The sequence below is a fragment of the Lelliottia wanjuensis genome (assembly GCF_030238365.1).
Lineage (GTDB): Bacteria > Pseudomonadota > Gammaproteobacteria > Enterobacterales > Enterobacteriaceae > Enterobacter > Enterobacter wanjuensis.
Map to the genome: position 1 here is coordinate 56337 of NZ_JASSOT010000001.1, position 56554 is coordinate 112890.

Annotated in this window: 56 protein-coding genes and 1 other annotated feature (2 of these 57 only partly in view); of the genes, 33 read left to right on the forward strand and 23 right to left on the reverse strand. The window is 56.4% G+C overall.

Translation table 11 applies throughout. From position 1 onward, the window contains the following. The 5 genes from trpB to trpL all read right to left on the reverse strand — a co-directional run. Positions 1-664: the 5' portion of a tryptophan synthase subunit beta gene (gene trpB / locus QQF33_RS00305; protein WP_102103873.1), read on the reverse strand. It extends 530 nt beyond the left edge of the window; 664 of the gene's 1194 nt are visible here — the first part of the coding sequence; it begins with the start codon at positions 662-664; the stop codon falls past the left edge of the window. 10 nt (positions 665-674) lie between these two features. Then, a complete protein-coding gene (gene trpCF / locus QQF33_RS00310; protein ID WP_285148935.1) occupies positions 675-2033 on the reverse strand; it encodes a bifunctional indole-3-glycerol-phosphate synthase TrpC/phosphoribosylanthranilate isomerase TrpF in 1359 nt (452 codons plus the stop codon). Positions 2034-2036: 3 nt separating this feature from the next. After that, complete coding sequence (gene trpD, locus QQF33_RS00315) at positions 2037-3632, reverse strand: bifunctional anthranilate synthase glutamate amidotransferase component TrpG/anthranilate phosphoribosyltransferase TrpD (protein ID WP_285157168.1); 1596 nt, start codon at positions 3630-3632, stop codon at positions 2037-2039. After that, complete coding sequence (locus tag QQF33_RS00320; RefSeq protein ID WP_285157169.1) at positions 3632-5194, reverse strand: anthranilate synthase component 1; 1563 nt, start codon at positions 5192-5194, stop codon at positions 3632-3634. Before QQF33_RS00320 ends, trpD begins: the two co-directional genes overlap by 1 nt. Positions 5195-5217: 23 nt before the next feature. After that, positions 5218-5312, reverse strand: a sequence feature (Trp leader region). After that, positions 5289-5333, reverse strand: coding sequence for a trp operon leader peptide (gene trpL, locus QQF33_RS25735; RefSeq protein WP_107704263.1), 45 nt, complete (start codon positions 5331-5333; stop codon positions 5289-5291). (Overlaps the previous feature by 24 nt.) Positions 5334-5471: 138 nt before the next feature. Here trpL and rnm point away from each other — a divergent pair, with 138 nt between their 5' ends. The 3 genes from rnm to rluB all read left to right on the forward strand — a co-directional run bounded on the left by rnm (position 5472) and on the right by rluB (position 7948). After that, entirely contained in the window at positions 5472-6356 is an 885-nt protein-coding gene (gene rnm / locus QQF33_RS00325) for an RNase RNM (protein WP_282495327.1), read from the forward strand. Next, positions 6353-6973 (forward strand): L-threonylcarbamoyladenylate synthase, encoded by a 621-nt coding sequence (locus tag QQF33_RS00330; RefSeq protein WP_095282224.1) that lies wholly within the window; start codon positions 6353-6355, stop codon positions 6971-6973. Before rnm ends, QQF33_RS00330 begins: the two co-directional genes overlap by 4 nt. Positions 6974-7072: 99 nt before the next feature. Continuing rightward, a complete protein-coding gene (gene rluB / locus QQF33_RS00335; protein ID WP_282495326.1) occupies positions 7073-7948 on the forward strand; it encodes a 23S rRNA pseudouridine(2605) synthase RluB in 876 nt (291 codons plus the stop codon). 35 nt (positions 7949-7983) lie between these two features. On the opposite strand, the gene cobO is transcribed toward rluB, so the two are convergent. Together cobO and QQF33_RS00345 are read right to left on the reverse strand one after the other, a co-directional pair. Further along, on the reverse strand, positions 7984-8574 hold the full coding sequence (gene cobO / locus QQF33_RS00340; RefSeq protein ID WP_285148930.1) for a cob(I)yrinic acid a,c-diamide adenosyltransferase: 591 nt from the start codon (positions 8572-8574) through the stop codon (positions 7984-7986). Then, positions 8571-9332 carry a YciK family oxidoreductase gene (locus tag QQF33_RS00345; protein ID WP_285148928.1) on the reverse strand — a complete coding sequence of 254 codons (762 nt, stop codon included), beginning with the start codon at positions 9330-9332 and terminating at the stop codon, positions 8571-8573. Before QQF33_RS00345 ends, cobO begins: the two co-directional genes overlap by 4 nt. Before the next feature lie 254 nt (positions 9333-9586). On the opposite strand from QQF33_RS00345, the gene sohB reads away from it, so the two are divergent. After that, the gene (gene sohB, locus QQF33_RS00350; RefSeq protein WP_285157170.1) at positions 9587-10630 is read left to right on the forward strand and encodes a protease SohB; all 1044 of its coding nucleotides are present in this window, start codon (positions 9587-9589) and stop codon (positions 10628-10630) included. Between the two features lie 34 nt (positions 10631-10664). On the opposite strand, the gene QQF33_RS00355 is transcribed toward sohB, so the two are convergent. Further along, on the reverse strand, positions 10665-10916 hold the full coding sequence (locus QQF33_RS00355; RefSeq protein WP_282495322.1) for a YciN family protein: 252 nt from the start codon (positions 10914-10916) through the stop codon (positions 10665-10667). 399 nt (positions 10917-11315) lie between these two features. Here QQF33_RS00355 and topA point away from each other — a divergent pair, with 399 nt between their 5' ends. From topA to acnA, 6 genes are all read left to right on the forward strand, one after another. Continuing rightward, a complete protein-coding gene (gene topA, locus QQF33_RS00360) occupies positions 11316-13913 on the forward strand; it encodes a type I DNA topoisomerase (protein ID WP_282495321.1) in 2598 nt (865 codons plus the stop codon). 184 nt (positions 13914-14097) lie between these two features. Continuing rightward, on the forward strand, positions 14098-15072 hold the full coding sequence (cysB, locus tag QQF33_RS00365) for an HTH-type transcriptional regulator CysB (protein WP_095282217.1): 975 nt from the start codon (positions 14098-14100) through the stop codon (positions 15070-15072). A 336-nt stretch (positions 15073-15408) separates the two neighbouring features. After that, positions 15409-15549 carry a YmiA family putative membrane protein gene (locus tag QQF33_RS00370; protein ID WP_213015984.1) on the forward strand — a complete coding sequence of 47 codons (141 nt, stop codon included), beginning with the start codon at positions 15409-15411 and terminating at the stop codon, positions 15547-15549. Positions 15550-15563: 14 nt separating this feature from the next. Then, positions 15564-15722, forward strand: coding sequence for a hypothetical protein (locus QQF33_RS00375; RefSeq protein ID WP_282495371.1), 159 nt, complete (start codon positions 15564-15566; stop codon positions 15720-15722). A 126-nt stretch (positions 15723-15848) separates the two neighbouring features. Beyond that, a complete protein-coding gene (ymiC, locus tag QQF33_RS00380) occupies positions 15849-15947 on the forward strand; it encodes a small membrane protein YmiC (protein WP_348996385.1) in 99 nt (32 codons plus the stop codon). Positions 15948-16112: 165 nt separating this feature from the next. Then, the gene (gene acnA, locus QQF33_RS00385; RefSeq protein WP_285148926.1) at positions 16113-18788 is read left to right on the forward strand and encodes an aconitate hydratase AcnA; all 2676 of its coding nucleotides are present in this window, start codon (positions 16113-16115) and stop codon (positions 18786-18788) included. A 34-nt stretch (positions 18789-18822) separates the two neighbouring features. Here acnA and ribA read toward each other — a convergent pair whose 3' ends face one another. Next, on the reverse strand, positions 18823-19413 hold the full coding sequence (gene ribA, locus QQF33_RS00390) for a GTP cyclohydrolase II (protein ID WP_282495318.1): 591 nt from the start codon (positions 19411-19413) through the stop codon (positions 18823-18825). Between the two features lie 195 nt (positions 19414-19608). On the opposite strand from ribA, the gene pgpB reads away from it, so the two are divergent. The 5 genes from pgpB (at position 19609) to yciH (ending at position 23259) form a co-directional block, all read left to right on the forward strand. Next, positions 19609-20376 (forward strand): phosphatidylglycerophosphatase B, encoded by a 768-nt coding sequence (gene pgpB, locus QQF33_RS00395; RefSeq protein ID WP_285157171.1) that lies wholly within the window; start codon positions 19609-19611, stop codon positions 20374-20376. A 148-nt stretch (positions 20377-20524) separates the two neighbouring features. Further along, positions 20525-20833 carry a LapA family protein gene (locus QQF33_RS00400; protein WP_285146368.1) on the forward strand — a complete coding sequence of 103 codons (309 nt, stop codon included), beginning with the start codon at positions 20525-20527 and terminating at the stop codon, positions 20831-20833. Between the two features lie 6 nt (positions 20834-20839). After that, complete coding sequence (gene lapB, locus QQF33_RS00405) at positions 20840-22009, forward strand: lipopolysaccharide assembly protein LapB (protein ID WP_282495315.1); 1170 nt, start codon at positions 20840-20842, stop codon at positions 22007-22009. 186 nt (positions 22010-22195) lie between these two features. Beyond that, entirely contained in the window at positions 22196-22933 is a 738-nt protein-coding gene (gene pyrF, locus QQF33_RS00410) for an orotidine-5'-phosphate decarboxylase (RefSeq protein WP_285157172.1), read from the forward strand. Beyond that, positions 22933-23259, forward strand: coding sequence for a stress response translation initiation inhibitor YciH (gene yciH, locus QQF33_RS00415; RefSeq protein WP_285157173.1), 327 nt, complete (start codon positions 22933-22935; stop codon positions 23257-23259). Before pyrF ends, yciH begins: the two co-directional genes overlap by 1 nt. Before the next feature lie 102 nt (positions 23260-23361). Here yciH and osmB read toward each other — a convergent pair whose 3' ends face one another. The 3 genes from osmB to QQF33_RS00430 all read right to left on the reverse strand — a co-directional run bounded on the left by osmB (position 23362) and on the right by QQF33_RS00430 (position 24823). After that, positions 23362-23580, reverse strand: a complete 219-nt coding sequence (gene osmB / locus QQF33_RS00420) for an osmotically-inducible lipoprotein OsmB (protein ID WP_095284293.1) — start codon at positions 23578-23580, stop codon at positions 23362-23364. Between the two features lie 265 nt (positions 23581-23845). After that, positions 23846-24598, reverse strand: coding sequence for a DNA-binding transcriptional regulator YciT (gene yciT / locus QQF33_RS00425; RefSeq protein ID WP_282495312.1), 753 nt, complete (start codon positions 24596-24598; stop codon positions 23846-23848). Between the two features lie 42 nt (positions 24599-24640). Then, on the reverse strand, positions 24641-24823 hold the full coding sequence (locus tag QQF33_RS00430; RefSeq protein WP_282495311.1) for a YciZ family protein: 183 nt from the start codon (positions 24821-24823) through the stop codon (positions 24641-24643). Positions 24824-25016: 193 nt separating this feature from the next. Here QQF33_RS00430 and QQF33_RS00435 point away from each other — a divergent pair, with 193 nt between their 5' ends. Beyond that, positions 25017-25886: a crotonase/enoyl-CoA hydratase family protein gene (locus tag QQF33_RS00435; RefSeq protein ID WP_285146371.1), complete on the forward strand. Its 870-nt coding sequence runs from the start codon at positions 25017-25019 to the stop codon at positions 25884-25886. Here the strand turns inward: QQF33_RS00435 and pdeR are convergent. The 10 genes from pdeR to pspF form a co-directional block, all read right to left on the reverse strand. After that, positions 25883-27874: a cyclic di-GMP phosphodiesterase gene (gene pdeR / locus QQF33_RS00440; RefSeq protein WP_282495309.1), complete on the reverse strand. Its 1992-nt coding sequence runs from the start codon at positions 27872-27874 to the stop codon at positions 25883-25885. The two genes, QQF33_RS00435 and pdeR, sit on opposite strands and share 4 nt — an antisense overlap. Before the next feature lie 320 nt (positions 27875-28194). Further along, positions 28195-30129 (reverse strand): exoribonuclease II, encoded by a 1935-nt coding sequence (locus QQF33_RS00445; RefSeq protein WP_285157174.1) that lies wholly within the window; start codon positions 30127-30129, stop codon positions 28195-28197. Between the two features lie 87 nt (positions 30130-30216). Next, positions 30217-31218: a CMD domain-containing protein gene (locus tag QQF33_RS00450; RefSeq protein ID WP_285157175.1), complete on the reverse strand. Its 1002-nt coding sequence runs from the start codon at positions 31216-31218 to the stop codon at positions 30217-30219. Between the two features lie 155 nt (positions 31219-31373). Next, positions 31374-32162, reverse strand: a complete 789-nt coding sequence (gene fabI, locus QQF33_RS00455) for an enoyl-ACP reductase FabI (RefSeq protein WP_282495306.1) — start codon at positions 32160-32162, stop codon at positions 31374-31376. 124 nt (positions 32163-32286) lie between these two features. Further along, positions 32287-33093 carry a putrescine export ABC transporter ATP-binding protein SapF gene (sapF, locus tag QQF33_RS00460; protein WP_282495305.1) on the reverse strand — a complete coding sequence of 269 codons (807 nt, stop codon included), beginning with the start codon at positions 33091-33093 and terminating at the stop codon, positions 32287-32289. Then, positions 33094-34086 carry a putrescine export ABC transporter ATP-binding protein SapD gene (sapD, locus tag QQF33_RS00465; RefSeq protein WP_095282201.1) on the reverse strand — a complete coding sequence of 331 codons (993 nt, stop codon included), beginning with the start codon at positions 34084-34086 and terminating at the stop codon, positions 33094-33096. After that, the gene (sapC, locus tag QQF33_RS00470; RefSeq protein WP_282495304.1) at positions 34086-34976 is read right to left on the reverse strand and encodes a putrescine export ABC transporter permease SapC; all 891 of its coding nucleotides are present in this window, start codon (positions 34974-34976) and stop codon (positions 34086-34088) included. Before sapC ends, sapD begins: the two co-directional genes overlap by 1 nt. Beyond that, positions 34963-35928 (reverse strand): putrescine export ABC transporter permease SapB, encoded by a 966-nt coding sequence (gene sapB / locus QQF33_RS00475; protein ID WP_285146375.1) that lies wholly within the window; start codon positions 35926-35928, stop codon positions 34963-34965. Before sapB ends, sapC begins: the two co-directional genes overlap by 14 nt. Next, positions 35925-37565 carry an ABC transporter substrate-binding protein SapA gene (gene sapA / locus QQF33_RS00480; RefSeq protein WP_282495302.1) on the reverse strand — a complete coding sequence of 547 codons (1641 nt, stop codon included), beginning with the start codon at positions 37563-37565 and terminating at the stop codon, positions 35925-35927. Before sapA ends, sapB begins: the two co-directional genes overlap by 4 nt. 87 nt (positions 37566-37652) lie before the next feature. Then, on the reverse strand, positions 37653-38630 hold the full coding sequence (gene pspF, locus QQF33_RS00485) for a phage shock protein operon transcriptional activator (protein WP_285157176.1): 978 nt from the start codon (positions 38628-38630) through the stop codon (positions 37653-37655). Between the two features lie 166 nt (positions 38631-38796). Here pspF and pspA point away from each other — a divergent pair, with 166 nt between their 5' ends. The 15 genes from pspA to QQF33_RS00560 all read left to right on the forward strand — a co-directional run bounded on the left by pspA (position 38797) and on the right by QQF33_RS00560 (position 53223). After that, on the forward strand, positions 38797-39465 hold the full coding sequence (gene pspA / locus QQF33_RS00490; protein WP_285146377.1) for a phage shock protein PspA: 669 nt from the start codon (positions 38797-38799) through the stop codon (positions 39463-39465). A gap of 54 nt (positions 39466-39519) precedes the next feature. Next, positions 39520-39744, forward strand: a complete 225-nt coding sequence (gene pspB / locus QQF33_RS00495; protein WP_095282195.1) for an envelope stress response membrane protein PspB — start codon at positions 39520-39522, stop codon at positions 39742-39744. Then, positions 39744-40103 (forward strand): envelope stress response membrane protein PspC, encoded by a 360-nt coding sequence (pspC, locus tag QQF33_RS00500; RefSeq protein ID WP_282495299.1) that lies wholly within the window; start codon positions 39744-39746, stop codon positions 40101-40103. The genes pspB and pspC overlap by 1 nt, the downstream gene beginning before the upstream one ends. 15 nt (positions 40104-40118) lie before the next feature. Then, a complete protein-coding gene (gene pspD / locus QQF33_RS00505) occupies positions 40119-40340 on the forward strand; it encodes a phage shock protein PspD (protein WP_100779994.1) in 222 nt (73 codons plus the stop codon). Between the two features lie 198 nt (positions 40341-40538). Beyond that, entirely contained in the window at positions 40539-42236 is a 1698-nt protein-coding gene (locus QQF33_RS00510) for a sugar phosphorylase (RefSeq protein ID WP_285157177.1), read from the forward strand. Positions 42237-42249: 13 nt separating this feature from the next. Then, on the forward strand, positions 42250-43542 hold the full coding sequence (locus QQF33_RS00515) for an ABC transporter substrate-binding protein (protein ID WP_285157178.1): 1293 nt from the start codon (positions 42250-42252) through the stop codon (positions 43540-43542). Between the two features lie 21 nt (positions 43543-43563). Continuing rightward, positions 43564-44445 carry a carbohydrate ABC transporter permease gene (locus QQF33_RS00520; RefSeq protein ID WP_285146380.1) on the forward strand — a complete coding sequence of 294 codons (882 nt, stop codon included), beginning with the start codon at positions 43564-43566 and terminating at the stop codon, positions 44443-44445. Beyond that, on the forward strand, positions 44432-45274 hold the full coding sequence (locus tag QQF33_RS00525; protein WP_285157179.1) for a carbohydrate ABC transporter permease: 843 nt from the start codon (positions 44432-44434) through the stop codon (positions 45272-45274). The genes QQF33_RS00520 and QQF33_RS00525 overlap by 14 nt, the downstream gene beginning before the upstream one ends. A 29-nt stretch (positions 45275-45303) precedes the next feature. Next, on the forward strand, positions 45304-46356 hold the full coding sequence (locus QQF33_RS00530) for a zinc-dependent alcohol dehydrogenase (protein ID WP_285157180.1): 1053 nt from the start codon (positions 45304-45306) through the stop codon (positions 46354-46356). A 17-nt stretch (positions 46357-46373) separates the two neighbouring features. Beyond that, the gene (locus QQF33_RS00535) at positions 46374-47162 is read left to right on the forward strand and encodes a sugar phosphate isomerase/epimerase family protein (protein ID WP_285157181.1); all 789 of its coding nucleotides are present in this window, start codon (positions 46374-46376) and stop codon (positions 47160-47162) included. 11 nt (positions 47163-47173) lie between these two features. Further along, complete coding sequence (locus tag QQF33_RS00540; RefSeq protein ID WP_285157182.1) at positions 47174-48232, forward strand: Gfo/Idh/MocA family protein; 1059 nt, start codon at positions 47174-47176, stop codon at positions 48230-48232. Then, positions 48226-50481, forward strand: a complete 2256-nt coding sequence (locus QQF33_RS00545) for a glycoside hydrolase family 65 protein (protein WP_285157183.1) — start codon at positions 48226-48228, stop codon at positions 50479-50481. Before QQF33_RS00540 ends, QQF33_RS00545 begins: the two co-directional genes overlap by 7 nt. Further along, entirely contained in the window at positions 50474-51151 is a 678-nt protein-coding gene (pgmB, locus tag QQF33_RS00550) for a beta-phosphoglucomutase (RefSeq protein WP_390888454.1), read from the forward strand. The genes QQF33_RS00545 and pgmB overlap by 8 nt, the downstream gene beginning before the upstream one ends. 9 nt (positions 51152-51160) lie before the next feature. After that, positions 51161-52243 (forward strand): ABC transporter ATP-binding protein, encoded by a 1083-nt coding sequence (locus QQF33_RS00555; RefSeq protein ID WP_285157185.1) that lies wholly within the window; start codon positions 51161-51163, stop codon positions 52241-52243. Positions 52244-52308: 65 nt separating this feature from the next. Next, complete coding sequence (locus QQF33_RS00560; RefSeq protein WP_285157186.1) at positions 52309-53223, forward strand: OmpG family monomeric porin; 915 nt, start codon at positions 52309-52311, stop codon at positions 53221-53223. A gap of 34 nt (positions 53224-53257) precedes the next feature. Here the strand turns inward: QQF33_RS00560 and QQF33_RS00565 are convergent, their stop codons facing one another. Further along, positions 53258-54268, reverse strand: a complete 1011-nt coding sequence (locus QQF33_RS00565) for a LacI family DNA-binding transcriptional regulator (protein ID WP_285157187.1) — start codon at positions 54266-54268, stop codon at positions 53258-53260. Positions 54269-54421: 153 nt separating this feature from the next. On the opposite strand from QQF33_RS00565, the gene QQF33_RS00570 reads away from it, so the two are divergent. Next, complete coding sequence (locus QQF33_RS00570) at positions 54422-55819, forward strand: YcjX family GTP-binding protein (RefSeq protein WP_285157188.1); 1398 nt, start codon at positions 54422-54424, stop codon at positions 55817-55819. Further along, a protein-coding gene (locus tag QQF33_RS00575; protein ID WP_285157189.1) for a YcjF family protein crosses the window boundary here: on the forward strand, positions 55816-56554 show its 5' portion. It continues 311 nt past the right edge of the window; the window shows 739 of its 1050 coding nt (coding positions 1-739); the start codon lies at positions 55816-55818; the stop codon falls past the right edge of the window. Before QQF33_RS00570 ends, QQF33_RS00575 begins: the two co-directional genes overlap by 4 nt.

Genomic DNA, 56554 nt, shown 5'->3' on the forward strand with positions numbered 1-56554 from the left:
GTCCCTCTTTTTCGAGGATCTGCGCTTTGGTCTCTTCGCCGATCATGCGCTGGAATTCACGCACAATGGTCGGGAACGGGTGAGGACCGGCAGCGGTGCCGAGCATGTAGTGCGCGGTGTCGTAGCTGCCAGACCAGTCGCGCAGCGCTTCGTTACAGGCATCTTTCAGCGTGGCGGACCCGCTGTGTACCGGGATCACTTCCGCGCCCATCAGACGCATACGGAACACGTTCGGCGACTGGCGCTCGACGTCTTTCGCACCCATGTAGATACGGCACTTCAGGCCGAGCAGGGCGCTGGCAAGCGCTGAGGCCACGCCGTGCTGTCCGGCACCGGTCTCGGCGATGATTTCAGTTTTGCCCATGCGCTTGGCAAGCAGCGCCTGGCCCAGCACCTGGTTAGTTTTGTGCGCGCCGCCGTGGAGCAGATCTTCACGCTTGAGGTACAGCGTGGTGTTGGTGCCTTCGGTCAGATTACGGCATTTGGTCAGCGCCGTCGGGCGGCCTGCGTAGTTTTTCAGCAGGTCAGTAAATTCTGCCTGGAACGCCGGATCTTTCTGCGCGCTGACAAAGGCTTCTTCGAGCTGGCGCAGGGCCGGCATCAGGATTTGTGGCACATACATGCCGCCGAACTCACCAAAATAGGGATTTAATAAAGTTGTCATTTTCTCTTCCTTAATAGGCACGCAGCGTCTTGAATACCGAGGCCAGCTTACTGGCATCTTTGATGCCCGGCTGAGACTCCACGCCTGAATTGAAATCGAGGCCCGCGCAGCCCGCTTTCGCGGCTTCTACGCAGTTGTCAGGGCTTAATCCGCCCGCCAGCAGGACGTTGTCCAGCTTCTCGCCGTTGAGCAGGGACCAGTCGAAGCGTTCGCCGGTTCCGCCCTGGCCGTTATCCAGCACATATTTATCGACGTGCTGCAGATCGCGGGCGGGCAGTGAGTCGCTCACGCTCTGCGCTTTCCAGATTTGCACCTGCGGAGCCAGCGCCTGGCGGAGTTCGTTAATGTAAGTTTGATCTTCCTGCCCGTGCAGTTGCACGGCCGACAGGGATAAGCTTTCAGCAAGGGCTGTCACATCAGCTACCGGCGCGTCGCGGAACACGCCGACGTAGCTCAGTGGTGCGCCAGCAATGACTTCGCGCGCCTGATCTTCGGTCACAAAGCGCGGCGAGGCGTCGACGAAAATCAGCCCGCCGTAAACGGCTCCCGCTTCGAGCGCGGCGGCGGCATCCTGAGGACGCGTCAGCCCGCACACTTTGTTCTCGCCCAGCAGCACGCGGCGCACGGCGGCGTTCAGATCGTCGTGAGACATCAGGGCCGAGCCAATCAAAAAGCCGTTGGCGAAATGACTCAGCTCGCGAACCTGAGCGTAGGTATTAATGCCGGACTCGCTGATGACCGTGACACCCGCACCCAGACGCGGCGCCAGCTGGCGCGTGCGGTTCAGGTCGATGGAGAGATCGCGCAGGTCGCGGTTGTTGATGCCAACGACTTTGGCTTTCAGGGCGATGGCGCGTTCCAGCTCCTCTTCGTTGCTCACTTCCGTCAGCACGCCCATGTTCAGGCTGTGGGCGACGGCGGAGAGCTGGCGATACTGCTCGTCATCCAGCACGGAGAGCATCAGCAGGCAGGCATCGGCCTGATAAAAGCGCGCCAGCCAGATTTGGTACGCGTCAATAATGAAGTCTTTACACAGGATCGGCTGCGGCGCTATCTGGCTGACAATCGGCAGAAAATCAAAACTGCCCTGGAAATATTTCTCATCCGTCAGCACCGAAATGGCCGACGCATGGTGTTTGTAAACCCCGGCAATGCGCGCGGGATCGAAATCGTCGCGGATCACGCCTTTCGACGGCGAGGCCTTTTTGCACTCCAGGATAAACGCGGTGCGCGCACCCTGCAGGGCATCATAAAAACGGCGCTGACTTGGAACCACTTCATTCTGGAAGCTGGCCAGCGGCTGCTGCTCTTTGCGCGCTTCTACCCAGATGGCCTTATCGGCGACGATTTTCGCTAAAACGGTCTGCATCTTTTATCCTCTTGCCGCAAGTGCGGTAACGCGGTCGTAAGCTGCGCCGGAGCGCAATACGTCCAGAACTTTTTGTGCGTTCGCCTGTAAGTCTTCTTCGCCGTGCAAACGCATCAACATCGCGACGTTGGCGGCGACGGCGGCCTCGTGGGCGGCTTCACCTTTACCTTGTAGCAAGCGTGTCAGAATGTCACGGTTTTCTTCCGGCGTGCCGCCTGCCAGCTGCTCCTGGCGATACGGCGTCAGGCCAAAGTCGGCTGCTTCCAGCTGATAGCTCTGAATTTCGCCGTCACGCAGCTCAGCTACCAGGGTTGGCGCATGGAGCGACACTTCGTCCATCCCGCCGCTGTGAACCACTGCCGCACGCTGATACCCGAGCACGCGCAGGGTTTCGGCAATCGGCAGCACCAGTTCCGGGCTGTAAACCCCGATCAGGGCCAGGGGCGGATGCGCCGGGTTGATCAGCGGGCCCAGCACGTTAAACAGGGTGCGGGTTTTCAGCTGCTGGCGGACCGGCATCGCATGGCGGAAACCGGTGTGGTATTTCGGCGCGAACAGGAAACAGACGCCCAGATCGTCCAGCGCTTCACGGGAGCGTTCGGCGTTCATTTCGAGGTTAATCCCGAACGCGGCCAGCAGGTCAGAAGAGCCGGAACGGCTGGAGACGCTGCGGTTACCGTGCTTCGCCACTTTCATCCCACAGGCCGCAGCGACAAAGGCGCTGGCGGTGGAGATGTTAATGCTGTTGCTGCCGTCGCCGCCGGTGCCGACGATATCGGCAAACTGATAGTCAGGGCGCGGGAACGGGGCGGCATTTTCCAGCAGAGCGGTGGCGGCACCGGCAATTTCCTGCGGCTGTTCGCCGCGCACTTTCATGCTCACCAGCGCGGCGGCCAGCTGCTCTGGCTTCAGTTCACCGCGCACCACCGCGGAGAAGAGCTGGTGGCTCTCCTGCTGGGTCATGGTCTGGGCCTGATACAGTTTTTCCAGAATCGGCTGCAGAGTGTTGGTCTGCTCCAGCTTCTGCAGCGCCCAGTTGAGGGTCTGCTCCAGCAGGCGCGCGCCGTTAGAGGTCAGAATCGATTCCGGGTGGAACTGCAGGCCGCAGACCCGATCCGCGTCGTGGCGCACGGCCATCACCATCCCTTCAAAAGAGGCGTTGATGGTCAGCCCCGCCGGAATGTTGCTTCCGACCAGAGAGTGATAGCGCGCGACCGGGAGTGGGTTCGGCAGCCCGGCGAACATCGCCTGGCCGTCGTGTTCAATGCTGGACGCCTTACCGTGCAGGATTTCGCCCGCCTGACCCACGTATCCGCCGTAGGCTTCCACGATCGCCTGATGCCCCAGGCAGATGCCGATGATCGGCAGTTTGCCGCGCATACGGGTCAGCAGCTCAGGCATGCAGCCCGCTTCGCTCGGCGCGCCAGGGCCTGGAGAGAGCATCAGCACCGGGTTTTGCATGGTTTCCAGACGCTCGATCAGGGTCTGGGCCGGAACATGATTGCGGTAAATCACCACGTTGTGTCCGTTCGCACGCAGCTGGTCTGCCAGGTTGTAGGTAAAGGAGTCGATATTATCGAGCAGCAGAATGTCAGCCATCAGAAAATCTCCTGTGCGTGGTGTGCGGTGGCAATGGCGCGCAAGACCGCGCGAGCTTTACTGCGGGTTTCGTCAGCTTCGGACTGCGGAACAGAATCCAGAACAATGCCTGCGCCGGCCTGGACGGTGGCGATGCCATCTTCCACGTAGGCGGAGCGGATGACGATGCAGGTGTCCAGATCGCCGTGCGCGGTGAAGTACCCGACCGCGCCGCCGTAGCTGCCGCGACGACGGCCTTCGGCTCCGGCAATCAGCTGCATGGCACGCACTTTCGGTGCGCCGCTCAGGGTGCCCATGTTCATACAGGCGCGATAGGCGTGCAGGGCGTCGAGATCGTGACGCAGCTCACCGACCACGCGGGAGACCAGGTGCATCACGAAGGAGTAACGGTCGACTTTGGTCAGGTCCGCCACGTAGCGCGTGCCCGGAGTACAGATGCGCGCCAGATCGTTACGCGCCAGGTCGACCAGCATCAGGTGCTCGGAGAGCTCTTTGTGGTCGGTGCGCATCTCCAGCTCAATGCGGCTGTCGAGATCGCGATCTAATGACCCGTCGGCGCGGCGACCGCGCGGACGCGTTCCGGCAATCGGGTAAATTTCAATCTGGCGGCTCGGCGCGTCATATTTCAGCGAGCTTTCCGGCGAGGCGCCGAACAGGGTGAAATCGTTGTCCTGCATGAAGAACATGTACGGGCTTGGGTTGCTCTTCTTCAGCACGTCATACGCGGCCAGCGGAGACGGGCACGGGAGCGAGAAGCGGCGGGATGGCACCACCTGGAAAATTTCACCGGCGCGAATCGCTTTCTGCATCTGACGCACCACTGCGCCGTACTGGTCGTCGGTCTGGTTCGTTTCGCACTGCATATGCTCGATGTGCTGGACCGGCAGGGCGGTTGGCTCTTCGGTCATCTGCAGCTGGAGCTGCTCGATACGCTGCGCCAGACGCTGTTTTTCAGACGCTGACGGGGTGAACAGGCTGGCCTGAATGCGGGTATATTTTTTCTGATGGTCAATCACCATCAGCGTTTCTGCCAGATAGAAGCAGTAGTCCGGGCAGCGGTTGCCCTGTTCGGTTTCAGGCAGATCTTCAAACCCGGCGACCAGGTCATAGGCAAACAGCCCGCCGAAGAACATCGCTTCGCGCTCGTCTTCAGGCACGTCCACCAGGTTTTGCAGCAGGCGGAAGGCGTCGAATACGGACAGAGAGCACAGGCGCGCATCCTCATCCAGCAGTTGGCTCACCGGCGGGAAGTGCAGAATACGGGTTTCCGGATGACGTTCATTTTCAATACCGGCAGGCAGCGCGGCATCCAGCAGCGGCAGCAGGGCGGCACCGTTATCTGACAGGGCTTTAATGGTGACAGTGTCACCTAACGCGGTAATGCGCAGCGCGCTGTCGACCAGCAGCAGGCTTTTGAGATCGTCTTTGCTGTCGATGTCAGCAGATTCCAGCAGCAGGGTGGCCGGACGTGCGCCGCAAACCTGATGGAACAGTGCGGTAGGGTTATGGCGATACACCGCTTCGCAGGTCAGCAACTCAAGGTGTGTTTTGGCTGTTTGCATATTGTTGTTCTCATATTCTGTTCATAAAAAAGCCCGCATCGTCGCGGGCCTGGTATCTGTTTGCGTTTCGCACACGAGTGACACTGCCCGATAATCAGGAAGTGCGCCACCAGCCGTGCAAAGAGAAATGTGCTTTCATTTTCAGATACCTTCTTGAGTGAACTTGCGTACTAGTTAACTAGTTCGATGGCGTAATGTCAACCCCTGATTTCAGAATTTGCTCGCAAGCCGTTATCATAGACTTTCTGAATACGATAAACCTGTGATGGAAACCGCTTTGAGCGAAACAAAATACGCCGTGATTTATGATTTACACAGCCACACTCAGGCTTCCGATGGCCTGCTGACGCCCGAAGCGCTGGTTCACCGCGCGGTAGAGATGCGCGTGGGCACGCTGGCAATAACCGATCACGACACCACGGATGCCATTCCGGCGGCTCGGGCCGAGATTGCCCGCAGCGAACTGCCGTTAAACCTGGTCTCCGGCGTAGAGATTTCCACCGTCTGGGAAAATCACGAAATCCACATTGTCGGCCTGAATATTGATATTGAACATCCGGCCCTGTGCGCGTTTCTCGAAGAGCAGAAAGAGCGCCGCAATCAGCGCGCGGAGCTGATTGGCGAGCGGCTGGAGAAATCGCAGATCCCCGGCGCGCTGGAAGGGGCGCGACGCCTCGCCAACGGCGGGGCCGTGACGCGCGGGCACTTCGCCCGTTTTCTGGTCGAGGCCGGTAAGGCGAATAACTTTGCCGATGTATTCAAAAAATACCTCGCGCGCGGTAAAACCGGTTACGTTCCGCCACAGTGGTGTACAATAAAACAAGCTATTGATGTCATTCATCATTCTGGCGGCAAGGCGGTGCTGGCCCATCCAGGGCGGTATAACCTTTCGGCTAAGTGGCTGAAAAGACTGCTGGCGCACTTCGCTGAAAATGGTGGAGAAGCGATGGAAGTCTCCCAGTGCCAGCAGGCACCCAATGAGCGCAGTCAACTGGCGACCTATGCGCGTCAGTACGGTCTGCTTGCGTCGCAAGGCTCTGATTTTCATCAGCCTTGCGCATGGATTGAGCTGGGGCGCAAGCTCTGGTTACCCGCAGGCGTGGAGCCGGTCTGGGCACTTTGGGAGCAGCCGCAGCAACATATTGAAGAGAGGGAAGCATGAGTCAATTTTTCTATATTCACCCGGATAACCCGCAGGCGCGGTTGATTAATCAGGCGGTGGAGATTGTTCGCAAGGGCGGCGTGATCGTCTATCCAACGGATTCCGGCTACGCGCTGGGCTGTAAAATCGAAGACAAAGGGGCGATGGAGCGCATCTGCCGCATCCGTCATCTGCCGGACGGGCACAACTTCACCCTGATGTGCCGCGATCTCTCGGAAATCTCGACCTACGCCTACGTGGATAACGTCGCCTTCCGCTTAATCAAAAACAACACGCCGGGCAACTATACTTTCATTCTGAAAGGGACCAAGGAAGTGCCGCGCCGCCTGTTGCAGGAAAAGCGTAAAACCATCGGGATGCGCGTGCCGTCGAACCCGATTGCGCAGATGCTGCTGGAGACCCTCGGCGAGCCGATGCTCTCGACCTCCCTGATGCTGCCGGGCAGTGATTTCACCGAGTCCGACCCGGAAGAGATCAAAGACCGTCTGGAGAAACAGGTGGACCTGATTATTCACGGCGGCTACCTCGGTCAGCAGCCGACCACGGTTGTCGATCTCACGGAAGATGCACCAGAAGTGATTCGTGAGGGCGTGGGTGACGTAAAGCCTTTCTTGTAAAGGTATAAGCGGCTATACTACGCGGCCATCAAAACAGCGGTAGACCGCTTTTTTGACCCTAATTCGACGCCTGTGAAGGCGACACCTGAAGGATGCTCAATGAGCGAAAAATTACAGAAAGTGCTGGCCCGTGCTGGCCACGGTTCACGCCGTGAAATCGAAACGATTATTGAAGCGGGTCGCGTCAGCGTTGACGGCAAAATTGCCAAGCTGGGTGACCGCGTTGAAGTCGTTCCGGGGATGAAGATCCGTCTCGACGGTCACGTGATCTCCGTGAAAGAGTCTGCCGAACAGATTTGTCGCGTGCTGGCTTACTACAAGCCGGAAGGCGAATTGTGTACGCGTAACGATCCAGAAGGCCGCCCGACGGTGTTCGACCGTCTGCCAAAACTGCGCGGCGCGCGCTGGATTGCAGTGGGTCGTCTGGACGTGAACACCTGCGGTCTGCTGCTGTTCACCACCGACGGTGAACTGGCGAACCGCCTGATGCACCCAAGCCGTGAAGTAGAGCGTGAATACGCGGTGCGCGTGTTCGGTCAGGTTGATGAAAACAAACTGCGTGACCTGTCGCGCGGCGTTCAGCTTGAAGACGGTCCTGCGGCGTTCAAAACCATTAAATTCACCGGCGGTGAAGGGATCAACCAGTGGTACAACGTCACCCTGACAGAAGGGCGTAACCGTGAGGTTCGTCGTCTGTGGGAAGCGGTTGGCGTGCAGGTGAGTCGTCTGATTCGCGTGCGCTACGGTGACATTCTGCTGCCGAAAGGGATTCCGCGCGGGGGCTACACCGAGCTGGATTTAACCCAGACCAACTACCTGCGTGAACTGGTGGAACTGCAGCCAGAAACCACGACCAAAGTGGCGGTTGAAAAAGACCGTCGTCGCGTGAAAGCGAACCAGATTCGCCGCGCGGTGAAACGCCACAGCCAGGTGAGCACCACTCGCCGCTCTGGCAGCCGAAACAACAACGGCTAAAAAAACAAACCCGGCTGCTGCCGGGTTTTTCATTTCTAGTAGTCGATACCGATTTGCGCTTTTATTCCGGCATCAAACGCATGTTTGACCGGGCGCAGTTCGCTCACCGTATCGGCCAGCTCCAGAATATCCCGATGGCAGCCGCGTCCGGTCACGATCACCGTCTGATGCGCAGGACGATGTTTCAGCGCCTGCATAACCTCTTCCAGCGGCAGATAGTCGTACGCCACCATGTAGGTTATCTCATCCAGCAGAACCATATTAAGCTCCGGGTCGGCCAGCATGCGTTTGGCGTGTTCCCAAACCGCAAGACAGGCGGCGGTGTCGCTTTCGCGGTTCTGCGTGTCCCAGGTAAAACCGGTCGCCATCACCTGAAACTCCACGCCGTGCGGCTCGAGCAGATTACGCTCGCCGTTCGGCCATTCGCCTTTGATAAACTGAATCACGCCCACTTTTTGCCCGTGACCGACGGCGCGCGTCGCGGTGCCAAAGGCGGCGGTGGTTTTACCTTTTCCGTTGCCGGTAAAGACGATAACGATGCCACGCTCTTCCTGCGCGGCGGCAACTCTTGCATCCACCTGTTCTTTCAGGCGCTGCTGACGCTGCTGATGACGTTCTTCACTCATTGCGAAATCCCTGGCTTACGGCCCGGCTGGGCGTCAAAGGTCATACCGGTTTTACGGCGGCTGTCGTCGCCCATCAGCCACAGATAGAGTGGCATAATTTCGGCGGGCGTTTTCAGCTTTTGCGGATCTTCCGTCGGGAAGGCGCTGGCGCGCATGCCGGTGCGCGTCCCGCCCGGATTGATGCAGTTCACGCGCAGATGGCGAGTCTGATACTCCTCGGCCAGCACCTGCATCATCCCTTCGGTGGCAAATTTCGACGCGGCATAAGCGCCCCAGTTGGCGCGACCCTGACGGCCGACGCTCGACGAGGTAAAGACCAGCGAGCCAGATTCTGACTTGAGTAATAAAGGAAGCAGCGCCTGAGTGAGGAAAAAGGTGCCGTTGACGTTAACCTGCATCACCTGCTGCCAGATCTCTGGATCCTGTTCATCCATCGGACGAACTTCGCCCAGCAGACCGGCATTGTGCAACACGCCGTCGAGGCGCGGGTAGTGCGCTGCGATTCGCTGTGCCAGTTCCGCGCAGGACTCCGGCGTACAGGTCAGCAAATCGAGGGTATACCAGCGCGGCGTTTCCCCGCTGGCGTCGGTAATCTCTTGCGCCACGCGGCGCAGCTTCTCTTCGTTACGACCAAGCAGCACGACCTGCGCGCCGTAGCGGGAATAGGTGAGCGCGGCTTCGCGGCCAATGCCGTCGCTGGCGCCGGTGACCAGGATAATACGGTCCTGTAGTAAATCTTTTTGCGGTTGATAATGCACGAATACTCCTGTGGCGCATGACGGGCCTGCGGCGCCTGCTGTTCTTTCACTTTTTGGCTTTATGCCCGAAACGGCGAGTGATTTCAATCAGTCTACAGGAGAGAAGGCTTCGAAATTAACAATTTGCAACTATTTCAGTAACAAGACCAAATTCCTGAAAGCGCCTCGCAACGGTATTGTAGGACGCGAGACGCCTGGCAAAGGCTGTTGTACACTGGTCGTGAAAGATTCGTGGTTAAATCAAGGTGGAACACGTGGAATTACTTTCTGAGTACGGTCTGTTTTTGGCCAAAATTGCGACGGTGGTGATCGCTATTGCGGTGATTGCGGTGCTGATCGTGAACCTGACGCAGCGTAAGCGTCAGCGTGGTGAACTGCGCATTACCCGCTTAAGCGAGCAGTATAAGGAGATGCAGGAAGATATGTCCGTGGCGCTGCTGGATGGGCATCAGCAGAAGCTGTGGCATAAGGCGCAAAAGAAAAAGCTCAAGCTCGAAGCCAAAGCGGCAAAAGCGAAGGCGAAACAGGATCATCAGGAAACAACCAAACCACGGGTCTATGTGCTGGATTTTAAAGGCAGTATGGATGCCCATGAAGTCACGTCTCTGCGCGAAGAGGTGACGGCGGTGCTGGCGGTGGCAAAACCTCAGGACCAGGTCGTGCTGCGACTGGAAAGCCCTGGCGGCGTGGTGCACGGTTACGGTCTCGCGTCCTCACAGCTGCAACGTCTGCGTGAGAAACAGATCCCACTGACGGTGGCGGTCGATAAAGTGGCGGCGAGCGGTGGCTATATGATGGCCTGTGTGGCTGACAAAATTGTTGCGGCGCCCTTTGCGATTCTCGGCTCGATTGGCGTGGTCGCGCAGATCCCTAACTTCAATCGTTTTCTGAAAAACAAAGAGATCGATATCGAGCTGCATACCGCCGGGCAATATAAGCGTACGCTGACGCTGCTGAGTGAGAATACAGAAGAAGGGCGACAGAAATTCCGCGAAGACCTCAACGAAACGCATCATCTGTTTAAGGATTTTGTGAAGCGGATGCGTCCGTCGCTGGACATTGAGCAGGTGGCAACCGGTGAACACTGGTACGGCATACAGGCGCAGGAAAAAGGGCTGGTGGACGAAGTCGGCACCAGTGACGATCTGCTCCTGAGCCTGATGGAGGGCCGTGAGCTGGTGGGTGTGCGCTATACTCAGCGTAAGAGACTGCTCGACCGCTTTACCAATAGCGCGGCGGAGAGCGCCGACCGCTTGCTGTTGCGATGGCTACAACGCGGACAAAAACCGCTGCTGTAAACAAAAACGCGAGGCATTTGCCTCGCGTTTCGCTTTAATCGACCAGGTGATATTTCTCTGAGAGCGCATGGGCCAGGTATTTAAACATGTTAAATACGGCCGTGCTCTTCGGGGTGGGTAACCCTTGCTCGTCGAGATAGTATTCGCCGCTGAACACCAGCACACCGTTGCGCTGTTCCACACCCGTGGCTTCGATACCGGCCAGGGTATCTTCGTGTTCACGAATCAGTTTATTGGCTTCGACAAGCAAAGTCTCACGATCGATAGGTTGGGTAGTTTGCTGCATATTCCACTCCTTAAACAGTGGCAATAGTCTACGCCGGACGCGCAGCCTGGGCAAATTTTCCCTGTTTTTCGCGGGGCTACGCGAAAGGGGCAAAGCTGGCGCGATTTGCTTTTGCATGCTAATAAAGTTGCGTAACAGATTTTATCAGGTAGAGTGTGCGCTTTCGTCATTCTGGCAACAGAATTGCTTGACATTCGACCGAAAGCTCGTCGCATCGTCATTTTGATGCGAGTGAAATGCCCGATAACTCAATCACCTGGACCGGTTTTGTTATTGTCCGGTCAGAACAAAGGGGTTGATATCCCCTGGCGGAGTCGCAATATCAACATCGCGTCGCCAGCGGAAGGGAAATCAACATGCGGCGTATTCCTGGAAGAATTAAATTAGGTAAAGGTGAATATGGGTAAAGCTCTCGTCATCGTTGAGTCCCCGGCAAAAGCCAAAACGATCAATAAGTATCTGGGTAATGACTATGTGGTTAAATCCAGCGTTGGTCACATCCGCGATTTGCCGACCAGTGGCTCAGCCAGTAAAAAGAGCGCAGACTCTACCTCCACCAAAGGGGCTAAGAAGCCTAAAAAGGATGAACGTAGCGCGCTCGTCAACCGTATGGGTGTCGATCCCTGGCACGAATGGGAAGCACAGTACGAAGTGCTGCCCGGCAAAGAGAAAGTCGTCAATGAGCTGAAACAGCTCGCCGAAAAAGCTGACCACATCTATCTCGCAACCGACCTTGACCGCGAAGGGGAAGCCATTGCATGGCACCTGCGGGAAATCATTGGTGGTGATGAATCACGATACAGCCGTGTCGTGTTCAACGAGATTACAAAGAATGCGATTCGTCAGGCGTTTGAAAAGCCGGGCGAACTGAATATCGATCGTGTTAATGCTCAGCAGGCGCGTCGCTTTATGGACCGCGTGGTGGGTTACATGGTTTCGCCACTGCTGTGGAAGAAAATCGCGCGTGGCCTTTCCGCCGGACGTGTTCAGTCCGTAGCGGTGCGTCTGGTCGTCGAGCGTGAGCGCGAAATCAAAGCGTTTGTGCCAGAAGAGTTCTGGGAAATCGACGCGAACGTCGCAACGCCAGGTGGTGATGCACTGCCGCTGCAGGTGACGCACGAAAAAGACAAGCCGTTCCGTCCGGTGAACCGCGATCAAACCATGGCGGCGGTTGCGCTGCTGGAAAAAGCACGCTATCAGGTGCTGGATCGCGAAGACAAACCGACGAGCAGCAAACCCGGTGCTCCTTTCATCACATCCACACTCCAGCAGGCGGCCAGTACGCGTCTGGGCTTTGGCGTGAAGAAAACCATGATGATGGCGCAGCGTCTGTATGAAGCGGGCTACATCACCTACATGCGTACCGACTCAACCAACCTGAGCCAGGACGCAGTGAGCATGGTGCGTGACTATATCGGCGATAACTTCGGTAAGAAATATCTGCCGGAAAGCCCGATTCAGTACGCAAGCAAAGAGAATTCTCAGGAAGCGCACGAAGCGATCCGTCCGTCGGATGTTTCTGTTGAGTCTGAAGCGCTGAAAGACATGGAAACGGATGCCCAGAAGCTGTACCAGCTGATCTGGCGTCAGTTCGTGGCCTGTCAGATGAATCCGGCGAAATACGATTCCACGACCCTGACCGTTGGCGCGGGCGATTTCCGCCTGAAAGCGCGCGGTCGTATCCTGCGCTTCGACGGCTGGACGAAAGTCATGCCAGCTCTGCGTAAGGGCGACGAAGATCGTACCCTGCCTGCCGTGAACAAGGGCGATGAGCTCTCGTTAACGGAACTGACTCCGGCACAACACTTCACCAAGCCGCCTGCGCGTTTCAGCGAAGCGTCGCTGGTTAAAGAGCTGGAAAAACGCGGTATCGGCCGTCCGTCCACCTATGCGTCGATCATTTCGACCATTCAGGATCGCGGCTACGTTCGTGCTGAAAACCGTCGTTTCTATGCCGAAAAAATGGGTGAGATCGTCACGGATCGTCTGGAAGACAACTTCCGCGAGCTGATGAACTACGATTTCACCGCGCAGATGGAAGACCGTCTGGACCAGGTGGCTAACCATCAGGCCGAATGGAAGAAGGTGCTCGACAGCTTCTTCGGCGATTTCACCCAACAACTGGAGAAAGCTGAAAAAGCGCCAGAAGAGGGCGGAATGCAGCCGAACCAGATGGTGCTGACCAGCATCGAATGTCCGACCTGTAGCCGTCAGATGGGTATCCGTACCGCAACCACTGGCGTGTTCCTCGGCTGTTCCGGCTATGCTTTAACGCCGAAAGAGCGCTGCAAAACCACCATCAACCTGGTGCCTGAGAACGAAGTTCTCAACGTGCTGGAAGGTGACGATGCAGAAACCAACGCCCTGCGCGCTAAGCGTCGCTGCCAGAAATGCGGCACGGCGATGGACAGCTACCTGATCGATCCGAAGCGTAAATTGCATGTCTGCGGTAACAACCCGACCTGTGATGGCTATGAGATCGAAGAGGGCGAGTTCCGCATCAAAGGCTATGACGGCCCTATTGTGGAATGTGAGAAATGCGGTTCTGAAATGCACCTGAAAATGGGACGTTTCGGTAAGTACATGGCCTGCACCAACGACGAATGTAAAAACACGCGTAAGATCCTGCGTAACGGCGAAGTGGCTCCTCCGAAGGAGGATCCGGTTCCGTTGCCAGAACTGCCGTGTGAGAAGTCAGACGCGTACTTTGTGCTGCGTGACGGCGCTGCGGGTGTGTTCCTCGCCGCCAACACCTTCCCGAAATCGCGCGAGACCCGTGCCCCGCTGGTGGAAGAGCTGTACCGCTTCCGCGACCGTCTGCCAGAGAAACTGCGTTATCTGGCCGATGCGCCACAGCAGGATCCGGAAGGCAATAAGACCGTTGTCCGCTTTAGCCGTAAAACGAAGCAGCAGTATGTCGCTGCCGAGAAAGAGGGTAAAGCGACCGGCTGGTCTGCATTCTTCGTGGATGGTAAATGGGTTGAAGGCAAGAAATAATCTTTTCTTACCATGACTTACCTGAAAGGGCCGGACTTCCGGCCCTTTTTTATTGGCTGTTATTATTTTTTGTTCCGTACTATACACTCGGGATATAAATGATATAGTGGTTATAGTTAACCCCTTTCTTATTATTAAATCGTCTTAAGCGATTGTCCCTGTGCGCTAAATCGGATGGTCAGGCATGAAACTACAACAGCTTCGTTATATCGTTGAGGTGGTCAACCACAACCTTAACGTCTCTTCGACCGCAGAAGGTCTTTATACGTCTCAGCCCGGCATCAGCAAGCAGGTGCGGATGCTGGAAGATGAACTGGGTATTCAGATATTTGCCCGTAGCGGCAAGCATCTGACTCAGGTCACTCCCGCCGGTCAGGAGATCATCCGTATCGCCCGGGAAGTGCTTTCCAAAGTCGATGCGATTAAATCGGTGGCTGGGGAACACACCTGGCCGGATAAAGGCTCGCTTTATATTGCGACTACCCACACCCAGGCTCGATACGCGCTGCCAGGGGTGATCAAAGGTTTTATCGAGCGCTACCCGCGTGTGTCACTGCATATGCATCAGGGATCGCCGACGCAAATCGCTGAAGCGGTCTCAAAAGGCAATGCGGATTTCGCCATCGCGACCGAAGCGCTGCACCTGTATGACGACCTGGTGATGCTGCCTTGCTACCACTGGAACCGCTCGATTGTGGTGACGCCGGAGCATCCGCTGGCAGGGAAGGGATCGGTCACCATTGAAGAGCTGGCCCAATACCCGCTGGTGACCTACACCTTTGGCTTTACCGGCCGTTCTGAGCTGGACACGGCGTTTAACCGCGCTGGCCTGACACCGCGTATCGTCTTCACGGCCACCGATGCCGACGTCATCAAAACTTACGTGCGTCTGGGCTTGGGCGTGGGCGTCATCGCCAGCATGGCCGTTGACCCGGTTTCTGACCCGGATCTGGTGCGTCTGGATGCGCACGATGTCTTTAGCCACAGCACCACCAAAATCGGTTTCCGCCGCAGCACCTTCCTGCGCAGCTATATGTATGATTTCATTCAACGCTTCGCGCCGCATTTAACCCGCGATGTGGTGGATACTGCGGTCGCCTTGCGCTCCAATGAAGATATTGAGGCGATGTTCCAGGACATTAAACTTCCGGAAAAATAATCACACCCGGTATCTTTTCGCCCGGAAAGATACCGAAATTAAGTCTTAAAGCTAAATTAGAATTATCATCATCCCCATTCTCTGCCGCATATAACCCGATAAACAGAATGCGTTTACGGGCAAACTGTCGCAAATTTGCGACAAAAGTAGAAACGAAATTCCCGCTACGCAAATTCCTCGTCTCAATTATTTATTTCTGGTCAAAAGATTAATTATTTCCCTGGAAACGTTCGTAAATTCACTAGCTTTTCAGCTAAAGTTTCTTTAGGATTTATCTCAACTCATGATTACTTGTACCGATTGTTTGGTATCAAAATGATAAGCGAAGTCGATTGTATGAGGTTAGCAATGCCGTCAGGAAGTGAAGATCCGCAAAGGGACCCGGCGCTTAAGCGTAAAGCCTGGCTGGCGGTATTTCTTGGCTCCGCCCTGTTCTGGGTGGTGGTGGCGTTACTGGTCTGGAAATATTGGGGATAGATATGGCAGTTCACATGCGTATTGAACCGGTTAAAAAAAGGTGTCAGCCAGGTGACAATGGCCATAAAGCACGTAAAGAACCTGTAACAAGCGTGCCTGCATCCTGGAAGCTCTCCGCGCAACAACAAGCCTTTATTGATACGTTCGCAGAAGACGAACCCAAAAAACAATAATTGATAATAAGGTGAGCCTGCGAATATCCAGGTGATACCTGTGTACTCTTTTATAAATACACATCAGCAATAAAGAACGGGGGAATACCCCAGCTAATCATATAAATATAAGTCTGGTGTCAGATGATGAATACTCTACAAAACATGAAGTACTGGTCCTGGATGGGGGCCTTTAGCATATCCGTCCTGTTCTGGGCGCAGCTAATCTGGCTGGCCTTAAACTAAATACAAAACCTCGCTCCGGCGGGGTTTTTTGTTTATATCCCACCGTTCATCGATTATCCCGATTTATCAATTCGGGTTGTTATCAAAACGTTACGACATCTTTGTGTTATCTTTAATTACAGCCCCGATGATTGTCGGGGTATCCCTGTCATTAAGGAGGAGCTTATGTCGTTAACCCTACGCGAAGCCAGTAAGGACACGTTGCAAGCCGAGAATAAGACCTACCACTACTACAGCTTGCCGCTGGCCGCCAGGACACTTGGGGACATCGCGCGCTTACCCAAGTCACTGAAAGTTTTACTGGAAAATCTCTTACGCTGGCAGGATGACGAGTCTGTCACTGCCGATGATATCCATGCCCTGGCGGGGTGGCTGAAAAATGCCCACGCCGATCGTGAGATCGCCTATCGCCCGGCGAGGGTATTGATGCAGGACTTCACCGGCGTGCCTGCGGTGGTGGATCTGGCGGCGATGCGCGAAGCCGTCAAACGCCTCGGCGGCGATACCGCCAAAGTGAACCCGCTTTCTCCTGTCGATCTGGTCATTGACCACTCCGTGACCGTTGATCATTTCGGTGATGACGACGCGTTCGAAGAGAACGTGCGTCTGGAGATGGAGCGAAACCACGAACGCTACGTGTTTTTGAAATGGGGCCAGCAGGCCTTTAGCCGTTTCAGCGTGGTACCGCCGGGCACCGGGATTTGCCATCAGGTCAACCTGGAGTATCTGGGTAAAGCGGTGTGGAGCGAACTGCAGGGCCAGGAGTGGATCGCCTATCCCGACACACTCGTCGGAACTGACTCCCACACCACGATGATCAACGGACTCGGCGTGCTGGGGTGGGGCGTGGGCGGCATCGAAGCCGAAGCCGCGATGCTCGGTCAGCCCGTCTCAATGCTGATCCCGGATGTGGTGGGCTTCAAGTTGCTGGGCAAACTCCGCGAAGGCATCACCGCCACCGACCTCGTACTGACCGTGACCCAGATGCTGCGTAAACATGGCGTGGTCGGTAAATTTGTGGAATTCTACGGCGACGGTCTGGATTCCCTCCCGTTGGCCGACCGCGCGACCATTGCCAACATGGCGCCGGAATACGGCGCGACGTGCGGCTTCTTCCCGATCGACGGCGTGACCCTGGAGTACATGCGCCTGAGCGGGCGCAGCGATGAGCAGGTCGCGCTGGTGGAGGCCTATGCCAAAGCGCAGGGAATGTGGCGAAATACGGGCGATGAGCCGGTCTTCACCAGCACCCTGGAACTGGATATGAATGAAGTCGAAGCCAGCCTTGCCGGGCCGAAACGTCCGCAGGATCGCGTTGCGCTGCAGAATGTGCCGAAAGCCTTCGCCGCCAGCAACGAGCTGGAGCTCAACTCTGCGCAAAAAGACCGCCGCCCGGTTGATTATGTTATGAACGGGCATCAGTACCAGCTTCCCGATGGCGCCGTGGTGATTGCGGCAATCACCTCCTGTACCAACACCTCCAACCCGAGCGTGCTGATGGCTGCCGGGCTGCTGGCGAAAAAAGCGGTCACCCTGGGCCTCAAGCGCCAGCCGTGGGTCAAGGCCTCGTTAGCGCCGGGCTCGAAAGTGGTGTCGGACTATCTGGCGAAAGCCAAACTGACGCCATACCTCGACGAGCTGGGCTTTAACCTGGTCGGCTACGGGTGTACCACCTGTATCGGTAACTCCGGTCCGCTGCCGGACCCTATCGAGCAGGCGATCAAGCAGGGCGATCTGACCGTGGGGGCGGTGCTTTCAGGCAACCGTAACTTCGAAGGCCGCATTCATCCGCTGGTCAAAACCAACTGGCTGGCCTCGCCGCCGCTGGTGGTCGCCTATGCCCTGGCAGGCAACATGAACATTAACCTGGCTAGCGACCCGATCGGCCACGACCGCAAGGGCGACCCGGTGTATCTGAAAGACATCTGGCCGTCGGCGCGCGAAATTGCTCGCGCCGTTGAGCAGGTCTCGACCGAGATGTTCCGCAAAGAGTATGCCGAAGTGTTTGAAGGCACGCCGGAGTGGAAAACGATCAAAGTGGAACGCTCTGACACCTACGGCTGGCAGAGTGACTCGACCTATATCCGCCTGTCGCCGTTCTTTGATGACATGGAAGCTCAGCCGAAACCGCTGGTCGATATCCAGGGGGCGCGTATTCTGGCGATGTTGGGGGATTCCGTCACCACCGACCACATCTCTCCGGCGGGGAGTATCAAGCCCGACAGCCCGGCGGGGCGTTATCTGCAGGGGCGTGGCGTGGAGCGTCGTGACTTCAACTCCTACGGCTCTCGTCGCGGGAATCACGAAGTGATGATGCGCGGGACCTTCGCCAATATTCGTATCCGCAACGAAATGGTGCCGGGTGTGGAAGGTGGGATGACGCGTCATCTTCCGGGAACGGAAGTGATTTCGATCTACGATGCGGCGATGAAATATCAGCAGGAAGGCACGCCGCTGGCGGTGATCGCCGGAAAAGAGTATGGCTCCGGTTCAAGCCGCGACTGGGCGGCGAAGGGACCGCGTCTGCTGGGCGTCCGGGTGGTCATCTCCGAGTCGTTTGAACGTATTCACCGCTCGAATCTGATCGGCATGGGGATTTTACCGCTGGAGTTCCCGCAGGGCGTGACGCGCAAAACGCTGGGGTTAACCGGGGAGGAGCGGATTGATGTTCGCGATCTGCAAAACCTGAAACCGGGGGCGACCGTTCCGGTCCAGCTCACGCGTGCGGATGGCAAAACGGAAGTGCTGGATTGCCGCTGCCGCATCGATACGGCGACCGAACTGACGTATTACCAGAACGACGGCATTTTGCATTATGTGATTCGTAATATGCTGAACTAGCGGTACCGGCCCGGCGAAAGCCGGGCCATTTGACTTACTCGCTCAGAAGGTGGCCCATCTTCGCGGCTTTGGTATCGAGGTAATGGGCGTTCTTCGGGTTACGGCCCACAATCAGCGACACGCGTTCCACGATATTGATCCCGGCCTCGGTCAGGATTTCCACTTTGCGCGGGTTGTTCGTCAGCAGACGCACTTCGTCCACGCCCAGCAGTTTGAACATATCCGCACACAGGGTGAAGTCACGTTCGTCAGCGGCGAAACCGAGCTGATGGTTGGCTTCGACCGTATCGTAGCCCTGATCCTGCAGCGCATAGGCGCGGATTTTATTCAGCAGACCGATATTACGACCTTCCTGGCGGTGATAAAGCAGCACGCCACGACCCTCTTCGGCGATATGCGACAGCGCCGCTTCGAGCTGGAAACCGCAATCACAGCGCAGGCTGAATAAGGCGTCGCCCGTCAGACACTCTGAATGGACGCGAGCCAGTACCGGCGTCTTGCCGGAAATGTCGCCAAACACCAGTGCGACGTGGTCCTGCCCGGTTGCCAGTTCTTCAAAACCCACCATCAGGAAATCGCCCCATGGGGTTGGCAGATTGGCTTCTGCCACACGTTTAAGCTGCATGTGATTCTCCAGAGTATGCTGACACGTTTCGTGCCAGTCGCCCTTCGGCTTTAGTATCCCGCTATTTTGCCACAAGCCGACAGCGTTCACCTAGCTGAGGGCATGCTATACGGATGTTAAACGCACAATCCGACATTTTCACCCATTGCGTTAAATTCGGTTATGATTGTTGAGCTTAGCGAAAAAGGAGACAACATGCTTTCGATTGCCCGCCGCACGGCTGCCGGTGCCGCTATTTTACTCATTATGCCCTTAGCGGTATGGATTTCAGGCTGGGCCTGGCAACCGGGACAAAACAGCGGGTGGCTGAAGACGCTGTATTGGGTGACGGAAACGGTCACCCAGCCATGGGGGATTATTACTCACGGGCTCCTTTGCGCATGGTTTTTGTGGTGCCTGCGTTTTCGCCTGCGTCCGGCGATCATGCTGTTTATCATTCTCGGCGGGGCGATTGTCGTTGGGCAGGGGATTAAGTCCTGGGTCAAAGATCGCGTCCAGGAACCGCGTCCTTTCGTGGTGTGGTTAGAAAAAACGCATCATATTCCGGTAGATACCTTCTACAATTTAAAGCGTAATGAGCGCGGACATCTGGTGAAAGATCAGCTGGCCGAAGCGCAGGAAATTCCGAAATTTTTACGCCAACACTGGCAAAAAGAGACCGGATTTGCCTTCCCGTCCGGCCACACCATGTTTGCGGCCAGTTGGGCGCTGTTGGCCGTCGGTTTGCTCTGGCCGCGCCGCCGTACCCTGACCATCGCCGTTTTACTGGTCTGGGCGACAGGAGTGATGGGCAGTCGTCTGCTGTTGGGGATGCACTGGCCGCGCGACCTGGTGGTGGCAACCTTGATCTCCTGGCTGCTGGTGACCTTCGCGACCTGGCTTGCGCAACGTCTCTGCGGGCCGTTGACACCGCCGCCGGAAGAGAACAAAGAGATTGCCAAACGAGAGCAAGAAGCGCCCTGATGGTTGAATTTCGCCGTTTCGCCCTCAAATCATGTTGGACCCTATCACTTTTTCCGTTTCACGCTCGCGGCTAAAATGGTAGTTTATAAGGCTGATTGCGGCGAGTTGAACATACTTTATTCGCTTGAACCACATAACGGGAAGTCATGTGAAATATCTACTCATATTCTTACTGGTGTTGGCGATTTTTGTTATTTCGGTCACGCTGGGTGCGCAAAACGATCAACTGGTGACCTTTAATTACCTGCTGGCGCAGGGCGAGTATCGCGTATCGAGCTTGCTTGCTGTGTTATTCGCCGCCGGTTTTATCATCGGCTGGCTCGTTTGTGGCCTGTTCTGGCTGAAAGTTCGTGTTTCTCTTGCGCGCGCGGAACGTAAAATCAAACGTCTTGAAAATCAAATTGCGCCTGTGGCTGACGTACCGGTTAATTCTGGTGTGCCGGTCGTGAAGGAATAAACGAATATGCTGGAGTTGTTGTTTCTGCTTTTGCCTGTAGCCGCAGCCTATGGCTGGTATATGGGCCGCAGAAGTGCGCAACAAAACAAGCAGGACGAGGCAAACCGGCTTTCCCGTGACTACGTCGCGGGGGTGAACTTCCTTCTGAGCAACCAACAGGATAAAGCGGTAGACCTGTTCCTCGACATGTTAAAAGAGGACACCGGCACCGTTGAGGCCCATCTCACCCTCGGAAACCTGTTCCGCTCGCGTGGTGAGGTCGACCGCGCCATTCGCATCCACCAGACGCTGATGGAAAGCGCTTCACTGACTTACGATCAGCGTCTGCTGGCGGTACAGCAGCTGGGCCGTGACTACATGGCGGCGGGTCTTTACGACCGCGCGGAAGACATGTTCAGCCAGCTGGTGGATGAAACGGATTTCCGCGTCAGCGCCCTGCAACAACTCCTGCAAATTTATCAGGCGACCAGCGACTGGCAGAAAGCCATCGACACCGCAGAGCGCCTGGTGAAACTCGGCAAAGACAAACAGCGCGTCGAAATCGCCCATTTCTACTGTGAGCTGGCTCTGCAGCAGATGGGCAGCGATGACATGGAAAAAGCCATGTCGCTGCTGAAAAAGGGCGCTTCTGCCGATCGCAACAGCGCACGTATCTCCATCATGATGGGGCGCGTGTTTATGGCGAAAGGCGAGTTTGGCAAAGCGGTGGAGTGCCTGCTGCGCGTGATTGACCAGGACAAAGAGCTGGTCAGCGAAACCCTGGAGATGCTGCAAACCTGTTATCAACAGCTTGGTCGTCCGGACGAGTGGGTGGCCTTCCTGCGTCGCTGCGTGGAAGAGAACACCGGCGCGACGGCGGAACTGATGCTGGCCGACGTCGTCGAGCAGCATGAAGGCAACGATACCGCTCAGGTGTACATAACCCGTCAGCTACAGCGTCATCCGACGATGCGCGTCTTCCACAAGCTGATGGACTACCATCTGAACGACGCAGAAGAAGGGCGCGCCAAAGAGAGCCTGATGGTGCTGCGTGATATGGTGGGCGAGCAGGTGCGGAGTAAGCCGCGCTATCGCTGCTCGAAATGCGGATTTACCGCTTACACGCTCTACTGGCATTGTCCTTCCTGCCGCGCCTGGTCAACCATCAAGCCGATCCGTGGTCTGGACGGTCAGTAATTTTTTAAAACCCCACACTTTAGTTACAACATACTTTCGTTGTTTTGAGAATGGTTCGGCACCGTGCGGTCTTTCGCCGGGCAGGAGGGTAAATCGATTCTGTCAATTTCTGCCGCTGGCAGGTAGAATGCTCGCCGTTTATCTATCCCGCGCCACTGCGGCGCCCATAGACGAAAAGGGCTGGTCATGACGTCTGTTGCATCCTCTTCTTCCCGCGTAGTTACTGAATCTCCCGTTGTTGTTGCACTCGACTATAACGATCGCGACAGCGCACTCGCCTTTGTCGATCGCATTGACCCACGCGACTGCCGTCTGAAAGTCGGCAAAGAGATGTTCACCCTGTTTGGACCGCAAATCGTGCGTGACCTGCAGCAGCGTGGCTTTGATGTCTTTCTCGACCTCAAATTCCATGACATTCCGAACACCACGGCGCATGCGGTCGCCGCCGCGGCCGATCTCGGCGTATGGATGGTGAACGTGCATGCCTCCGGCGGGGCGCGAATGATGACTGCCGCGCGCGAAGCGCTGGTGCCTTTCGGCAAAGACGCGCCGCTGCTGATCGCCGTTACGGTTTTGACCAGCATGGAAGCGAGCGATTTGCTCGATCTTGGCGTGACGTTGTCACCTGCCGAGCATGCCGAGCGTCTGGCGCGCCTGACGCAAAACTGCGGCCTCGATGGGGTGGTGTGTTCCGCACAGGAAGCGGTGCGTTTTAAAGCTGAGCTTGGTCAGGCATTCAAACTTGTTACCCCCGGCATCCGGCCTCAGGGCAGCGATGCGGGCGATCAGCGCCGTATCATGACGCCTGAGCAGGCGCTGGCGGCAGGAGTCGACTATATGGTTATTGGTCGCCCGGTCACGCAATCTGCTGATCCGGCGCAGACCTTAAAAGCGATCAACGCATCATTGAGCAAGGGGGCGTAATGAGCGATTCCAATAGCCGTCTGGTCTATTCAACGGATAGCGGGCGTATCGACGAGCCAAAAGTGACCGTGCAGCGTCCGAAGGGCGATGGCATTGTGCGCATTCAGCGTCAGACCAGCGGCCGTAAGGGCAAAGGCGTGTGTCTGATTACGGGCATCGACGAAGACGACGCAACGCTCGCGAAACTGGCCGCTGAGTTGAAAAAGAAATGCGGCTGTGGCGGCGCAGTCAAAGAGGGCGTTATTGAGATTCAGGGCGACAATCGAGATTTAATAAAGACGCTGCTGGAAGCCAAAGGAATGAAAGTCAAACTGGCAGGCGGTTGAAAATAATAAGCCACGGTATATACCGTGGCTTTTTTCTTTGTGCGTCAGTCAGAAAATAGCGTTCTGAAATAATGCAAACATGCGGTGGTTATTCTATATATCTTATTTACCCACCTGGTGGCCGATGATACCACCCACCGCTGCACCACCCAGGGTACCCAGGGCACTACCATCCGTTAACACTGCCCCACCAACAGCACCCGCACCCGCACCAATCGCGGTGTTACGGTCACGTTTGGACCAGTTAGAACATGCGCTCAGAGACATGGCGAGAGTGACGGCCAAAACGGCTGCTGCTAATTTTTTGCTGGTTAAATTCATCATACTTTCTCCTGAATTATCGATTCACGGAAATAAGCTATCAGTAAGTATAGACAATGAACTACGTCAGCGTCATTTCCGTGAAACCTGGTCGCGCAGGTGTTACAAAATCACGCAGGTGATAGTCACTTCCTGTTATATCGCTAATAGTAATTTTAAATTTTTGCTGGCGAAACGACAGGTAAATAGTCTTAAAGGGATGTTCAGAATTGTCTCAGATAGAATTCATGCGCTCTGCGCCCGTTGAAGCGGGCGCAGGAGAGGGTCAGGCGGAGTGTTTGACGATATCGACGGTCAGGCCATCGCGCTGCAACTGCTGGCGATGCTCATCGCTCAGACGCTCGTCGGTAATCACGCGGCTAAAGCGCGATACCGGCCCCATCATGTAGGGATGCACCGCACCAAATTTAGAGCTGTCGGTCAGGACAATAGCTTCGCAGCCTTTTTCCAGCACCGCGTTGACCACATCGGAACGCATCATATCCCGGCCGGTAAAGCCCGTTTCCGGCTGCCAGCCGTCAATGCCGATAAACGCTTTGCTGAAGTGAACCTGCTGAACATACTGACGCGTCAGCGGCCCCACCATGCTTTCGCTTTTCTTCTGATAAATTCCGCCCAGCAGAATCACTTCGCAGCGCGTCTCTTTCAGCAGATGCGCGATATAGCTGCTCACCGTAATGATGGTGATGTCTTTCTGTTCCGCCAGGGTGCGCGCCAGCAGGGCGTTGCTGCTGCCGTTCTCGATAAACACGGTTTCGCCGTTATTGACCAGTGAGGCGGCAAATTCAGCCAGCTCGCGCTTCAGCGCAAAGTTGGTCATCATGCGCGTTTCAACGTCTTCACTGTCCAGCGGTACCGCGTAGCCGTGAGCCCGGCGCAGGTAACTCTGTTTTTCCAGAAGGTTCAGGTCCTGACGGATGGTCACCTCTGACACGCCGGTTGTTTTCGCCAGCTCGACGACACTCACGCGTCCTTTGTCGATCACCATCTGCAGAATGATTTGTTGTCGGGAATTCATAGCATCCAAATAAAGAAAACGAAGACGAAAAAGGGGTGAAGATTACACTTCCCACGGGGCTTTCGGCTGGGCGGGATCCTGCGCCTGGCTTGCGCCGTGCTGTGCCAGTAATTCAGATTTCAGGATCTCAAGATTACGAATAGCGGAGTGGTAATCGCCAGCGACCAGAATATCCAGCACGGTATCAATACGTTGTGCCACTTTCTGCGCGTCAACTTCAGACATCATCTCACCCTCAGAACGAAAAGTTAATAATTTCAATGATGCAGAAATTGCCGACAAAAGAGAAGGGAAAAAATGCACTAAGCAAATTACATAAATGAAAGTGATAAATTTATCCCTTCGCATACAGACGAGTTGGGGAGTGGATTAGTCTAAAACTGCGCGCAAGGCGCTTTTTTATATGAGGAATTAGACTATGACAGTCATCAACCAAGCAACCTGCAAACTGTTCACCGATCCTGAACGTTTCACCCAGCTCGCAGGCTATTACGAGGAAGAACGGCGTACGGTATGGATGATGCTGCGGGCTCAGCCGCGCCCCTGTTTCAACCATGCCTTAATCGAGGAAATCATGAACATGTCGTGGCTGGTCCGGCAATCGGGCTTTGCCGTGGACTTCTGGGTGACCGGCTCACTGGTCCCCGACATGTACAACACGGGAGGGGACTTGCGCTTCTTCGTCGAATGCATCCAGAACGGACGGCGCGAAGCCTTACGCGCTTACGCCCGGGCGTGCGTCGATTGCGTCCACGCGGCGTCACGCGGCTTTGATACCGGCGCCATTACACTGGCGATGGTGGAGGGCAGCGCACTCGGGGGCGGCTTTGAGGCGGCGCTGGCGCACCATTTTGTGCTGGCGCAACGCGACGCGCGGCTCGGGTTTCCGGAAATCGCCTTTAATCTGTTTCCCGGCATGGGCGGATATTCGCTGGTCGCCCGTCGTGCAGGCATGAAGCTGGCTGAGGAGCTTATCTATCGCGGGGAATCCCACACGGCGGAGTGGCACGAGCAGTACGGACTGGTGGATGTGCTGTTTGAGCCGGGCCTGGGATATGTCGCCACACGCACCTTCATCGACACCTTACAGCCGAAGCTGAACGGCGTGCGGGCGATGCTCCGCGCCCGTCAGCGGGTGTTGCAACTCCCGCGCAGCGAGCTGATGGATATCACCGAGGACTGGGTGGATGCGGCATTCTGCCTGGAGCCAAAGGACATTGCCTATATGGAACGTCTGGTAATGCTGCAAAATCGTCACAACGCCGTCGGAATGCGTAAAGCCAGTTAACGCATTTTCTTTGCCTGGTAACGCTTGAGCCAACGCTCGAATGCGGCAGCGGGCATTGGCTTCGCGAATAAAAAACCTTGCCGTTCGTTGACGCCATTCTTGGTGAGAAAGGCGTCTTCTTTCGCGCTCTCCACCCCTTCGGCGATCACCTGTAAATTCAGCGCCTGAGCCACGGCCACGATGGCGCGCACCAGCGACTGGGAAATCGACTGCTTATGAATGTCGCGCACGAACACCTGATCGAGTTTGATGGCATCAATCGGGAAACGCGCCAGCTGCGAGAGGGACGAATACCCGGTACCGAAGTCATCGAGATGGATCTGCGCCCCTAACTGGCTGAACTGCTGAATCACCGACAGAGCCAGCTCCTCGTTCTCAATCAGGCAGCTTTCCGTCAGCTCCACATCAATCGGGCAGTATTCAAAATTGAGATCCTTCAGCGCCTGTTTGAGATCGCTGAAAATGGTCTGGTCGGCGAGCTGACGGGCAGAGACGTTCACCGCCACCCGAAGATTGATACCTTTATCGCGCCACTTCGCCACCTGACGCACCACGTCGAGCATGACCCAGCGTCCGAGCGGGACAATCAGGCCCGACTCTTCGGCGTAGGAGATAAACTCCAGCGGCGGGATCAGACCGCGCTCCGGCGACTGCCAGCGCACCAGCGCCTCGAGGCTACGCACTTCACCGCGCCAGGTCATTTTCGGCTGATAGTGGATCAACAGCTGGTCGTTATCCAGCGCCTTGCGCAGGTTGGTGTCCAGCCACAGATATTCGAACACGCGCTGGTTCATTTCTGGCGAGAAGACGCAGAACTTGCCGCGTCCGCTCTCTTTGGCCGTGTACATCGCCGTATCGGCGTTACGAATAATACTTTCCCGATCGGTGCCGTGCTGCGGCGCGAGGGAAATCCCCAGCGAACAGCCGGTATAGATTTCGATAAGACCGATGCGGAAGGGCTGGCGCAGGCGCGTCAGGATGCGCGAGGCCATCGCCTCAAGGGTGCTTTGCGAGGTGTTGGTCGCGAGTACGATAAATTCATCGCCGCCGAGACGCGCCAGCACCTGGCCCTCTTCAAGGCAGCTTAAAATCGCCAGCGCCACCGCCTGCAACAGCTGATCGCCAAACATATGCCCGTAGGCATCGTTCACTTTTTTAAAGTTATCGAGATCGAGATACACCACGCCGACCTGAGCATCGTCACGCGTATCTATGGCGTCGCTGATCAGCTCATGGATGGCGTTACGGTTGGGAAGGCCGGTGATGGTGTCCGTGTTGGCCAGCACGCGCAGGCGCTCCTGGGCACGGCGCTCCTCGGTGATATCGGTCCCAGAACAGATAAGAAAAATTTCATTTTTCCCGCTGCCGCTGTGGACGAATTTGTTTCTGAACAGAAACAATCGTTGTCCCTTCCGCGTCTTAATCCAGCGTTCTACTTCGTAAGAACTGCCGTTACGGAAGAAGCCGGAAATATTACGCTTCGACGCAGCGGCCTCGCTGCGGCTCATAAAGAGTTTAAAGACGTTTTGCCCGATGACTTCCTGCTCTTTCATGCCGGTATACTCTTCGCTCAGGCGGTTAAAGCGCTGAATATTGCCCTGCTGATCGAGGATCACAATCACCGAGTTGGCTTCAGAAACGACCTGTTCGGCGAAGGATAAACCCTGCACCAGATCGCGCGCCACGGAAGGGGTGTCATTCCAGGCAGAGGCCGTACCGGCCCACTCCTTTTTGTTGATTTTGCGCCCCACGAGATGCACGGGAACGTCGGAGCCATAGAGGGAAAGCGTCATGGTAATGCTGGAAGTGATGACGGTGAGCTGGCGAATCTGTTCGGCCTGATCGTCGCTCAACGCAACGACCTGAGTCGTATCGGCGTTTTCGCTGGCGGCCAGATGCAGAGCATTGCTGTCCGCTGTCAGTCGCCACCAGGGACTGTGTGTGCCCATGTAACGAAACAGCAAATTATGCTCCAGTTCGTCAATCATGCTTTCTCCCGGACCCGCTCAATGGCGCAAATTATGCATTTTCATTCGATTTTACCGATGCATCGCAGCGGCTTTATCGAAGTGAACTTATTGTTTTTCCCTGAATTCTTATATTAAAACGAGAAGAGCCAAAAAGGATACATGTGGATAAAAATTCCCGTAACCAAAGATGACGGGCTTCTTTTACTGTAGATAATGGTGATGGTTTTTGTGGGGAGTCAGCGGAAAATATTAAGAAAAAGTGATGAATATGCGGTTTATCAGCGGAGGAAAAATGTCGGCGTTCCTCAAAAAGAAACCGCCGACATGTTTAAAGCTTATCAGGCGACAGGGCGCGCGATAATACTGCGGGTTTCCATGCGAACTTCGGCGATGTTCACATCAATCACATCCGTGACTTTATAAACCGTTTCACCTTTGATCTGCACGGCACCATTTTCCTGGCTGCAGGTCAGCTCATCGCGAACCGCATGCAGGAACGGCGCAGGAATAAAGGCAACCGCGCCATTGTCCACCAGACGTACGCGCATCCCGCCGCGGCTCACGTCAATGATCTCGGCGGCGAAACGGGTCTCCGTTCCGGCTTTGTCATTCAGGAAACGGGCATACAGCCAGTCGCCAACATCGCGTTCCGCCATACGGTTCAGGCGACGACGCTCCGCCATCTGCACGGTGGTCTCTTCCTGCGGACGAGCGATGGTTTCACCTTTGATGATCGCTTTCAGCAGACGATGGTTCACCATGTCGCCGTACTTACGAATCGGTGAGGTCCAGGTCGCATAGGCCTCAAGACCCAGACCAAAGTGCGGGCCCGGTTCGGTGCTGATTTCAGCGAAGGACTGGAAGCGACGAATACGGCTGTCGAGGAAACCAGACGGCTGTGCGTCCAGCTCACGGCGCAGTTTGCAGAAGCCGTTCAGCGTCAGCACTTCCTGCGGATCCACGTGGACGTCATGCGTTTTCAGCAGGGCGGCCAGCGCTTCGGTGTTCGCCGGATCAAAACCCGTGTGGACGTTGTAAATGCCGAAGCCGAGTTTGTCGCGCAGCACGCGGGCGGCGCAAATGTTAGCGGCAATCATCGACTCTTCAACGATGCGGTTGGCGATGCGGCGCGGTTCGGCAACGATATCCAGCACTTCGCCTTTTTCACCGAGCACAAAGCGGTAGTCCGGACGATCTTTGAACACCAGCGCGTGGGTTTTACGCCATTCGCCGCGGCTCAGGCACAGGCGCTGCAGCAGAGTCATCTGCTGGGCAATCGCCTCGTTTTCCGGTTTCCAGCTGCCGGTGTTTTCCAGCCAGTCAGAGACATCGTCGTACGCCAGCTTCGCTTTCGACTCGATGGTGGCGGCGAAGAATTCGATATCGTCTTCGATGGTGCCATCAGCCGCAACGGTCATACGGCACGCCAGCACCGGGCGCACTTCGTTAGGACGCAGAGAGCAAAGGTCGTCGGAGAGTTCACGTGGCAGCATCGGGATGTTAAAGCCCGGCAGATAGTTGGTGAACGCGCGAATTTTCGCGGAATCGTCGAGCTTGCTGCCTTCGGCAATCCAGGCTGTCGGATCGGCAATCGCAACGGTCAGATGGAGTTTGTTGTCGCTGCCTTCTTCAACGTACAGCGCATCATCCATATCCTGGGTGCTGGCGCTGTCGATGGTCACGAAGTGCAGGGCGGTCAAATCGCGACGCGCCAGACCTTCATCCATCATCTCTGTCGCGACACCGTTTGGTGCCTCTTTTTCCAGATTATGACGGGCGAGGGTGACCCACCACGGCACGAAATGGTCGTCGCCGTAGGTGATGAAATGAGTGAGTTCGGCGTAGAAACCGCGATCGCCTTTCAGCGGATGGCGACGCATTTGCGCAACCGCCCAGTCGCCTTCTTTGAAATCATGTTCAACGCCGCGTTCTGCGCGGCAAGGGATGGCCTCTTTCAGCAGAGGATGGTCCGGCACAATGGAAAGACGGTCGTCTTTACGATGCACTTTGCCCACAAAACGGGTCAGGAAAGGTTCGATCAATTCTTCTGGCTCGGCGGATTCACGATCTTTCTCGGTGTGAATCACTGCCGTAACACGATCGCCGTGCATCACTTTCTTCATCTGCGGAGGCGGAATGAAGTAGCTTTTCTGTGCATCGACTTCCAGGAAGCCAAAGCCCTTTTCCGTGGCTTTTACCACCCCTTCCGCACGTGGCGTCTGGGAATGCAATTGCTGTTTAAGCTGCGCTAGCAGCGGGTTGTCCTGAAGCATAGTGTTCTATTTTCGTGGCCATTGAGCGGCTGACAGTTTTACGCGAATCTCACTGTGACAGCAAGCCTATTTAGGGGTTGCGTCAGGTTATTCGCCCTTATTTAAGGCAATTTTAAGGCGACTGAGCCAGCCATAAAAAGCCTCCCAGGACAACAGGTTAATCGCTTCAACGGCAGGGATACCTTCATCGATAAGCGGGGTAAACTGCGCCGCGCTGAACCGGTCAGGAGAGCGGGCCAGCAGCTCGGTCGCCCCAGAGACAGACGCATATGTCGCATAGCGGAGATTCGCCTGCTGAATACCACTTGTCAGGATCTCGCCGGTCAGGTCGAGGAGGGTAGATTCGTGACACAGCACCGGCGTCAGGTCGCGCAGCAGAGGCTCGGTCTGCCAGCGCGAGAGGGACTCCAGCTGCGCAGCTGTGGCATAGCGCAGTTCAACGCCCGGGAAGATCGGCTCCCACTCGCTCATATTGATTTCATTGAGGGCCGCATGCGGCGGAATGTGGTGCCCCGGCAGCCAGCGAACGGGATGGCCGAGCAACGCCTGGAATGCGGCCACCACGCGCGCCTGGAAGCCGACAAAACCAATAATCTGATTCATCACAATCATGTCGAACGTCGTCAGGCCGACTTCATCCAGCTGCAGCTGCGCTTTGCGGTCGATAATATCCGGTGAACTGGCCAGCTGGCGGGCGTACTGGGTGATTTGGGCGAGGCGCTGATTACTTTCACGTGAGGAGTCGGGGCCGGGAAGCGGGGCGAGCAGGGCGGCGTAATGGTTACAGAGGCGCTGAACGCCGCACGCCTGCGCCACCGTGAGCGCGGTGCTTAGCCGGTCGTAGGCGCTAAGGGTATGCAGACGATTCACCGGGACTTGCAGCGGAAACAGCAGGTGACACAACGCCCGGGCCGGATTTAGCCAGCTTTCACACGGGGTAACAATCTCTACAGGCAGGGCTAAATCGAGCAAAAAACGATCCTCGACATGCGCGGCCTCGGGAACCAGCGGCAGAACATCATCCGGACAGTGATTTGTCTGGGTTTCGTGATACCAGTGGCCTTTGCCGGAAAAACGGCGTTGTTCCATGTGCGTTCCTTGATCTCAAATGGCGATCAATATCCTGGCGCATGGCTATCAGTGCGAAAAATATTGTTAGGTGATAACAAATAGCGGAACGGAATAACGGAAGGATTTGGCGGGGGGAGAAACTCTCTTCCCGCGAGGGAAGAGAGTCAAACAGCTTATTTGATTTCCAGCTCGTTCATTGCCGCGATGTTGAAACCGCCGTCAACGTGAACCACTTCGCCGGAGATGCCAGCAGAGAGGTCAGAGCACAGGAATGCTGCAGAGTTACCCACGTCTTCGATGGTCACGGTGCGACGAATCGGGGTAACGGCTTCGCAATGCGCCAGCATTTTACGGAAGTCTTTGATACCGGAAGCGGCCAGCGTACGGATTGGGCCAGCAGAGATACCGTTAACACGCACGCCTTCAGGACCCATCGCGTTCGCCATGTAGCGCACGTTAGCTTCCAGAGAAGCTTTCGCCAGACCCATCACGTTGTAGTTAGGGATCGCACGCTCAGCGCCCAGGTAAGACAGGGTCAGCAACGCAGAGCCCGGGTTCAGCATGGTGCGGCAGGATTTAGCCATCGCCACGAAGCTGTAAGAGCTGATGTCGTGAGCGATTTTGAAGCCTTCACGGGTTACCGCGTTCACGTAGTCGCCGTCCAACTGATCGCCCGGTGCGAAACCGATGGAGTGCACGAAGCCGTCGAATTTCGGCCAAACTTTTGCCAGTTCAGCGAACATGCCGTCAATGCTTTCGTCCTGAGCAACGTCACATTCCAGAATGATGCTGGAACCCAGCTGCGCGGCGAACTCTTCAACACGGCCTTTCAGCTTGTCGTTCTGGTAGGTGAACGCCAGCTCAGCGCCTTCGCGGTGCATAGCCTGTGCGATGCCGTAGGCGATGGACAGTTTGCTGGCGACGCCAGTCACCAGAATGCGCTTACCGGAAAGAAAACCCATAGCTTAGATCCTTATATTCATTGTTATGGCGAACGCCCTCTCATTGTGGCGATCGTCGTTAAAACGCGGCGATAATATCACGTGTCGCGTTCAGAGTTAATCCGACCACTTTATAGTAAAGCTGTCATTTATCCTTTCGCCACGCATCTGCCGTCAGCGCCTCACCAAAATGCCCGGCAATTAGCCGTTTGGTCAGGTCGTGCAGCGGGGAGGCCAGCACGTCGGCGGTGCTTCCACGCTCGACCACTTCCCCCTGATGCATCACCAGCACCTGATCGCTGATGTGTTTCATCATCCCGAGATGCTGGGTCACGTAGATATACGAAATGCCCTGTTTCTCCTGCAGCTCCAGCATCAGGTTGATCAGCTGGGAGCGCATCGACATATCCAGCGACGCCAGCGCTTCGTCGGCGATAATCACCTTCGGGCGCAGGATCAGTGCGCGCGCCAGCCCCAGACGCTGCTTCTGGCCGGGGGCGAGCATGTGCGGATAATAGCTGACGTGATCGGGCAGCAGGCCGACCAGGCGCAGCGTTTCGATCACGCGTTTACGCCGCTCTTCCGGCTCCAGATCTGTATTCAGGCGCAGCGGGAAATCCAGAATCTGCGAGATGCGCTGACGCGGGTTAAGCGACGTTGACGGGTCCTGGAAAATCATACGAATGCGCTGGCTGCGGAACGAATAGTCACCAAATGACAGAAAATGGTCGTCAATCAGCACATCGCCCGCCGTCGGCTCGACCATCCCCGCCAGCATCTTCGCCAGCGTGGATTTCCCCGAACCGTTCTCGCCGATAATCGCCAGCGTCTGTTTCTCGCGCAGGGTAAAGCTGAGAGGCTTCACCGCTTCGACGGTCTGGCGATGAAACAGCCCCGTGCGATAGCGGAAGGTCTTACTCAGGTTGCGAACTTCCAGCAACGTTTCGACCATTTACTCTCTCTCCATGTTCAGCGGGAAATGACAGGCGTACAGATGATTTTTCGCGCCGGTCAGACGTGGCGTTTCAATGCATTCGCGCTGGGCGTAAGGGCAACGTGGCCCCAGTCGACAGCCAATCGGCAGCGACTCCAGCAGAGGAATCGCTCCCGGCAGGGTATTCAGGCGGCTTTTATGCGGCATCGCGCTGCCAAAATCGGGGATCGCGCGGATCAGCGCCTGGGTATAGGGATGATGCGGCGTGTTCACCAGCTCTTCGCTGATGGCTGTCTCTACCGTCTGGCCGCAGTACATCACGTCGATCTTATCTGCCCATTTGCTCAGCATCTGCAGGTCATGACTGATCAGCAAAATGGTGGTGTTGTTGTTCTGATTGAGGCGCGACAGCAGGCGGAAAATCTGCGCCTGCGTGGTCGGCTCCATGGCGTTAGTCGGCTCATCGGCGATCAGCAGGCGCGGCTGATTAGCCAGCGCGATGGCGATCATCACCTTCTGGCACTCGCCGTCCGTCAGCTCGTACGGGAAGCTGCGCATCGCATCTTTGTGATCTTTAATGCCGACGCGGTGCAGCAGCTCAATCGCGCGGCGTTTACGCCAGCCGACGCGCTGCCACCAGCGGCCTTTGTAGGTCCAGCCGGGGATGTTCTGCATCAGCTGTTTCCCGACGCGTTCCGACGGGTCGAGACACGACTGCGGCTCCTGGAAGATCATCGACACGTTGTGACCCACCAGCTTGCGGCGCTCGCGCGGCGACAGGCGCAGCAGGTCAATATCGTCGAAACGCATACGGTCGGCGGTGACGCGCCAGTTATCTTTGGCGACGCCGCAGATCGCCTTGGCGATCAGACTTTTACCGGAGCCGGATTCACCCACCAGCCCGCGGATTTCACCTTCGGCCAGCGTAATACTGATGCGATCGACCGCTTTCACCCAGCCTTCGCCGGTCTTAAATTCGATGGTCAGATTGCGGATATCAAGTAACGGCATTATTGCACCCCCGCGTTAATGGCGCGGCGAATCCCGTCGCCCAGCAGGTTGATCAGCAGCACGCTCACCATGATCGCAGCACCGGGCAGCATCACCGTCCACGGCGCAACGTAGATTAGCTCCAGCGCATCGCCGAGCATCGCACCCCATTCAGGCGAAGGCAGCTGCGCGCCGAGATCGAGGAAACCGAGCGCGGCAATATCGAGAATGGCCATCGACAGGGCGCGGGTGATTTCCGTCACCAGCCCCGAGGCGATGTTTGGCATCACCGCGAACCACAAAATATTCAGCGTAGTCGCGCCGTCTAAACGGGCCGCCACCACGTACTCTTTTTCCAGCTCGTCATGCACCATGCTGTAGACCGAACGCACCATGCGCGGGAGCAGCGCCAGCCAGACGGCAAACATCGCATGGGACAGGTGCGGCCCGGCGAACGCGACGACGATAATCGCCAGCAGCAGGGACGGAATCGACAGCAATGTATCGAGAATATGGTTCAGCACCGCCGAGCGCAGGCCGTGGGTGGCACCCGCGAACACGCCCAGCAGCAGGCCAAAGAAGGTCGCGGCAAAAGTCACCACGAACGCGCCGCCGACGGTCGGTGCCGCGCCGCTCAACAGACGGCTCAGGACATCGCGGCCTAAATCATCGGTACCGAGGAAGAACGAAACCTCGCCATAACGCGACCACGACGGGGGCAGCAGCTGATAGCCGAGGAACTGCTGATCGAGCCCATAAGGAGCAAACCAGCCGCCAAAAATACACAGCAGCGCCAGGCCAGCGCAGCCGTACAAACCGATCATCGCCGCGGTGTCGCCGTAGAATTTGCGCCACACGGTACGAACTACGCCGGGCGTGCGCTTTTCCCTGTATACGCTATCGTAAGGCATACGATTCCTTATGTTTCAGCGGGTTGGCCATCGCACCCAAAATGTCAGAAATCACGTTCACGATAATCACCAGCGAGCCGATCACCATCACACCGGCGGAGATCGCCGCGTAGTCCTGCTGACGAATGGCGTTGATCATCCAGCGTCCGAGACCCGGCCAGCTGAACACCATCTCGGTGATCATCGCCAGGGTCAGCATGGTGGAGAATTGCAGCCCGAGGCGCGGGATCACCGGCGGAAGGGCGTTGTGCAGCACGTGACGACGCAAAATCGTCAGGCGCGACAGGCCGCGCGTGGCGGCGGCCTTCACATAGTTCTGGTCAAATACGTCGATGGTGCTGGTGCGCATCAGGCGAATCACTTCCGTGGTCGGCGCAACGGCCAGCGTCAGAACCGGGAGCACCATGTGGCGCAGGGTGCTGATAATCATCTCGTGACGCCAGACGGAATCCGAAAGCCAGGCGTCGATAATCGCGAAACCCGTCACCGTTTTGACGGCGTACAGCAAATCAAAACGCCCGGAGACCGGCAGCCAGCCCAGCGTCAGGGAGAAGAACAGCGTCAGGAGCAGCGCCAGCCAGAACACAGGAATCGAAAAGCCGAGCAGGGCGAGGGCGCTGATCAGCTTATCCTGCCATTTGTTACGCGTGATCCCCGCCAGCATCCCCACCGGAATACCGACCATCAGGGCAAAACCAAAGGCCAGAATGCACAGCTCCATGGTCGCCGGGAACACCTCTTTCAGCTGTTGGGAAATCAACTGACCGTTAATGCTGGAGACACCAAAATCCCAGTGCAGCACGCCGTTGAACCAGAACAGCCACGCGTCCCAGAAGGACGAACCCTGTAGCGGGGCGTGGGGCGTGAAATAGCTCAGGCTAAAGCCGATAAAGGTCAGGAAAAACAGCGTGACGGCCAGCAGGAGCAGGCGCCGCAAGGTAAAAATAATCATGGTTTTTTCACCTCATCCTGTTTCTCACGTGACACGCCTGCGAACGAGGCGTTGCCGAATGGGCTCAGCACCAGGCCTTTAATATCATAGCGATAGGCCTGCAATCGCAGGGAAGAAGCCAGCGGCAGGACCGGCAGTTCGCGGGCCAGAATGTTCTGCGCTTCATCGTACGCTTCAATGCGCGAGGCCAGTTGCTGTGACGACAGCGCCTTTTGCAGCACAGTGTCAAATTCACGGTTACACCAGTGAGCGTAGTTGGTCTGGGAACGAATGGCGGCGCAGCTCAGCAGCGGGCGGAAGAAACTGTCGGGATCGTTACTGTCCGTCGACCAGCCCGAAAGCGTCAGGTCATGATTCATGTCCATCAGACGCGCCTCCTGGAAGCGGCCTTCGACGGGGACGATCACCACTTTCACGCCGACCTGGGCCATATCGGCCTGGATCAGCTCCGCTGTTTTCAACGGACTCGGGTTCCACGCCTGGGAACTGGTCGGGACCCACAGCTGCAGGGTGAGGTTGGTCGCGCCCAGCGCTTTGAGCTGTTCGCGCGCTTTCGCCGGATCGTATTCGGTGATTTTCGCTTCGCTGTCGTACGCCCACGACGCACGCGGCAGAATCGACGCCGCCGTTTCCGCCGTGCCGTAATAGATCGACTGCATCAGGCGCTGGTTATTGATCGCCAGCGCCAGTGCATGACGCACGGCAGGATTGTTGAGCGGCGGTTTGTCGGTATTAAATGCCAGATAGGCGATATTCATGCCGGGGCGCAGGGTCAGACGCAAGCGCGGATCGTCACGCAGAATGGTCAGCTGGCTGGCGGCCGGCCACGCGAGCACGTCGCATTCGCCGGTCAGCAGTTTAGATAATCTGCCGGTCCCGCCGGAGCCCAGATCGACCACCACCTGCGGCATCAGCGGGGTGCCGCGCCAGAAGTGTTCGTGACGTTGTAACCGAATGTACTGCCCGGCACGGTACTCCGCCATCTGGAACGGACCGGTGCCCACCGGCTGGCGGTCAAGCAGCTCCTGATGATCGGCTTTCGTCAGCTTATCGGCGTATTCCGCCGACATGACCGACGCATAGTGGGTCGCAAGATGCCACAGGAACGAGGCATCCGGGCGCGTCAGGCGAAACTCCACCGTCCGGCTGTCGAGCTTGCGCACGTCTTTCACCGTGTCGGCAAACTGCAGGCTGTCGAAATAGGGGAAGTTGCCGCCGTTGACGTTATGCCACGGGTGGTTGCGGTTAAAAATGCGCTGGAAAGTAAACACCACGTCGTCGGCGTTCAGCTTGCGGGTCGGTTTGAACCACGGCGTGGACTGAAACGCCACGTCGTCGCGCAGGTGGAAGCGGTAAGTCGCGCCGTTGTCCAGCACTTCCCAGCTCTCGGCGAGTTCCGGCACCAGGCGATAGGTATAAGGATCAACATCAAGCAGGCGATCGTAAAGCTGTGCGGCGAGGGTGTCGACGATCAGGCCGCTGCCTGCTTTCTGTGGGTTCAGGGTGTCGACTTGCCCGTTCACGCAATAGACAAAACCACTGTCGCGAATATCAGGAAGCGCAGTCTGTTCGGGCGCAGCAAAGACCAGGCGGCTAAACAGACCGAGTGCAATCAGGGACGATAAAACCAGACGCATAATTTTCAGGGTTTTTAGATTCGATCTGCAAAGTGTATCGCACTTACCCCCGATTCGGAAAATGTCTGCGGGTAAGTGCCGATAATGTCAGCGCATTTGATGCTTTTTGAGCAATGCCCTTAATTGATGGTAGGTCAGACCCAGCAGTTCGGCAGCCTGCTTCTGGTTATATTTTGCCTCTTTCAGACTCAGTTCCAGCAACTGCTGTTCCTGTTTGTGCTGGAACTGGCGCAAATCGAGCGGCAGAGAAGGGGTATCGGCGTGCGTCGTCGCTTCCCGTTTTGTCGGTGCGGCGCGATAGAAGGGATCGATAATAATGGTGTCCAGCTCGGTTTCGCTGCTGGCGTGGCGGTACACGGATCGCTCGACCACGTTTTTCAGCTCGCGAATATTGCCCGGCCAGCGGTAGTCCAGCAGCGTTTCCCTGGCGTAGTCGCTAAAACCGGGAAACAGCGGCATGCCCAGCTCGCGGCACATCTGAATGGCGAACTGTTCGGCCAGCAGCATGATATCGCTGCGGCGTTCGCGCAGGGGCGGGAGTTGCACCACGTCAAAGGCCAGACGGTCGAGCAGATCCGCGCGGAATTTCTCCTCCGCCACCATCTCCGGCAGATTGGCATTGGTGGCGCACACCAGACGCACGTTGACCTGTAACGGTTGACTGCCGCCGACGCGCTCCAGCTCGCCGTACTCGATCACCCGGAGCAGCTTTTCCTGCACCAGCATCGGCGCAGTGGCGAGTTCGTCGAGGAACAGCGTCCCGCCGTCGGCGCGCTCGAAACGGCCCGGATGACGTTTTTGCGCGCCGGTAAAGGCGCCCGCTTCATGGCCGAACAGCTCAGTATCCAGCAAGTTTTCGTTCAGCGCCGCGCAGTTCAGCGAGATAAACGGCCCGTCCCATCGCCCGGAAAGATAGTGCAGGCGGTTGGCGATCAGCTCCTTGCCGGTCCCGCGTTCACCAATAATCAGCACCGGCTTGTTGAGCGGGGCGAGGCGGGAAACCTGCTCCAGCACTTCAAGAAAACAGTTCGCTTCGCCCAGTAAATTGTCTTTGTAATCAGCCATGATGAAATTAACCACTCGTTAGCGATATTCACCAGGTGAGAGTAGGTTCTCCGTGGCGTAAAATCAACCACAATCATATAAATCAATAAGATAAAAAACTGGCACGGGATTTGTATTAGCTCATCAGCAGGGCATCGCCCGATAACAGAAATGTGAGGATTGAATTATGGGTATTTTTTCTCGTTTTGCCGACATCGTGAACGCCAACATCAACTCGCTGCTGGAGAAAGCGGAAGACCCGCAGAAGCTGGTGCGTCTGATGATTCAGGAAATGGAAGACACGCTGGTTGAAGTCCGCTCCACCTCTGCCCGTGCGCTGGCTGAAAAGAAACAGCTGTCACGTCGTATCGAGCAGGCCACTGCGCAACAGACAGAGTGGCAGGAAAAAGCCGAACTGGCGCTGCGTAAAGAGAAAGACGATCTGGCCCGTTCGGCGCTGATCGAAAAACAGAAGCTGACCGATATCGTCGCGACGCTGGAGCATGAAATCACGCTGGTGGATGAAACCCTGACCCGCATGAAAAAAGAGATTGCGGAGCTGGAAAACAAACTCAGCGAAACCCGTGCTCGCCAGCAGGCGCTGACCCTGCGCCACCAGGCCGCCAGCTCATCCCGCGACGTTCGCCGTCAGCTGGATAGCGGTAAACTGGATGAAGCGATGGCGCGTTTTGAATCCTTCGAACGCCGCATCGATCATATGGAAGCCGAGGCCGAGAGCCACAGCTTTGGTAAACAGAAAACGCTGGATCAGCAGTTTGCCGATTTGAAAGCGGATGACGAAATCAGCGAGCAGCTTGCGGTGCTGAAAGCCAAAATGAAGCAAGACAACCAATAATAATGAATGCGGCACCGCTGCGTGCCGCAACGCATCGTAAGACAAGGAGACCCTATGAGTGCGCTGTTTCTGGCTATTCCCCTGACCATTTTCGTGCTGTTTGTTCTGCCGATCTGGTTATGGCTGCACTACAGCAACCGTTCTTCCCGCGGTGAACTCTCGCAAAGCGAACAGCAACGTCTGTTGCAGCTCACCGATGACGCGAAAAAAATGCGCGAACGCATCCAGTCGCTGGAAGCGATTCTGGACGCGGAACATCCGAACTGGAGGGACAATTAATGGGCGGACTGAATCTGAATAAAAAGCTGTGGCGTATTCCCCAGCAGGGGATGGTGCGCGGTGTCTGTGCCGGTCTGGCGCACTATCTCGACGTACCCGTCAAGCTGGTGCGGGTTGTCACCGTATTGTCCATTTTCTTCGGACTGGCGTTCATTACCCTTGTCGCGTACATCGTCTTATCCTTTGTACTCGACCCGATGCCGGACAGCGCCTGGTCATCGGAAGACGCACCGACCAGCAGCGACTTGCTCGACGCGGTCGATGCCGAACTGGCTTCCGGCGAGAAGCGTTTGCGCGAAATGGAACGTTACGTCACCTCCGACACGTTCACGCTGCGCAGCCGTTTTCGTCAGCTTTAACTGAGAGAATAAAATATGAATCGTAACTGGCAGCAGGCCGGTCAGAAAATGAAACCGGGCCTCAAAATCGCAGGCAAATTCGTTTTACTGACCGCGCTACGTTATGGCCCGGCAGGCGTCGCGGGTTGGGCGGTGAAATCTGTTGCCCGTAAACCGATCAGAATGTTGCTGGCCGTGGCACTGGAGCCACTGCTGAAGAAAGTCGCAGGCCGTTTTTCCCGCCGTTATTTTTCCTGATTGCCCTCATTCGTTGCCTTCTCTTGAGACGAGAGAGGGCAACAGCCCCTCTCTGAATACCACTTTCACCGTTTCATCCTTTCTTTGCGGCAGCTCACATTAATGAGCAGAGTCGCTTTTTATTTGCGCTTTTCTCCCCTGAGGTTCGTTGACAGAAATTTTTAGGGGGAGTAGATTGCCTTTCGTGGGACCGCTACCATGGAAATCAATGTGAACGATAAAATAACGAATTTAATTAATCTTGTTTATGGGGAATCTTTTTCTGATAAGGATTTAAAGGTTCTTTTAGAAAAGATTGAACACGCGAAAGGGATTATTAGTCACCAGCGTAAAAAGAACTGGGATGAAAAGGATGTGGTATTAATTACCTACGCCGATCAGTTTCAGAAAAGTCACCAGAAAGCGTTGCCGGTTTTTACGCGGTTTTATAATCGCTGGCTGGCGAACTCATTTTCCCATGTTCATCTGTTACCTTTTTACCCCTGGTCTTCCGACGACGGTTTTTCTGTGATTGATTATCATCGCGTCGCGCCTGAAACAGGCGAGTGGGGCGATGTTGCAGAATTAAAACAGTCCACAAACCTGATGTTTGATTTTGTCTGCAACCATATGTCGGCAAAAAGTGAATGGTTCCAGCGCTATTTGAATCAGGAACCTGGCTTTGAAGATTTCTTTATTGCGATCGACCCTGAAACAGATTTATCTGCCGTCACCCGTCCGCGGGCGCTGCCGCTGTTAACGCCGTTCACCCTGGCAGATGGCACCGTGCGCCACCTGTGGACCACCTTCAGCGATGACCAGATCGATCTGAACTTCGCCAGCCCGCAGGTCTTGATCGCCATGGTCGATGTGCTGCTGCACTATCTGGCGGAAGGGGCCGATTATATCCGCCTCGATGCGGTCGGGTTTATGTGGAAAGTTCCAGGAACCACCTGTATCCATCTGGAACAAACTCACCGTCTGATTCAGCTGTTCCGCGCGATCACCGAGGCGGTGGCACCCGGCACGGTCATCATCACCGAAACCAATGTCCCGCACAAAGACAACATCTCTTACTTTGGCGATGGCACCAATGAAGCGCAGATGGTGTATCAGTTCTCGCTCCCTCCGCTGGTGCTGCACAGCGTGCACAGCCAAAACGTTGAAGCCCTGTGCCAGTGGGCGCAACAGCTGACTCTGCCTTCCGAGAAAACCACCTGGTTTAACTTCCTTGCATCCCACGACGGCATTGGTCTCAATCCGGTGCGCGGTATTATTCCTGAGAGCGATATTCTGGCGCTGGTTGAAAAGCTGCAGCACGAAGGCGCGCTGGTGAACTGGAAAAATAACCCGGACGGTACGCGCAGCCCTTATGAAATCAATGTCACGTATCTGGATGCGTTAAGCAGCCAAAGCAGTACCGATAGCGAACGCCTCGCGAGATTCTTGTTGGCCCACGCGGTGTTATTAAGTTTTCCGGGCGTGCCCGCAATTTATATTCAAAGCATTATTGGCTCGCGTAATGATTATGATAACGTCGAACGTCTGGGATATAACCGTGCGATTAACCGGCGGAAATATCAGGAAGGGGAAATGGATGCCCAGCTTGAAGATAATAAAACCCTGAGACATAACAGTTATCAGGCGCTGACAAAAATGATTGCTATTCGTCGTCAGCAAAAAGCGTTTCACCCTGACAGTCAGGCATTTTATGACGCAGTGAATCAGCATGTTCTTAGAATCATTCGCGTCGCCGGGAACGGTGAGCGAATAACGGCGCTATTTAATTTCCAGGAACATGCTCAAACTATTTTCCTGGAAATTCAGTCTGGGACGGAATTGCTCACGGGAACCCCTGTTAGCGGAAATTCTGTGACGCTCAATCCGTGGCAGGTGATGTGGATTAAAGAAATCTAAAAGGACGATAAAAATGAAGATACCCAAAATTGTGCTGATATCAGCACTGGTTTCGTGCGCCCTGTTGTCAGGCTGTCGGGATGACAATAATCAGGTCGTGACCATTGAGTTCATGCACTCGTCGGTGGAGCAGGAGCGCCAGGCGGTGATCACGCAGCTCATTGAACGCTTCGAGAAAGACAACCCGTCCATCAAGGTGAAACAGGTGCCGGTGGAAGAGGACGCCTACAACACCAAAGTGATCACCCTGGCCCGTACCGGTGCGCTGCCAGAGGTCATCGAAGTCAGCCACGATTACGCCAAAGTGATGGACAAAGAGCAGCTTCTCGATCGCGATGCCATCAGCGCCGCGATTGGCGCGGTCGGTGAAAACACCTTCTACGACGGCATTCTGCGCGTGGTGCGCACGGAAGATGGCAAGGCGTGGACGGGCGTTCCGGTCAGCGCGTGGCTCTCCGGCGTCTGGTATCACAAATCTGCGCTGGCGGCGGCAGGTATCCAGGAGCCGACGACCTGGGAACAGCTGCTGAAAGCCAGCCAGAGCCTGAACCATCCGGAGAAAAAACAGTACGGCATCGCCTTGCCCACGGCGGAAAGCGTGATGACCGAACAGGCGTTTTCGCAGTTTGCCCTGTCAGGCGGTGCCAACGTCTTTAATGCGAAGGGCGAAGTTGACATTAACACCCCTGAGATGGCGAAGGCGCTGGCGTTCTATCGCGATCTGGCAGCGACGACGATGCCTGGCTCAAACGACGTGATGGAAATCAAAGACGCCTTTATGAACGGCTCCGCGCCGATGGCGATCTACTCCACCTACATTCTTCCTGCGGTGTTTAAAGACGGTCATCCTGCCGATCTCGGCTTTGTCGTGCCGACGGAAAAAACCGCGGCGGTTTACGGGATGATCACCTCGCTGACCATCACCAACGGGCAAACCGAACAGGAGACCAAAGCGGCAGAGACCTTTGTCACCTGGATGGAGAAGGCACAAAACGCGGCCGACTGGGTAATGATGTCGCCGGGGGCGGCGCTGCCGGTGAACAAACTGGTGGTGGGCACGGACTCCTGGAAAAACAACAACGTCATTCAGGCCTTTGGTCAGCTGCCTTATGAGCTGATCGCCCAGTTCCCGAACGTGCAGGTCTTTGGTGCCGTGGGGGATAAAAACTTCACCCGCATGGGCGACGTGACGGGGTCGGGGGTGATCAGTTCGATGGTGCATAACGTAACGGTCGGTAAAAAAGATCTCAACACCACCTTAAGTGACAGCCAGAAACGTCTGGCCGATCTGATCTCGCAACGATAGGGGCGCTCTGCGAAAGGAATTATGAAGAGGTTGTTTTCTGGTCGTTCCGATCTGCCTTTCGCCATGCTGCTGTTGGCCCCCAGCCTGATTTTGCTGGGGGGCCTGGTGGCCTGGCCGATGATTTCGAATATTGAGATCAGCTTTTTACGCTTGCCGCTGAATCCGCGCATCAGCGCCACGTTTGTCGGTCTGGATAATTACATCCGCATTCTGGGCGATACCGCGTTCTGGCACTCCCTGTGGATGACCTTCTGGTACACGGCGCTGGTGGTGATCGGCAGCACGGGCCTGGGGCTGGCGGTGGCAGTCTTCTTTAACCGCGAGTTTCGCCTGCGCAAGACAGCACGATCGCTGGTGATCCTCTCGTACGTCACGCCGTCGATCTCGCTGGTCTTCGCCTGGAAGTACATGTTCAACAACGGCTACGGCATCGTGAATTATCTGGGCGTGGATTTACTGCACCTCTACGACCAGGCTCCGCTGTGGTTTGACAACCCCGGCAGCAGCTTTGTGCTGGTGGTGCTGTTCGCCATCTGGCGCTACTTCCCGTATGCGTTTATCTCGTTCCTGGCGATTTTGCAGACCATCGATAAATCCCTGTACGAGGCGGCAGAGATGGACGGCGCGAACGGCTGGCAGCGTTTTCGCATCGTCACGCTTCCCGCGATCATGCCGGTGCTGGCGACGGTGATCACCCTGCGCACCATCTGGATGTTCTACATGTTCGCGGACGTTTATCTCCTCACCACCAAGGTCGATATTCTCGGCGTCTACCTCTACAAAACGGCCTTTGCCTTTAACGACCTGGGGAAAGCGGCGGCCATTTCGGTGGTGCTGTTTGTGATTATTTTCGCCGTCATTCTGCTGACCAGAAAAAGGGTAAACCTCAATGGCAACAAATAAACGCACCCTCAGTCGTATCGGTTTTTATGTCGGACTGGCGCTGTTTCTGATAGTCACGCTGTTTCCGTTTTTCGTGATGCTGATGACCTCGTTCAAAAGTGCGAAAGAGGCGATCTCGCTGCACCCGACAATCCTGCCGCAGGCGTGGACGGTGCAGCACTACGTCGACATCTTTAACCCGCTGATCTTCCCGTTTGTGAACTACTTCAGGAACAGCCTGGTGGTGTCATTAAGTTCCTCGGTGATCGCCGTGTTCCTGGGCACGCTCGGCGCCTACGCGCTCTCAAAGCTGCGCTTTAAAGGGCGCGCCACCATCAATGCCAGCTTTTACAGCGTCTATATGTTCTCGGGCATTTTGCTGGTGGTACCGCTGTTCAAAATCATCACGGCGCTTGGCATTTACGACACCGAACTGGCGCTGATTATCACCATGGTGACCCAGACGCTGCCGACCGCGGTGTTCATGCTCCGCAGCTATTTCGACACCATCCCGGACGAAATCGAAGAAGCGGCGATGATGGATGGGCTCAACCGTCTGCAGATCATCTTCCGCATCACCGTGCCGCTGGCAATTTCCGGCCTGGTTTCGGTGTTCGTCTACTGCTTCATGGTGGCCTGGAACGACTATCTGTTTGCGTCGATTTTCCTCTCCAGCGCCAGCAACTTCACCTTACCTGTCGGGCTGAACACGCTGTTCAGTACGCCGGACTATATCTGGGGTCGCATGATGGCGGCATCGCTGGTGACGGCACTGCCGGTGGTAGTCATGTATGCGCTTTCTGAACGTTTCATTAAAAGTGGTTTAACCGCCGGTGGCGTTAAGGGCTAAGGCGGCCAGTTTTTAACAAGGAGTCAGGCATGAAAAAGTTAGTTGCGACAGCGCCGCGTGTGGCCGCGCTGGTCCAGTATGAAGACCGCCCGGTGGCGGCCAACGAAGTCAAAATTCGCTCACGTTTTGGTGCACCAAAACACGGAACCGAAGTGGTGGATTTCCGGGCGGCAAGCCCGTTTATCGACGAAGAGTTCAATAGCGAGTGGCAGATGTTCACCCCGCGCGAGGAGGGTACGGCTCGCGGGATTGAGTTCGGTAAATTCCAGCTCGGCAACATGATCGTCGGCGACATCGTGGAGTGCGGCGCGGACGTCAGCGAGTATCAGATCGGAGATTCCGTCTGCTGCTACGGCCCGCTGCAGGAGACGGTGATCGTCAACGCCGTTAATAACTATAAGCTGCGCAAAATGCCGCAGGGCGCGTCATGGAAAAACGCCGTCTGCTATGACCCGGCGCAGTTCGCCATGAGCGGCGTGCGCGATGCCAACGTACGCGTCGGTGATTTCGTCGTGGTCGTCGGGTTAGGCGCGATTGGCCAGATTGCGATTCAACTGGCGAAAAAGGCGGGGGCATCCATTGTGATTGGCGTCGATCCTATCGAACACCGCTGCGACATTGCCCGTCGCCACGGCGCAGATTTCTGCCTCAACCCGATCGGGACTGACGTGGGGCTGGAGATTAAACAGCTCACCGGCAAGCAGGGCGCGGACATCATCATCGAAACCAGCGGTTTTGCCGACGCGCTGCAATCCGCCCTGCGCGGGCTGGCGTACGGCGGCACCATCTCCTACGTCGCATTCGCCAAACCTTTCGCCGAAGGGTTCAACCTCGGCCGCGAAGCGCATTTCAACAATGCGAAGATCGTCTTTTCGCGCGCCTGCAGCGAGCCGAACCCGGACTACCCACGCTGGAGCCGCAAGCGCATCGAAGAGACCTGCTGGGAACTGCTGATGAATGGCTATCTCAACTGCGAGGATCTGATCGATCCGGTGGTGAGCTTCGAAACCAGTGCCGAAAGCTATATGACCTACGTCGATAAGCATCCGGAGCTGAGCATCAAAATGGGCGTCACTTTTTAAGCTAAGGAGAGCAAACAATGAAAATTGCAACGCAGAACCAGGCCTTTTTCCCGGCCAATATTCTTGAAAAATTCCAGTACATCAAAGCGATGGGTTTTGACGGCTATGAAATCGACGGCAAGCTGCTGGTAGACAATCTGGCGGAAGTCAAAGCCGCCATCAAGGCCACCGGTCTGCCGGTGACCACCGCCTGCGGCGGCTACGACGGCTGGATCGGTGATTTTATCGAAGAGCGTCGTCTGAATGGTTTACAGCAGATCGAACGCATTCTTGAGGCCTTAAGTGAAGTGGGCGGGAAGGGCATTATCGTCCCAGCGGCCTGGGGTATGTTCACCTTCCGTCTGCCGCCGATGACCTCTCCGCGCAGCCTGGCGGGCGATCGCAAAGCGGTGAGCGCATCCCTGCGCTGGCTCGACGAGGTGGCGGCGCGCACCGGAACCACCGTCTACCTTGAGCCGCTGAATCGCTATCAGGATCACATGATCAACACTCTGGCGGACGCGCGTCGCTACATCGAAGAGAACGATCTTAAGCACGTGCAGATCATCGGCGATTTCTACCATATGAATATCGAAGAAGACTCACTGACTGAAGCGCTGCACGCCAACCGCGACAGACTGGGCCACGTCCATATCGCCGATAACCATCGCTATCAGCCGGGCAGCGGATCGCTGGATTTCGCCGCGCTCTTTGATCAGCTCCGCGCCGATGATTATCAGGGCTACGTGGTGTATGAGTGCCGTGTACGCGCCGAAGACCCGGCCAAAGCCTATCAGGCTTCACTCAACTATTTACGCGATTGCTAAGGATGACGAGCGTGATGAGTGCTTCAACACCTTTGCCTCTGCGCGTCGCCATTATTGGCGCCGGGCAGGTAGCAGACAAAGTGCATGCCTCGTACTACGCCACGCGAACCGATCTGCAGATGGTGGCTGTCATGGACAGCCGCCTGGATCAGGCGCAGGCGTTCGCTGAACGCCATGCCATCGCCGGGGCGTATCAGGACTTAAGGCTGATGTTGCAGGAGGCTAAACCCGACATCGTGAGCGTCTGCTCGCCAAACCGTTTTCACTTTGAACATGTGATGGCGGCGCTGGCGGCGGGTTGCCACGTAATGTGCGAAAAGCCGCCTGCGATGACGCCAGAACAGGCAGACCAGATGCGTCTGGCGGCACGAAAAGCCGGAAAAGTGCTGGCCTACGATTTTCACCATCGTTTTGCGCTGGACGCCCAACTGCTGCGCGAAGCGGTGCTGGACGGCACCTTTGGCGAGATCTATGTCACCCGCGCGCAGGCCTTGCGCCGCTGCGGCGTGCCGGGCTGGGGCGCCTTCACTAACAAGTCGCTGCAGGGCGGCGGACCGCTGATCGATATCGGTATTCATATGCTGGACGTGGCGATGTACGTGCTCGGCTTTCCGGCGGTAAAACGCGTCACGGCACACAGTTTTCAGAAGCTCGGCACCACGAAACATCACGGCCAGTTTGGCGAATGGGACCCGAAAAGCTACACCGTCGAAGATGCGCTTTTCGGCACTATTGAGTTTTGCAACGGCGGGATTTTGCGCCTCGATACCTCGTTTGCGCTCAACATCCGCGAGCAGTCGATCATGAACGTCTCATTTTGCGGTGAAAAAGCCGGTGCGACGCTGTTCCCGGCGCATATCTATGACGACGTGGGCGGCGAACTACAGACGATTTTAAGCCGGGACGAAGCGGACGATCAGCGCCATCTGCGCAGCATGGATGCCTTTGTGCGCCACGTAATGGGCGAGCCGGTGATGATTGCCGACGCCGAGCAGGGGCTGGTTGTCCAGCAGCTGGTGGCCGCGCTGTATCAATCGGCGGAAACACGGGAGAGCGTGGAATTATGCTGACCCTTTCTCGTCTTTCCGACCCGGCGTTCAGCCCGCACAGTCTGAACAAATTTGCCTCCACTATGGCGTGTGGCAATGGCTATATGGGGATCCGCGCCTGCCACGAGGAAGACTACACGCAGCAAACGCGCGGGATGTATCTGGCTGGCGTTTATCATCGTGCCGGGCGCGATGAAACCAACGAACTCGTCAATCTTCCCGACGTGATCGGCATTGCGCTCCAGCTCGACGGCGAGCCTTTTACCCTGCTGGCGGGGGAGATCCTCTCATGGCAGCGCGAGCTAGATTTTGCCTGTGGTGAGCTGGAGCGCCGTATGGTCTGGCGTTCAACCACCGGAAAACGCTTTCAGATCGACAGCCGCCGCTTTGTCTCGCTGGATCAACTCCCGTTAGCCGCGCTGCAATTTTCCGTCACGCCGCTGGATGATGCGGCACATATCAGCCTCTCAACGGGGATTGACGCGACGCAAACCAACAGCGGGCGCCAGCATCTGGACGAAACCTCAGTTCAGGTGTTCGATCAGCATTATCTGCAAGGGGTGTACGACACCCAGGATCGCGCGACAGAAGTAGTGATTTCGGCGAGCTGTCGGCTGAATGTGGCAAGTGAAAACTGCTTCACCGCCAAAAACCGGCGTCTGAATTGCCACCACGCCCTGATGGCGCAAAAAGGCGAGACGGTGACGCTGGAGAAAATCGTCTGGGTCACGCATCGCAGCGATAAAACCCTCGCGTCTGCTGACTTTGCGAAAAACGCGATGTGCGAGCTAAAACGCTGCGCGGCCCAGAGCTACGATGCGCTGCGGGCGCAGACGGCGCTGGCCTGGCAAAATATCTGGCAAACCTGCCGCGTGGAGGTCTGCTCTGACGATCCTCAGGATCAGCGGGCGCTGGATTACGCCGTCTGGCAGCTGACGGCCATGACGCCCGCGCACGACGAACGCTGCAGCATCGCCGCGAAAGGGCTAACCGGTGAAGGTTATAAAGGCCATGTATTCTGGGACACGGAAATCTTCCTCCTGCCGTTCCACCTGTTTACTCATCCACAAACGGCCCGAAGCCTGCTGCGTTATCGCTGGCTGAACCTGGCCGGGGCGCGTGAGAAAGCCCGGCGTAACGGCTGGTCCGGCGCGCTATTCCCCTGGGAGAGTGCCGCGACAGGGCAGGAGGAAACCCCTGAGTTTGCGGCTATTAATATCCGCACCGGCGTGCGGCAGAAAGTGGCCTCGGCGCTGGCCGAGCATCATATCGTGGCCGATATCGCCTGGGCCGTGGTGGCCTACTGGCATGCGACGCACGACCGCGAATTCATGCGCCATGAAGGGCTGACGCTGCTGATGGAAACCGCATCGTTCTGGATTTCACGGGCGACTAACGTCAATGGCCGACTGGAAATCCATGACGTTATCGGCCCGGATGAATACACCGAGCACGTGAATAACAACGCCTTCACCAATTTTATGGCCTGGCAAAACGTGCATGACGCACTGGAATTTATGCAGCAGTTTGAGCGCCGCGATAACGCCTTTGTGCAGGCGGCTCAGGATTTCCTGGCGCGGCTGTGGCTACCGTCCCCAGACGAACGGGGCGTGATCCCGCAGGATGACACCTTTATGGCGAAGCCGGCCATCGATCTTAGCGGCTACAAAGCGAAAGCCGGTAAGCAAACCATTCTGCTCGACTACTCGCGCGCAGAGGTGAATGAGATGCAGATCCTCAAGCAGGCGGACGTGGTGATGCTTAACTATCTGCTGCCGGAGAGGTTTGACCGCGAGCAGTGTGCGGCGAACCTGGCGTTTTATGAACCGCGCACCATCCATGACTCCTCTCTGAGCCAGGCGATCCACGGCATCGTCGCTGCCCGTTGCGGTGATACTGCACAAGCGTATCAGTTCTGGCGCGCAGGCGCGGCTATCGATCTGGGGGAGGATCCGCACAGCTGTGACGACGGGATCCACGCCGCCGCAACAGGGGCAATCTGGTCGGGCGCGGTTCAGGGTTTTGCCGGGATGCAGGTTATCGACGGCGAGTTGCATCTGGCACCGAAGCTGCCTGAGCACTGGCAGCACCTGCGATTCTCCCTTAAATGGCGTGAGGCGCGGCTTGATATTTTCGTGGAAGGCGCGACTGTGAAGATCGACTCCACCGCGCCAGTGACGCTGACGCTGTGGGGGGAAAATCTTCATCTTGCCGGTTCAGATTTACCTTTTGTTGGGACCGCTACCACGGAGGGCCGCCGTGATGCTTAAAGCCATCATTTTCGATCTGGATGGGGTGATCACCGATACCGCGCATCTGCATTTTCTCGCGTGGCAGCACGTCGCCGCGCAGATCGGTATTCACATCGATGAGGAGTTCAACGCCGGGCTGAAGGGGATTAGCCGGATGGACTCCCTGGCGCGCATCTTGCGCCACGGCGGCAAGGAAAAGGCCTACAGCCAGGCGGAATGCGTACAACTGGCGCAGGCCAAAAATACGCTCTACATCGAGTCGCTTAAAGGACTCACCCGCGATTCACTCCTGCCAGGGATTGCTCAGGTGCTGGCAGACATTCGTGAAGCGAACGTGCGCATCGGGCTGGCGTCGGTCTCCCTCAACGCGCCTGCAATCCTTAAAGCGCTGGAGATCGACCGTGCTTTTGATTTCTGCGCCGACGCCTCGCGTATTCAGCATTCAAAACCGCATCCGGAAATCTTTCTCGCGGCCTGCGCAGGCTTAGACGTCAGCCCAGAGCAGGCGATAGGCATTGAGGATGCGCAGGCAGGGGTTGCGGCGATCAACGCGGCGGGGATGTTATCAGTCGGAATTGGTGACGATTTATTCGACGCCGGTTTATGGCTTTCGTCCACGGATGAACTGACCTGGCACTGTTTAACCGACTTCTGGCACGCCGCGCGCGGCCCGAACCGGCATCAATAAGGGGGCAAAATGGCTCAACTATCTCTGACACATATTCAAAAAGTCTACGACAACCAGGTCCACGTGGTGAAGGATTTTAGCCTCGAAATTGAGGATAAAGAGTTTATCGTTTTTGTGGGACCGTCAGGCTGCGGCAAATCCACGACCCTGCGCATGATTGCCGGGCTGGAGGAGATCAGCGCCGGGGATCTGGTGATCGACGGCGTGCGGATGAACGATGTTCCGGCCAAATCGCGCGACATCGCAATGGTATTCCAGAACTACGCGCTCTATCCGCATATGACCGTTTACGACAACATGGCCTTTGGCCTCAAAATGCAAAAGATTGCCCCGGCGGTGATTGAGGAGAGGGTCAGCTGGGCGGCGCAAATCCTGGGACTGCGGGATTACTTAAAGCGTAAACCGGGCGCGCTGTCCGGCGGGCAGCGCCAGCGCGTGGCGCTTGGGCGAGCGATCGTGCGTGAGGCGGGTGTGTTCCTGATGGATGAGCCGCTCTCCAACCTTGATGCCAAACTGCGTGTGCAGATGCGCGCGGAAATCAGCAAGCTGCATCAGAAGCTGAACACCACCATGATCTACGTGACGCACGATCAAACGGAAGCCATGACCATGGCGACGCGGATTGTGATCCTCAAAGACGGGTTTATTCAGCAGGTGGGGGCACCGAAGCAGGTCTATAACGAACCGGCCAATATGTTTGTCGCCGGGTTTATTGGCTCTCCGGCCATGAACTTTATTCGCGGTGCCATTGATGGCCGTTATTTCGTCACCGAAACCCTGCGCCTGGAAATCCCGGAAGAGAAACTCGCGGCCCTGAATGCGAAGGGCTATCAGCGTAAGGCAGTGGTCTTTGGCATCAGGCCGGAAGATATCCTGACCTCTCCTGGAATACCGTCTGAAATCAACGCCAAAGTCAGTGTCGCAGAGCTTACCGGGGCGGAATTTATGCTGTACGCCGCTGTCGGTGGGCATGAATTAGTGCTGCGCGCAGGGGCAGTGAATGACTATCGCGCCGGGGATAATCTGGCGATTCAGTTTGAAATGGATAAATCTCACTTCTTCGACGCTGATAGCGAAATAGCGATTAGATAAAAAGTTCGTTGCCGGGAATTTATCTTCCCGGCTTTTTAGCTGTTATTTTATAAAGGAATATAGAAATGAGTACTCTACAAAGATGTGCTGCGCTTTTATTATGCGCAGGGGCAACATGCGTCCATGCAGCAGAACATACTGATAAGTGGACCTTTAATATCGGTGCCATGTATGAAATTGAAAACGTCGAGGGGCAGGGCGAAGATAAAGACGGTTTATATGAACCCTCCGTTTGGTTTAATGCCACTTACGACGCCTGGACAATTTCCATGGCGATGTATCAGGAAGGTCCGGTGGATTACAGCAGTATGACCCGTGGCACCTATTTCGACCGCCCGGAGCTTGAACTGCGCTATCGTTTTATCGGCACCGATGATTTTACTTTCGGCCTGACCGGCGGTTTTCGTAATTACAGTTATCATTTTAAAGATGAGCACGGTGCGAAAGACGGAACGGCAAATATGCAGCGCTATAAAATTCAGCCCGACTGGGATCTGAAACTGAGCGATGACTGGCGCTTTAGCGGCTGGTTTGCGATGTATCAGTTTGCCAACGATCTGGAAAAAACCGGTTATTCCGACAGCCGCGTAGAAACCGAAACCGGATTTACCTGGACCATTAACGAAACCTTTTCGGCGAAAGCGAATTACTATTTAGAGCGCGGCTTTAATATGGACGGCAGCCGAAATAACGGTGAGTTCTCCACGCAGGAAATTCGCGCCTATTTGCCGATCTCTCTGGGTAATACGACCTTAACGCCGTATACCCGCATTGGTCTGGATCGCTGGTCGAACTGGGACTGGCAGGACGATCCTGAGCGCGAAGGGCACGATTTCAACCGACTGGGTATGCTCTACGCCTATGATTTTACCAATGGGCTTTCCATGACCCTGGAATATGCCTACGAGTGGCAAAATCATGATGAAGGTAAAAACGACCGCTTCCACTATGCGGGCGTGGGCGTGAACTACGCGTTTTAATGGCTGGATGCCAGGGGCTGAAACGCCCCTGGTTTCAGCGCAGGGAGCGTGTTTTGGTCAGATGAGTATCGACAATCACCTGACGCGGCGCCGCTTTCCCGGCGATGCGGTTAAACAGCACTTCGCAGCTTTGCTCGCCGAGCTGTCGGGTCGGGATCTCAAAACCACCCGGCTCCGGCGTTAAAATCAGCGACAGTAAAGGGTCGGTGTATCCGGCGACCGCCAGCTGCTCCGGGATCATCAGGTTGAGCTCGTCTGCGGCGCGATACAGGGCGAGCAATTTCATGCTGTCGGTCGCAAACACGGCGCGCGGCGGCTGCCCGGAAGAGAGCAATTGGCAGGCGGCCTCAAGGGCGCTCTCGTGGGTGTAACCGCCGTCAACTACCCAGTCTGCATTGAATGCAATCTGGTGTTTCTCGAGGCTCGATTTATAGCCCGCCAGGCGATCGATGGAAACGTGATAATCGAGCGGGGCGTGCAGGCAGGCAATTTTACGATGACCATTCTGAATAAAGGTCTCGGTTAATATCTGGCTGCCGTGAAAATTATCCGTATCGACAGAGTAGATATTCTGGAAATCCCCTTCGACTTTACCAATCACCACCACCGGAATACCGTAGCTGTCGAGACGGGGGAAAAAGGATTCATCAGCCGGTGAACTGAGCATGATAATTCCCTTGACCATTTTTTGCTTAATTTTACTTTCGCATTTCTGCAAATCATCTTCGCTGCTTTTCGAGGTCTGCAAAATAACGTCAAAACCTTCCTCTTCGGCTTTTTCGGTAATGGTATGCAGAACGTCGGAGAAGAAAGGATTACCGGCTGTGGTTTTTGCTGAACGCGTGGATATAACCATGATCGCGTCAAAGCCCGAAGAGGTCAGGGCTCGGGCAAGTTTGTTGGGTTGATAATTTAATTCATCAATCGCTTTTTGCACTTTCTCAAGCGCTTCCGGGGAGATATTTGTTTGCTTGTTAAGAACCCTGGACACGGTTGATTTTGATACGCCTGCAACGCGTGCAATATCATAAATGGTGGGTGACATACACCTTACAACTCCATGATAGCGGTAGTGGGTTTATATTACGGGAGAAAAAACGGGAATGACAGTGACAATGAATTGAAAATCAACGATCTGCCCCAATTTATTGTATTCTGAAGCTGATATCAGCGGTCTTCGGGGCAAAACAGGATGGCGATGAAGCGACTCAAAAACGAATTCAACTCACTGGTTAACCGTGGCGTAGACCGCCATTTACGGCTGGCGGTCACGGGATTAAGCCGCAGCGGCAAAACTGCGTTTATCACCGCGATGGTTAACCAGCTGCTCAATTTACACGCCGGGGCGCGCCTGCCGCTGCTGAGCGCCGCGCGCGAAGAGCGCCTGCTCGGCGTCAAACGCGTACCCCAGCGCGACTTTGGTATCCCGCGTTTTACCTATGACGAAGGGCTGGCGCAGCTGTACGGCACGCCGCCCGCCTGGCCGACGCCGACGCGCGGCGTGAGCGAGATCCGCCTCGCCCTGCGTTTTCGCTCGAACGAATCCGTGCTGCGCCATTTCAAAGAGACCTCCACGCTGTATCTGGAAATCGTCGATTATCCCGGCGAATGGCTGCTCGATTTACCGATGCTGGCCCAGGATTATCTGAGCTGGTCGCGACAAATGACCGGTCTGTTGCAGGGCCAGCGCGCGGAATGGTCGGCAAAATGGCGCGAACTCTGCGCCGGGCTGGACCCGCTGGCAACGGCGGACGAAAACCGTCTGGCGGCGATTGCCCAGGCCTGGACTGATTATCTTCATCAATGCAAACAGCAGGGGCTGCACTTTATCCAGCCTGGCCGGTTTGTGCTGCCGGGCGAAATGGCAGGCGCGCCTGCGCTGCAGTTCTTCCCGTGGCCGGACGTCGATGGCTGGGGCGAATCAAAACTGGCGATGGCGGACAAACACAGTAACGTCGGGATGCTCCGCGATCGCTTTAACTACTACTGCGAGAAAGTGGTGAAGGGGTTCTACAAAAATCACTTCCTGCGCTTCGACCGTCAGATCGTGCTGGTGGACTGCCTGCAGCCGCTCAACAGCGGGCCGCAGGCCTTCAACGATATGCGCCTGGCGCTCACGCAACTCATGCAGAGTTTCCACTACGGGCAGCGAACCCTGTTCCGCCGCCTGTTTTCGCCGGTGATCGATAAGCTGCTGTTTGCGGCGACCAAAGCGGATCATGTGACTGTCGATCAACACGCAAACATGGTCTCGCTGCTGCAACAGCTGGTGCAAGATGCCTGGCAAAATGCAGCGTTCGAAGGGATCAGCATGGATTGCCTGGGGCTGGCGGCGGTTCAGGCCACGCAAAGCGGGCTGATCGACGTCAATGGCGAGAAAATCCCGGCCCTGCGCGGCAACCGTCTTAGCGACGGCGAACCGCTGACCGTCTATCCCGGCGAAGTGCCCGCTCGTCTGCCGGGGCAGGCGTTCTGGCAAAATCAGGGTTTTCAGTTTGAGGCGTTTCGCCCTCAGGCAATGAATGTCGACCAGCCGTTGCCGCACATTCGCCTGGACGCGGCGCTGGAGTTTTTAATAGGAGATAAGCTGCGATGACCGAACCTTTAAAGCCACGCATCGATTTTACCGGCACGCTTGAGCAGGAGCGGGCCGAAGCTTTCAAAGCGGCTCAGGCTTTCAGCGGACCGGAGGCCGAGAAATTTGCACCTGTCGTCGCCGATGAACTGCTTGCGGACGAAGGGCAGGCAGAAGCGGTAGTTGAGGCGGCGCTGCGGCCCAAACGCAGCCTGTGGCGCAAAATGGTGATGGCCGGGCTGACGCTGTTTGGCGTGAGCGTGGTCGGACAGGGCGTCCAGTGGACGATGAATGCCTGGCAAACTCAGGACTGGGTGGCTCTCGGCGGCTGCGCGGCAGGGGCGCTGATCGTCGGGGCGGGCGTGGGCTCCATTGCCACCGAGTGGCGTCATCTCTGGCGACTGCGCCAGCGCGCCCACGAGCGCGACGAAGCCCGCGATCTGTTGCACAGCCATGCCACCGGAAAAGGGCGCGCCTTCTGTGAAAAACTGGCCAGCCAGGCCGGGATCGATCAGTCGCATCCGGCGCTACAGCGCTGGTATGCGGCGATCCACGAGACGCAAAACGACCGCGAGATCGTCACGCTGTACGCAAATATTGTGCAGCCGGTGCTCGACTCCCAGGCGCGACGGGAGATTAGCCGCTCGGCGGCGGAATCGACGCTGATGATCGCCGTCAGCCCGCTGGCGCTGGTGGATATGGCCTTTATCGCGTGGCGCAACCTGCGGCTCATCAACCGAATCGCCACGCTGTACG

Excerpts from the sequence above, each read along its gene's own strand:
- trpCF (WP_285148935.1), bottom strand. The coding sequence starts at position 2,033 with ATGCAGACCGTTTTAGCGAAAATCGTCGCCGATAAGGCCATCTGGGTA.
- trpD (WP_285157168.1), bottom strand. The coding sequence starts at position 3,632 with ATGGCTGACATTCTGCTGCTCGATAATATCGACTCCTTTACCTACAAC.
- QQF33_RS00320 (WP_285157169.1), bottom strand. The coding sequence starts at position 5,194 with ATGCAAACAGCCAAAACACACCTTGAGTTGCTGACCTGCGAAGCGGTG.
- QQF33_RS00330 (WP_095282224.1), top strand. The coding sequence starts at position 6,353 with ATGAGTCAATTTTTCTATATTCACCCGGATAACCCGCAGGCGCGGTTG.
- rluB (WP_282495326.1), top strand. The coding sequence starts at position 7,073 with ATGAGCGAAAAATTACAGAAAGTGCTGGCCCGTGCTGGCCACGGTTCA.
- cobO (WP_285148930.1), bottom strand. The coding sequence starts at position 8,574 with ATGAGTGAAGAACGTCATCAGCAGCGTCAGCAGCGCCTGAAAGAACAG.
- QQF33_RS00355 (WP_282495322.1), bottom strand. The coding sequence starts at position 10,916 with ATGCAGCAAACTACCCAACCTATCGATCGTGAGACTTTGCTTGTCGAA.
- topA (WP_282495321.1), top strand. The coding sequence starts at position 11,316 with ATGGGTAAAGCTCTCGTCATCGTTGAGTCCCCGGCAAAAGCCAAAACG.
- cysB (WP_095282217.1), top strand. The coding sequence starts at position 14,098 with ATGAAACTACAACAGCTTCGTTATATCGTTGAGGTGGTCAACCACAAC.
- QQF33_RS00370 (WP_213015984.1), top strand. The coding sequence starts at position 15,409 with ATGAGGTTAGCAATGCCGTCAGGAAGTGAAGATCCGCAAAGGGACCCG.
- QQF33_RS00375 (WP_282495371.1), top strand. The coding sequence starts at position 15,564 with ATGCGTATTGAACCGGTTAAAAAAAGGTGTCAGCCAGGTGACAATGGC.
- ymiC (WP_348996385.1), top strand. The coding sequence starts at position 15,849 with ATGAATACTCTACAAAACATGAAGTACTGGTCCTGGATGGGGGCCTTT.
- acnA (WP_285148926.1), top strand. The coding sequence starts at position 16,113 with ATGTCGTTAACCCTACGCGAAGCCAGTAAGGACACGTTGCAAGCCGAG.
- ribA (WP_282495318.1), bottom strand. The coding sequence starts at position 19,413 with ATGCAGCTTAAACGTGTGGCAGAAGCCAATCTGCCAACCCCATGGGGC.
- pgpB (WP_285157171.1), top strand. The coding sequence starts at position 19,609 with ATGCTTTCGATTGCCCGCCGCACGGCTGCCGGTGCCGCTATTTTACTC.
- lapB (WP_282495315.1), top strand. The coding sequence starts at position 20,840 with ATGCTGGAGTTGTTGTTTCTGCTTTTGCCTGTAGCCGCAGCCTATGGC.
- pyrF (WP_285157172.1), top strand. The coding sequence starts at position 22,196 with ATGACGTCTGTTGCATCCTCTTCTTCCCGCGTAGTTACTGAATCTCCC.
- yciH (WP_285157173.1), top strand. The coding sequence starts at position 22,933 with ATGAGCGATTCCAATAGCCGTCTGGTCTATTCAACGGATAGCGGGCGT.
- osmB (WP_095284293.1), bottom strand. The coding sequence starts at position 23,580 with ATGAATTTAACCAGCAAAAAATTAGCAGCAGCCGTTTTGGCCGTCACT.
- yciT (WP_282495312.1), bottom strand. The coding sequence starts at position 24,598 with ATGAATTCCCGACAACAAATCATTCTGCAGATGGTGATCGACAAAGGA.
- QQF33_RS00430 (WP_282495311.1), bottom strand. The coding sequence starts at position 24,823 with ATGTCTGAAGTTGACGCGCAGAAAGTGGCACAACGTATTGATACCGTG.
- QQF33_RS00435 (WP_285146371.1), top strand. The coding sequence starts at position 25,017 with ATGACAGTCATCAACCAAGCAACCTGCAAACTGTTCACCGATCCTGAA.
- pdeR (WP_282495309.1), bottom strand. The coding sequence starts at position 27,874 with ATGATTGACGAACTGGAGCATAATTTGCTGTTTCGTTACATGGGCACA.
- QQF33_RS00445 (WP_285157174.1), bottom strand. The coding sequence starts at position 30,129 with ATGCTTCAGGACAACCCGCTGCTAGCGCAGCTTAAACAGCAATTGCAT.
- QQF33_RS00450 (WP_285157175.1), bottom strand. The coding sequence starts at position 31,218 with ATGGAACAACGCCGTTTTTCCGGCAAAGGCCACTGGTATCACGAAACC.
- fabI (WP_282495306.1), bottom strand. The coding sequence starts at position 32,162 with ATGGGTTTTCTTTCCGGTAAGCGCATTCTGGTGACTGGCGTCGCCAGC.
- sapF (WP_282495305.1), bottom strand. The coding sequence starts at position 33,093 with ATGGTCGAAACGTTGCTGGAAGTTCGCAACCTGAGTAAGACCTTCCGC.
- sapD (WP_095282201.1), bottom strand. The coding sequence starts at position 34,086 with ATGCCGTTACTTGATATCCGCAATCTGACCATCGAATTTAAGACCGGC.
- sapC (WP_282495304.1), bottom strand. The coding sequence starts at position 34,976 with ATGCCTTACGATAGCGTATACAGGGAAAAGCGCACGCCCGGCGTAGTT.
- sapB (WP_285146375.1), bottom strand. The coding sequence starts at position 35,928 with ATGATTATTTTTACCTTGCGGCGCCTGCTCCTGCTGGCCGTCACGCTG.
- sapA (WP_282495302.1), bottom strand. The coding sequence starts at position 37,565 with ATGCGTCTGGTTTTATCGTCCCTGATTGCACTCGGTCTGTTTAGCCGC.
- pspF (WP_285157176.1), bottom strand. The coding sequence starts at position 38,630 with ATGGCTGATTACAAAGACAATTTACTGGGCGAAGCGAACTGTTTTCTT.
- pspA (WP_285146377.1), top strand. The coding sequence starts at position 38,797 with ATGGGTATTTTTTCTCGTTTTGCCGACATCGTGAACGCCAACATCAAC.
- pspB (WP_095282195.1), top strand. The coding sequence starts at position 39,520 with ATGAGTGCGCTGTTTCTGGCTATTCCCCTGACCATTTTCGTGCTGTTT.
- pspC (WP_282495299.1), top strand. The coding sequence starts at position 39,744 with ATGGGCGGACTGAATCTGAATAAAAAGCTGTGGCGTATTCCCCAGCAG.
- pspD (WP_100779994.1), top strand. The coding sequence starts at position 40,119 with ATGAATCGTAACTGGCAGCAGGCCGGTCAGAAAATGAAACCGGGCCTC.
- QQF33_RS00510 (WP_285157177.1), top strand. The coding sequence starts at position 40,539 with ATGGAAATCAATGTGAACGATAAAATAACGAATTTAATTAATCTTGTT.
- QQF33_RS00515 (WP_285157178.1), top strand. The coding sequence starts at position 42,250 with ATGAAGATACCCAAAATTGTGCTGATATCAGCACTGGTTTCGTGCGCC.
- QQF33_RS00520 (WP_285146380.1), top strand. The coding sequence starts at position 43,564 with ATGAAGAGGTTGTTTTCTGGTCGTTCCGATCTGCCTTTCGCCATGCTG.
- QQF33_RS00525 (WP_285157179.1), top strand. The coding sequence starts at position 44,432 with ATGGCAACAAATAAACGCACCCTCAGTCGTATCGGTTTTTATGTCGGA.
- QQF33_RS00530 (WP_285157180.1), top strand. The coding sequence starts at position 45,304 with ATGAAAAAGTTAGTTGCGACAGCGCCGCGTGTGGCCGCGCTGGTCCAG.
- QQF33_RS00535 (WP_285157181.1), top strand. The coding sequence starts at position 46,374 with ATGAAAATTGCAACGCAGAACCAGGCCTTTTTCCCGGCCAATATTCTT.
- QQF33_RS00545 (WP_285157183.1), top strand. The coding sequence starts at position 48,226 with ATGCTGACCCTTTCTCGTCTTTCCGACCCGGCGTTCAGCCCGCACAGT.
- pgmB (WP_390888454.1), top strand. The coding sequence starts at position 50,474 with ATGCTTAAAGCCATCATTTTCGATCTGGATGGGGTGATCACCGATACC.
- QQF33_RS00555 (WP_285157185.1), top strand. The coding sequence starts at position 51,161 with ATGGCTCAACTATCTCTGACACATATTCAAAAAGTCTACGACAACCAG.
- QQF33_RS00560 (WP_285157186.1), top strand. The coding sequence starts at position 52,309 with ATGAGTACTCTACAAAGATGTGCTGCGCTTTTATTATGCGCAGGGGCA.
- QQF33_RS00565 (WP_285157187.1), bottom strand. The coding sequence starts at position 54,268 with ATGTCACCCACCATTTATGATATTGCACGCGTTGCAGGCGTATCAAAA.
- QQF33_RS00570 (WP_285157188.1), top strand. The coding sequence starts at position 54,422 with ATGAAGCGACTCAAAAACGAATTCAACTCACTGGTTAACCGTGGCGTA.